Source organism: Ectopseudomonas oleovorans (assembly GCF_003052605.1).
In the GTDB taxonomy this organism is placed as follows: Bacteria; Pseudomonadota; Gammaproteobacteria; order Pseudomonadales; family Pseudomonadaceae; genus Aquipseudomonas; species Aquipseudomonas oleovorans_A.
On record NZ_QASO01000022.1, the window covers coordinates 1 to 56332 of the forward strand.

Annotated in this window: 58 protein-coding genes and 1 pseudogene; 54 read left to right on the forward strand and 5 right to left on the reverse strand. The window is 63.2% G+C overall.

The features are described 5' to 3' along the window. A partial coding sequence (locus DBO86_RS03415) for a transposase domain-containing protein (protein WP_146173179.1) occupies positions 1-217 on the forward strand: 217 nt, incomplete at its 5' end. Between the two features lie 397 nt (positions 218-614). Here the strand turns inward: DBO86_RS03415 and DBO86_RS03420 are convergent. The 3 genes from DBO86_RS03420 to DBO86_RS03430 form a co-directional block, all read right to left on the reverse strand. Next, positions 615-1637: a DNA cytosine methyltransferase gene (locus DBO86_RS03420; protein ID WP_108232986.1), complete on the reverse strand. Its 1023-nt coding sequence runs from the start codon at positions 1635-1637 to the stop codon at positions 615-617. A 3-nt stretch (positions 1638-1640) separates the two neighbouring features. Further along, a complete protein-coding gene (locus tag DBO86_RS03425; RefSeq protein WP_108232987.1) occupies positions 1641-3434 on the reverse strand; it encodes an ATP-dependent nuclease in 1794 nt (597 codons plus the stop codon). A gap of 503 nt (positions 3435-3937) precedes the next feature. Further along, positions 3938-4834 (reverse strand): LysR family transcriptional regulator, encoded by an 897-nt coding sequence (locus DBO86_RS03430; protein ID WP_108232988.1) that lies wholly within the window; start codon positions 4832-4834, stop codon positions 3938-3940. A gap of 283 nt (positions 4835-5117) precedes the next feature. Between DBO86_RS03430 and DBO86_RS03435 the strand changes: the two genes are divergently transcribed. The 12 genes from DBO86_RS03435 to DBO86_RS03490 all read left to right on the forward strand — a co-directional run bounded on the left by DBO86_RS03435 (position 5118) and on the right by DBO86_RS03490 (position 17227). Continuing rightward, positions 5118-5726, forward strand: coding sequence for a TetR/AcrR family transcriptional regulator (locus DBO86_RS03435; RefSeq protein ID WP_014819566.1), 609 nt, complete (start codon positions 5118-5120; stop codon positions 5724-5726). Between the two features lie 184 nt (positions 5727-5910). Beyond that, on the forward strand, positions 5911-6336 hold the full coding sequence (locus tag DBO86_RS03440) for a hypothetical protein (protein ID WP_014819567.1): 426 nt from the start codon (positions 5911-5913) through the stop codon (positions 6334-6336). Between the two features lie 27 nt (positions 6337-6363). After that, a complete protein-coding gene (gene hlyD, locus DBO86_RS03445; protein WP_014819568.1) occupies positions 6364-7404 on the forward strand; it encodes a secretion protein HlyD in 1041 nt (346 codons plus the stop codon). A gap of 1 nt (position 7405) precedes the next feature. Continuing rightward, the gene (locus DBO86_RS03450; RefSeq protein WP_014819569.1) at positions 7406-9178 is read left to right on the forward strand and encodes an ATP-binding cassette domain-containing protein; all 1773 of its coding nucleotides are present in this window, start codon (positions 7406-7408) and stop codon (positions 9176-9178) included. Continuing rightward, positions 9175-10344, forward strand: a complete 1170-nt coding sequence (locus tag DBO86_RS03455) for an ABC transporter permease (RefSeq protein ID WP_014819570.1) — start codon at positions 9175-9177, stop codon at positions 10342-10344. Before DBO86_RS03450 ends, DBO86_RS03455 begins: the two co-directional genes overlap by 4 nt. A 4-nt stretch (positions 10345-10348) precedes the next feature. Further along, positions 10349-11467, forward strand: coding sequence for an ABC transporter permease (locus DBO86_RS03460; protein ID WP_014819571.1), 1119 nt, complete (start codon positions 10349-10351; stop codon positions 11465-11467). Beyond that, a complete protein-coding gene (locus DBO86_RS03465) occupies positions 11464-13002 on the forward strand; it encodes an efflux transporter outer membrane subunit (RefSeq protein ID WP_014819572.1) in 1539 nt (512 codons plus the stop codon). The genes DBO86_RS03460 and DBO86_RS03465 overlap by 4 nt, the downstream gene beginning before the upstream one ends. 20 nt (positions 13003-13022) lie before the next feature. Continuing rightward, positions 13023-13226 carry a YgaP family membrane protein gene (locus DBO86_RS03470; RefSeq protein ID WP_010792188.1) on the forward strand — a complete coding sequence of 68 codons (204 nt, stop codon included), beginning with the start codon at positions 13023-13025 and terminating at the stop codon, positions 13224-13226. A 7-nt stretch (positions 13227-13233) separates the two neighbouring features. Then, entirely contained in the window at positions 13234-14643 is a 1410-nt protein-coding gene (locus tag DBO86_RS03475) for an MBL fold metallo-hydrolase RNA specificity domain-containing protein (protein ID WP_014819573.1), read from the forward strand. Next, on the forward strand, positions 14643-15509 hold the full coding sequence (locus tag DBO86_RS03480; RefSeq protein WP_014819574.1) for an LOG family protein: 867 nt from the start codon (positions 14643-14645) through the stop codon (positions 15507-15509). Before DBO86_RS03475 ends, DBO86_RS03480 begins: the two co-directional genes overlap by 1 nt. Next, complete coding sequence (locus tag DBO86_RS03485; protein ID WP_010792185.1) at positions 15506-16705, forward strand: lipid A deacylase LpxR family protein; 1200 nt, start codon at positions 15506-15508, stop codon at positions 16703-16705. The genes DBO86_RS03480 and DBO86_RS03485 overlap by 4 nt, the downstream gene beginning before the upstream one ends. Before the next feature lie 60 nt (positions 16706-16765). Further along, positions 16766-17227 carry a cytochrome c gene (locus tag DBO86_RS03490; protein WP_010792184.1) on the forward strand — a complete coding sequence of 154 codons (462 nt, stop codon included), beginning with the start codon at positions 16766-16768 and terminating at the stop codon, positions 17225-17227. A 111-nt stretch (positions 17228-17338) separates the two neighbouring features. Here DBO86_RS03490 and DBO86_RS03495 read toward each other — a convergent pair whose 3' ends face one another. Next, positions 17339-17773, reverse strand: a complete 435-nt coding sequence (locus tag DBO86_RS03495; RefSeq protein WP_014819576.1) for a LysR substrate-binding domain-containing protein — start codon at positions 17771-17773, stop codon at positions 17339-17341. Positions 17774-18240: 467 nt separating this feature from the next. On the opposite strand from DBO86_RS03495, the gene DBO86_RS03500 reads away from it, so the two are divergent. Beyond that, the gene (locus DBO86_RS03500; RefSeq protein ID WP_010792183.1) at positions 18241-19152 is read left to right on the forward strand and encodes a LysR family transcriptional regulator; all 912 of its coding nucleotides are present in this window, start codon (positions 18241-18243) and stop codon (positions 19150-19152) included. Here the strand turns inward: DBO86_RS03500 and DBO86_RS25780 are convergent. Further along, positions 19122-19364: a hypothetical protein gene (locus DBO86_RS25780; protein ID WP_134280909.1), complete on the reverse strand. Its 243-nt coding sequence runs from the start codon at positions 19362-19364 to the stop codon at positions 19122-19124. The genes DBO86_RS03500 and DBO86_RS25780 overlap by 31 nt on opposite strands. A gap of 342 nt (positions 19365-19706) precedes the next feature. Here DBO86_RS25780 and DBO86_RS03505 point away from each other — a divergent pair, with 342 nt between their 5' ends. The 40 genes and pseudogenes from DBO86_RS03505 to DBO86_RS03700 form a co-directional block, all read left to right on the forward strand. Next, entirely contained in the window at positions 19707-20462 is a 756-nt protein-coding gene (locus DBO86_RS03505; protein WP_010792182.1) for a hypothetical protein, read from the forward strand. Positions 20463-20586: 124 nt separating this feature from the next. Continuing rightward, entirely contained in the window at positions 20587-20805 is a 219-nt protein-coding gene (locus DBO86_RS03510; protein ID WP_108232989.1) for an AlpA family transcriptional regulator, read from the forward strand. A 40-nt stretch (positions 20806-20845) separates the two neighbouring features. Further along, positions 20846-21416, forward strand: a pseudogene (locus DBO86_RS03515) (ParA family protein). Then, complete coding sequence (locus tag DBO86_RS03520; protein ID WP_012584779.1) at positions 21400-21636, forward strand: hypothetical protein; 237 nt, start codon at positions 21400-21402, stop codon at positions 21634-21636. Before DBO86_RS03515 ends, DBO86_RS03520 begins: the two are co-directional and overlap by 17 nt. Then, positions 21629-23287 carry a ParB family protein gene (locus DBO86_RS03525; RefSeq protein ID WP_108232990.1) on the forward strand — a complete coding sequence of 553 codons (1659 nt, stop codon included), beginning with the start codon at positions 21629-21631 and terminating at the stop codon, positions 23285-23287. The genes DBO86_RS03520 and DBO86_RS03525 overlap by 8 nt, the downstream gene beginning before the upstream one ends. 17 nt (positions 23288-23304) lie before the next feature. Continuing rightward, positions 23305-23865 carry a DUF2857 domain-containing protein gene (locus DBO86_RS03530; RefSeq protein WP_108232991.1) on the forward strand — a complete coding sequence of 187 codons (561 nt, stop codon included), beginning with the start codon at positions 23305-23307 and terminating at the stop codon, positions 23863-23865. Between the two features lie 3 nt (positions 23866-23868). After that, positions 23869-25062, forward strand: coding sequence for an STY4528 family pathogenicity island replication protein (locus DBO86_RS03535; RefSeq protein ID WP_108232992.1), 1194 nt, complete (start codon positions 23869-23871; stop codon positions 25060-25062). Between the two features lie 238 nt (positions 25063-25300). Further along, positions 25301-26053 (forward strand): OST-HTH/LOTUS domain-containing protein, encoded by a 753-nt coding sequence (locus DBO86_RS03540; protein ID WP_167399093.1) that lies wholly within the window; start codon positions 25301-25303, stop codon positions 26051-26053. Between the two features lie 188 nt (positions 26054-26241). Next, positions 26242-27030 carry a PFL_4669 family integrating conjugative element protein gene (locus DBO86_RS03545; protein WP_108232994.1) on the forward strand — a complete coding sequence of 263 codons (789 nt, stop codon included), beginning with the start codon at positions 26242-26244 and terminating at the stop codon, positions 27028-27030. Further along, on the forward strand, positions 27027-27578 hold the full coding sequence (locus tag DBO86_RS03550; RefSeq protein WP_108232995.1) for a DUF3158 family protein: 552 nt from the start codon (positions 27027-27029) through the stop codon (positions 27576-27578). The genes DBO86_RS03545 and DBO86_RS03550 overlap by 4 nt, the downstream gene beginning before the upstream one ends. Next, positions 27575-27958, forward strand: a complete 384-nt coding sequence (locus tag DBO86_RS03555; protein ID WP_011805446.1) for a single-stranded DNA-binding protein — start codon at positions 27575-27577, stop codon at positions 27956-27958. The genes DBO86_RS03550 and DBO86_RS03555 overlap by 4 nt, the downstream gene beginning before the upstream one ends. 294 nt (positions 27959-28252) lie before the next feature. Beyond that, positions 28253-30268, forward strand: coding sequence for a DNA topoisomerase III (locus tag DBO86_RS03560; protein ID WP_011805445.1), 2016 nt, complete (start codon positions 28253-28255; stop codon positions 30266-30268). Positions 30269-31049: 781 nt separating this feature from the next. Beyond that, positions 31050-31286, forward strand: a complete 237-nt coding sequence (locus tag DBO86_RS03570; RefSeq protein WP_011805444.1) for a hypothetical protein — start codon at positions 31050-31052, stop codon at positions 31284-31286. Between the two features lie 25 nt (positions 31287-31311). Further along, entirely contained in the window at positions 31312-31704 is a 393-nt protein-coding gene (locus DBO86_RS03575) for a hypothetical protein (RefSeq protein ID WP_003141051.1), read from the forward strand. Positions 31705-31954: 250 nt separating this feature from the next. Beyond that, positions 31955-32671, forward strand: a complete 717-nt coding sequence (locus DBO86_RS03580; RefSeq protein WP_011805443.1) for a DUF5983 family protein — start codon at positions 31955-31957, stop codon at positions 32669-32671. A gap of 290 nt (positions 32672-32961) precedes the next feature. Next, positions 32962-33759: a hypothetical protein gene (locus DBO86_RS03585; RefSeq protein WP_011805442.1), complete on the forward strand. Its 798-nt coding sequence runs from the start codon at positions 32962-32964 to the stop codon at positions 33757-33759. Between the two features lie 65 nt (positions 33760-33824). Then, a complete protein-coding gene (locus DBO86_RS03590) occupies positions 33825-34190 on the forward strand; it encodes a DUF3085 domain-containing protein (protein ID WP_011805441.1) in 366 nt (121 codons plus the stop codon). Between the two features lie 344 nt (positions 34191-34534). Then, the gene (locus DBO86_RS03595) at positions 34535-35086 is read left to right on the forward strand and encodes an STY4534 family ICE replication protein (RefSeq protein ID WP_023124352.1); all 552 of its coding nucleotides are present in this window, start codon (positions 34535-34537) and stop codon (positions 35084-35086) included. A gap of 55 nt (positions 35087-35141) precedes the next feature. Next, a complete protein-coding gene (locus DBO86_RS03600; RefSeq protein WP_023124351.1) occupies positions 35142-35753 on the forward strand; it encodes a DUF3275 family protein in 612 nt (203 codons plus the stop codon). A gap of 89 nt (positions 35754-35842) precedes the next feature. Further along, on the forward strand, positions 35843-36208 hold the full coding sequence (locus tag DBO86_RS03605) for a hypothetical protein (RefSeq protein ID WP_003141031.1): 366 nt from the start codon (positions 35843-35845) through the stop codon (positions 36206-36208). Positions 36209-36292: 84 nt separating this feature from the next. Continuing rightward, on the forward strand, positions 36293-36943 hold the full coding sequence (locus tag DBO86_RS03610; RefSeq protein ID WP_003141029.1) for a hypothetical protein: 651 nt from the start codon (positions 36293-36295) through the stop codon (positions 36941-36943). Positions 36944-37008: 65 nt separating this feature from the next. Then, positions 37009-38118, forward strand: coding sequence for a DUF6094 domain-containing protein (locus tag DBO86_RS03615; protein ID WP_108232996.1), 1110 nt, complete (start codon positions 37009-37011; stop codon positions 38116-38118). A gap of 101 nt (positions 38119-38219) precedes the next feature. Beyond that, complete coding sequence (locus DBO86_RS03620; RefSeq protein WP_003294134.1) at positions 38220-38525, forward strand: hypothetical protein; 306 nt, start codon at positions 38220-38222, stop codon at positions 38523-38525. Between the two features lie 110 nt (positions 38526-38635). After that, a complete protein-coding gene (locus DBO86_RS03625) occupies positions 38636-40906 on the forward strand; it encodes a helicase-related protein (RefSeq protein ID WP_167399094.1) in 2271 nt (756 codons plus the stop codon). Between the two features lie 221 nt (positions 40907-41127). Continuing rightward, a complete protein-coding gene (locus tag DBO86_RS26435; RefSeq protein ID WP_244185505.1) occupies positions 41128-42081 on the forward strand; it encodes an AAA family ATPase in 954 nt (317 codons plus the stop codon). Next, positions 41973-43418, forward strand: a complete 1446-nt coding sequence (locus tag DBO86_RS26440; protein ID WP_244185507.1) for an ATP-dependent nuclease — start codon at positions 41973-41975, stop codon at positions 43416-43418. Before DBO86_RS26435 ends, DBO86_RS26440 begins: the two co-directional genes overlap by 109 nt. Next, the gene (locus DBO86_RS03635) at positions 43415-45334 is read left to right on the forward strand and encodes a UvrD-helicase domain-containing protein (protein ID WP_108232998.1); all 1920 of its coding nucleotides are present in this window, start codon (positions 43415-43417) and stop codon (positions 45332-45334) included. Before DBO86_RS26440 ends, DBO86_RS03635 begins: the two co-directional genes overlap by 4 nt. Positions 45335-45582: 248 nt before the next feature. Then, a complete protein-coding gene (pilL2, locus tag DBO86_RS03640; RefSeq protein WP_244185506.1) occupies positions 45583-46116 on the forward strand; it encodes a PFGI-1 class ICE element type IV pilus protein PilL2 in 534 nt (177 codons plus the stop codon). Continuing rightward, on the forward strand, positions 46113-46760 hold the full coding sequence (locus DBO86_RS03645; RefSeq protein ID WP_003452511.1) for a hypothetical protein: 648 nt from the start codon (positions 46113-46115) through the stop codon (positions 46758-46760). Before pilL2 ends, DBO86_RS03645 begins: the two co-directional genes overlap by 4 nt. A gap of 11 nt (positions 46761-46771) precedes the next feature. Continuing rightward, on the forward strand, positions 46772-47488 hold the full coding sequence (locus DBO86_RS03650; protein WP_108233000.1) for a TIGR03759 family integrating conjugative element protein: 717 nt from the start codon (positions 46772-46774) through the stop codon (positions 47486-47488). After that, entirely contained in the window at positions 47473-48093 is a 621-nt protein-coding gene (locus DBO86_RS03655; protein ID WP_020192835.1) for a lysozyme family protein, read from the forward strand. Before DBO86_RS03650 ends, DBO86_RS03655 begins: the two co-directional genes overlap by 16 nt. Beyond that, complete coding sequence (locus tag DBO86_RS03660; RefSeq protein ID WP_108233001.1) at positions 48090-48623, forward strand: integrating conjugative element protein; 534 nt, start codon at positions 48090-48092, stop codon at positions 48621-48623. The genes DBO86_RS03655 and DBO86_RS03660 overlap by 4 nt, the downstream gene beginning before the upstream one ends. 8 nt (positions 48624-48631) lie before the next feature. Next, complete coding sequence (gene traD / locus DBO86_RS03665; protein ID WP_108233002.1) at positions 48632-50788, forward strand: type IV conjugative transfer system coupling protein TraD; 2157 nt, start codon at positions 48632-48634, stop codon at positions 50786-50788. Continuing rightward, positions 50785-51534, forward strand: a complete 750-nt coding sequence (locus tag DBO86_RS03670; protein WP_108233003.1) for a TIGR03747 family integrating conjugative element membrane protein — start codon at positions 50785-50787, stop codon at positions 51532-51534. The genes traD and DBO86_RS03670 overlap by 4 nt, the downstream gene beginning before the upstream one ends. A gap of 174 nt (positions 51535-51708) precedes the next feature. Then, complete coding sequence (gene benA, locus DBO86_RS03675; RefSeq protein ID WP_011600771.1) at positions 51709-53064, forward strand: benzoate 1,2-dioxygenase large subunit; 1356 nt, start codon at positions 51709-51711, stop codon at positions 53062-53064. Then, the gene (benB, locus tag DBO86_RS03680; protein WP_003452498.1) at positions 53065-53553 is read left to right on the forward strand and encodes a benzoate 1,2-dioxygenase small subunit; all 489 of its coding nucleotides are present in this window, start codon (positions 53065-53067) and stop codon (positions 53551-53553) included. Positions 53554-53562: 9 nt separating this feature from the next. Continuing rightward, positions 53563-54573, forward strand: a complete 1011-nt coding sequence (benC, locus tag DBO86_RS03685; RefSeq protein WP_003452496.1) for a benzoate 1,2-dioxygenase electron transfer component BenC — start codon at positions 53563-53565, stop codon at positions 54571-54573. A 115-nt stretch (positions 54574-54688) separates the two neighbouring features. Next, entirely contained in the window at positions 54689-55465 is a 777-nt protein-coding gene (locus tag DBO86_RS03690) for a 1,6-dihydroxycyclohexa-2,4-diene-1-carboxylate dehydrogenase (RefSeq protein WP_108233004.1), read from the forward strand. Between the two features lie 144 nt (positions 55466-55609). Beyond that, positions 55610-55942: a 2Fe-2S iron-sulfur cluster binding domain-containing protein gene (locus DBO86_RS03695; protein WP_059390776.1), complete on the forward strand. Its 333-nt coding sequence runs from the start codon at positions 55610-55612 to the stop codon at positions 55940-55942. Continuing rightward, positions 55939-56332 (forward strand): VOC family protein (locus tag DBO86_RS03700; RefSeq protein ID WP_208630346.1); only part of this gene is annotated, 394 nt, incomplete at its 3' end. The genes DBO86_RS03695 and DBO86_RS03700, both read left to right, overlap by 4 nt.

Below are 56332 nucleotides of genomic sequence, written 5' to 3' on the forward strand. Positions count from 1 at the left end.
CATCGGCCGCAAGAACTGGCTGTTCAGCGACACGCCGAAAGGCGCTACCGCCAGCGCGCAGATCTACAGCCTGATCGAAACTGCCAAAGCCAACGGGCAAGAGCCTTACGCCTGGTTGCGCCACATCCTTGAACGCCTGTCAGCGGCGAGCCGCGTCGAGGATTACGAAGCGCTGCTGCCGTGGAACTGCTCGCCAGCTTCTGCCTCTGCTTCCTGAAAAAACCGTCCGCCAGGACGGGGTTTATGGAGCGGTTACGAATGACGTGCTTGCGGGGGCTGAGCGTTGTAAAAGGAACGTCGGAATCTTGTACAGGATGGTCGCCGAGTGGAGCGATTACAGGCCAGGGAGCTGGGGTGATCAAAGCCGTTTAAGCACCAGAGAAGCAAAAGCCCCGTCAGTGATGACGGGGCTTTTGCTTAGCTATCTGGAGCGGGTGATGGTAATCGAACCCTTTCCGGCACCTCGCTGTGATCTGCAAATCCTGGCTTTACTGGTCTTGAGGTGCAGTCAGAGCAGCATTTTTCCGCTATCCCTTGCAGTGTTTTCGACAGCTTGCCAAAGCGGTAGGGGATTTGCTGCGTTTGTTCTATGGCACTTTTCGCAGTTCTGCGCTTCACTGCTGCTGTTTAATGGATAGGCCGACACGCTTAGCCATCAGAGGCGGAACGGCGTTGCCAACTTGTCTCGCTCTGGAAGATTTTGACCCGACAAAGCGGAACGTCCTCGGAAACGTCTGAAGGCATGCTGCCTCCCTAAGACTTAGGGCTCTGTCCTGGGTAGGATGCCCAAAACGACCATTAGAATAGCTGATGCATTTTGTTGTCAGCCCTACAGCAGGCTTGTCCCAACTCAAGCGTCCGTATACGTCTATATGACCTTCATAGCCTCGATGACAAGGCAAAACTAGTCTATCAGGCCAATGCTCACGCCCACCGCCTTCAGGTGTCATTTGAATGCGTTCAAGGTTAATTTCAGATAGCTGCATGGAAAAGTGATCGCTATCAGTTGGGTCGCATTCCCCGTGCTTGATTTCGGGGAGGTTTGATATCCAATCCCTTGTAGTCGAATAAGGTGTGCCATCCTTTCCGTGAGTAGGAGTTGGTAGTTCTATTTCTTGGTGTAGTGAAGCTAGTAAAATTAGACGACTTCTCTTTTGAGGCACCCCATACCATTGAGCTTCTACAACTTTTGTTTGATATGAGTAGCCGAGAGTTGTTAGTAACTGAGTGAATCGACTGAATGTTTCGCTCTTGGTCGCCTTTTTTTGCATGCCTGGTACGTTTTCAATGAAAACATAATCTGGAAGCCAGTGCTGTACGAAACGCCCAAACTCGTCAAGCAAGTTCAGTCGTTTGTCATTCGGTTGCCGCTGCCGATTTTGCTTTGAAAATGGCTGGCATGGGGCGCATCCGCTAAATAACATTGGATTCGACCTGTCTATTAAATTATCTAAGATGCTCGGGTGTACTGTGCGTATATCTGTCTCTATGAACTGAGCTTCTGGGAAATTCAGTCGAAAAGTTTCTGCTGAATCATGATCGACATCAAGACCCATTTTTATGTTGAAGCCGGCATCTCTGAATCCGCAGCTTGTCCCGCCGCAACCAGAGAAAAAATCAAAAACATCTATATGCATGGCTTATTCAACAAGTCTTCTAAGTTGTTCTGATAGAGCTACTATTGATGGGTTGTCGTTGCTAATGGTTGCCAGTCTACGCACCTGTGTTTCTAGTATTGCTGGTGCACTTATTTGTTCGCCTTCCATTAAGCCTTTCTCAAGACGTGTGAGTCTAACATATTTGTCTTTTGCGGGTAAATCTTCGCATTCTTTAGTCATATGATCTTTTGTCATATGCTCCCAAACAAACTCCTCTGGAGTTTTTGATGGGAGGAAGTTGGTGGTCTTTATTGCATAAATTAAGAAGTCGCGTTCGAGTGTTTTTCTATGTTCTGCTAGGTTTGGATCGTTTCCGCCGTTCTCAGAAAAGACCAGTTTCCCTGCGGATACACCTGTGAAGTTTAGAATGCTTTCTTTAAGCTTTTCATGATCGGCTTCAGGTATTTTGTCTGGATGTACCACTTCGTTTACGGGAGTTCTGTCGCCATCTAGGAAGAAGTAAGAGGCATCATCTTTTGCTTGGAATAGGCCGGTCATGCACTTGGAGAAAATAGACGGAGCCCCTCCCGGATACCAGATCACTTCAAATTGATTAAATGCCCCCTCTCCCAATATCCTGAGAGCTTTTCGTACTAGTTCAAATGCAAGTGGGTCTTCCACAAAGATTTTCTTTTTGTTGGCAGGTATTTGTCCAAGATGGAAGAAGGCTTCTGAAGGTTTTATGTTTTCTTGAGCAGTTATCTTGTGTGTGGCAGGGTTTGGTTGTAGTAGTGTTATTGCTTCAGGCGGAAGCCTGTCTATTATTAGTTTTGAGTGTGTGCCGATGAATATTTGGTGATGCCTTTCTAGTGCTTCTTGGAATAGGAATTCCATTAACTTGATTTGTGCGCCGGGGTGAAGTGAAACTTCAGGCTCGTCAAGAACTATAAGGCTGCGTTCTTCAGTTTTCATTATTTTGTAGACAAGCATGATAACAGCGAATTCGCCGCTTCCGGCAAATGCTTCGCTGTATGTAATTCCTTTGGATTGCAGTATTGCAGTGTGAGAGCGGTTTTCGAACAGGGAGTGTTCAATGAGTCGGATCTCTGAGTACTCTTTGCCTATTATATGTGATATCTGCTTGACTGCTTTATCAGATAGGAGTTCATTGGCGAAGACTTGTTCTTCTCTGCCTTTAAAGGGTTTGAATGTTTTGAGTCCTTCCCCAATTACCTTTCTTAATAGTTTTGAGCGCTGCCGGAGAATGTCTTTATTTTGTTTGCCCCGTAAATTCTCGGCAGCATCTCCGTGATAGAGTATTTTGTCGAATGCACTGATCTCGCTTCGAAAATCTAGTACTACGACCTTTTTTGTTATGCCCTCCCATCGAGTTCCTTTTCTTCCAGGTATTTTTTTTCCTATTGGTAGAGGAGGTAACAGGTCCATTCCATCGCTTTTTAATGGGCGAGATGGTTCCCAGACTTCCCCTTTTCCTGGGCGAGAAATCCGAGTTTGAATTACCTCTACAGTATTTCTTGAGTGGGGGTCAATGTATCCAAAAATATAACGTGGACGGCCGCCGCTTTCGTCAATTGGGTCTACATCCGTTTCAAACCAATATTCACTTAAATTTTTGAAGTGTGGGCAGCACGCAATTGCTCGAAGGACCGAGCTTTTGTTGGTGCCATTTGGGCCTACTATTGCAGTAATAGGAAACTTGAAGTCTATTCTCAAATATGGTGTTAGATTTTTGAAATGAGGGAATCTTATATGTCTAATAAAAGGCTCGTAGTTTTTGCCTTTCATCGCCCCCTGCAGTTTTTCTATAACGTCCATATCAAAACTCTTAAGCTGTTAGTTATTTTTCTTGAAATGTTTTCTGGCGTACCAGCGCCTAGCTGCTTCCTAGGTGATCGCTATCCCGAAAAAGGGGACAGATTTTTTCCGTCTAGCGCCTTTTCTACCTAGTCGCAAAGCGCCATCTTTCCCGGCCCAAACCTTTGCGGTCAAGCCCTACAAACGCCAGAAACGAAAAAGCCCCATCAGTGATGACGGGGCTTTTTCTTGGCTGTCTGGAGCGGGCGATGGGAACAGCACCCGGTCGCTAACTCGTTTATTACGAACGTCTTTTCCGATCCAAGCGTCACGGAATGGACTCGATTGTGGACTCAAGTCTTCGGCCTGGTCAACGCAGGCCGTTGCGGGTGATCCAAAGCGAGCCAAGCACATCCACTAACAGCCAGAGCATCGGATTTCATACCGAAGTCTATCTGTCCACTGGCACATCACGCCACAGGCCGCAACGGACAGGTGAGCTGCGTCCTCAAAGGATTGACTCATCATCGACAGGCGCGGTCCCGCCCGCCTTTCGCCCGCTCGATGAACCGCTTCATGGGCTCCGAGGGTTCGCCCTGGCGGCGCAGCAGGTAGGTATAGAGCACCGGTGGGGTGCCGGCCAGGGGACGAATGGAGATGTCCGGGCGCTGTAGCGTCTGCACCTGCGAGGCGATGGCGAAGCCGATGCCGTAGCCGGCACCGACCAAGGTCAGCATCACACCCAGGCTGGTCACTTCATCGACCAGCTTGAGGGGCGTGCCTGCGTCCTGCAGCAACGCTTGAATCTGATGGCGGCAGCCCGATCCCGATTCGGGATGGCACAGAACCAGCGGGAACTTCAGGGCTTCGGCCAGCGGCACCTGCACGTGCGCCAGCAAGGGGTGGCGTGCGGGCACGATCACCGACAGCTGATCGGTCCACACCGGCTCGGCGACGAGGCCATCATGTACCGCGTTTGACAAGGCAAAGCCGATGTCCAGCAGATCGTCGTGCAGCATCTTGAGCTGCTGCGCGAACGGCAACTCGAAGACGCGAATCTCCAGCTCGGGCTCATCCTCGCGGCTGCGTGCCAGCAAGGTGGCGATGCGGGGCTGCGCCAGGCTGTCGCAGATCGCGATGCGTAGATTGCCTTGGTAGCCCTGTGCCGCCGCCTTGGCGCTCTTGACTGCCTGCTCCACGGTGGCCTGCACGCGCCGGCATTCGCCGAGGAACACCTGGCCGGCCCAGGTCAGCCGCGTCAGGCGTGTGCTGCGGTCGAACAACTGCACGCCAAGCTGGCTTTCTAGGTCGCGCATCGCACGTGACACAGGCGATTGCTCGATGCCCAGACGCTCGGCTGCCCGGGCCAGATGCAGTTCTTCCGCGACTGCGATGAAGTAGCGCAGCAATCTGAAATCCAAGGCCACCTCCTGTTCGTCTTCTTCTGGTTCGGCCTCTCGGGCGCCAGCATCTCCATCCACATCCCGCCCACTTACGCCCCGCCAGGCTTGCGATGTGCCGGCGCCCTTCCGCCAATGAGGTGCGGAGGGCGACGTTTGCGCCCGCTAGAAATCGACCGTTGGCAGCCGTCTGAGATAGCAGTTCTGCTGTTCATCGAGACCTCTTTTTCGTGCTTCCCCTCTTGCGGCCTGGCTGCACAGTGGTAAGATAGTAATAGATTACTCACTTTTTGGGATGCAAGCAATGAGCGGACGCTCCAGGCATCTACCGGCTGATGAGAGGCGCGCGGCCACCGTCGAGGCAGTGGTCGACTTGGCTGCCGAACAGAACCCCAGCGACATCACGACCACGGCCATCGCGCAGCGCATGGGGTTGACCCAGGGAGCACTGTTCCGTCACTTCCCGACTAAAGACGCAATCCTGCAGGCGGTGATGTCCTGGGTTACGGAACGCTTGCTGGCTCGAGTAGACAAGGCCGCAGAAGGTGCTACGTCCCCCCTCGCAGCTCTTGAAGCGATCTTCAAGACGCACATCGACTTCGTGGCCGAGCACCCGGGGGTGCCGAGGATGCTCTTCGGCGAATTACAGCGGCCGGGGGAGACCCTGCCCAAGCAAATGGTGCAGACCTTGACCCGTCAATATGGTGAGCGGTTGCGTCGACTGCTCGAAGCCGGTAAGGCGCGAAGCGAGCTGCATTCAGAACTGGATGTGGACGCGGCCGTCGTCTTGTTCATCGGCACAATTCAAGGGCTGGTGATGCAGTCGTTGCTGGCGGGCGATGTAGCACGCATCCGCCGCGACGCGCCAGCCGTGTTTGCCATCTATCTCCGTGGCATCACGCACACCCGATGAAACGCCTTCCATCCTGCCGCCACGCAGTTCCTCGGTCAGCCGAGAGGCACACCACGGTCATGCGATCGCGTTGCGCCTCCAGCGCGAATCCGCGTCATTCAACACTCAGCCCGACCGCCCGGCGGAATGCACACGCACGCCGCGACGACGAAGGCCTGGGAGTTTCCCCGATCAAGTAAAGGCCATGAAGATGACCACTCATCCACAACGCAGCATCTGGCACTGGCTGATCTCCCTGCTTGCGATCGGCTTCGGTCTGCTCACTCTTCGGGAGGGCGGCGCCGTTCTGTTTGTCGACGGCGCGGCGCGCCAAGCCGCCGGCCACTATGTGCCCTTCGTGCTCTGGTTCAATTTTCTGGCCGGGTTCGCCTACATCGTCGCCGGCGTCGGCTTGTGGATGCGCCGGCGCTGGGCCGCGTGGTTGGCGATTGTCATCACGGTGGCGACCGCACTCGTGTTCCTCGCTTTCGGAGTGCATGTGGCTCTGGGTGGCGCCTGGGAGCGACGCACGGTGGTCGCCATGACGCTGCGCACGTTGGTGTGGGCTGGCATAGCGGCCATCGCCTGGCGCCGGTCAGCGGCGAATGCGCCGGTCGCACGCGAGCACTGAGCACCTTTATCCAGCGGAAACCCATCGATGAAAACTCCAAACCTCCTCTTCAAGAAAACCCGTTGGGTCGTGATCGCCGTCGTCGTGCTCGCTCTTGGCGGCGCACTGGCGTTCTGGTTGTCGCGCGACCATGGACAACAAGATGCATTGCGCCTCTACGGCAACGTCGACATCCGCGAGGTGCAACTGGCCTTCCGTCAGCCCGGGCGCGTGATGCAAATGGCTTTCGATGAGGGCGATGCCGTCAGCGCGGGCGCGCGCCTGGCGGCGCTTGACGCGCAACCCTATCGGGAAGCACTTGCGGCAGCACAGGCCCAGGTGCAGGTGGCGCAGGCGGAACTGGCCAAGCTGCGCCGCGGTCTGCGACCGCAGGAAATCACCCAGGCGCGCGAAGCCCTCAGGCAGGCCCAGGCGCTCGCCACCGAGACCGAGCGCAATTTCCAGCGCCAGAGTGGCCTGCTGGCATCTGGCGCCAGCAGCCAGCGCACGGTCGATGCAGCCCGCACGGCGCGCGACCAGGCAGCCGCTGGCGTCGAAGCGGCCAAGGCGGCCCTGTCGCAAGCATCCGAAGGTTTTCGCAAGGAAGACATCGCCGCGGCAGAAGCTCGCCTTGCGGCCGCACAGGCTGCCGCAGCGCAAGCCACGACAGCCTTGGCGGACACCGAGTTGATGGCGCCCAGTAGCGGCACCGTCATCGCACGAGTGCGGGAGCCCGGCAGCATGGTCGCAAGCCAGAGCGCGGTCTACAGCCTGAGCCTGGACAAGCCGGTTTACGTGCGCGCCTACGTGGGCGAGTCGGACTTGGGGCGCATCGCGCCCGGTACTTTGGTGCGCGTCAAAAGCGATTCATCAGAGAAGGTCTATCGCGGCCAGATCGGCTTCATCTCGCCGCGCGCCGAGTTCACCCCCAAGACGGTGGAGACGACGGATTTGCGTACGGATCTGGTCTACCGCCTGCGCATCGTCATCGACGAAGCCGACAGCGACAGTGCCTTGCGCCAGGGCATGCCGGTGACGATCGAGGTCGATGCGAAAGCCGGCACCCGTATCCCGGCGGGGGAGCGTTGAAATGCAGGCAAGCCCTGCTATCGCCGCCGTGCCTGCGGGTGCGGGCGAAGACGCTGCCATCGTCATCGAAGACGTGGACAAGCATTTCGGCGACGTAAAGGCGCTGCGGGGCTTGAGCGCGCGCATCCACTATGGACGGCTGACGGGTCTGGTCGGCCCCGACGGCGCCGGCAAGACGACGCTGATGCGGATTCTGACCGGCCTCCTGGTGCCGAACGCCGGCCACGTCACCTTGGCAGGCTATGACGTGGTCAAGGACAACGACGCCATTCATGTCGCCAGTGGCTACATGCCGCAACGCTTTGGCCTGTACGAAGACCTGTCGGTGATGGAGAACATGCGCCTGTATGCGCAGTTGCGCGGCATGGATGCGGACCGCAACGCCGATCTGTTTGCCGAGCTGCTGGACTTCACGCGGCTCGGACCCTTCACCAAACGCCTGGCCGGCAAGCTCTCCGGCGGCATGAAGCAGAAGCTGGGCCTTGCCTGTGCGCTCATGGCGCGGCCGAAGGTGCTGCTGCTGGACGAGCCGGGCGTGGGTGTCGACCCGGTCAGCCGCCAGGACTTGTGGCGCATGGTGCAGGCGCTGACCGATGAAGGCATGGCCGTGGTCTGGTCCACCGCCTATCTCGACGAAGCCGAGCGCTGCGAGAGCGTGCTGCTGCTGAACCAAGGGCAGCTCCTGTTCGATGGCCCGCCGCAGGAGCTGACCGCGCAGCTCGAAGGCCGCAGTTTCCGTCTGGAAGACGTCGGTGCCGAGCGCCGAGCGGTCCTGACCCAGGCACTCGACCTGCCCAGCGTGAGCGATGGCGTGATCCAGGGCGCCGGCGTGCGCGTGGTGTTGCGCGAGGGCGCTCAAGCGGAGCAGCTCCAGGCCCTGTCCGATCAGGCGCGAGTGGAGCTGGCGCAGGTGCCCGCGCGCTTCGAAGACGCCTTCATCGATCTGCTCGGTGGCGGCCCCGGCGGCACTTCGACGCTGGCCGAGCGTCTGCCGCCGGTTGAGCTGGGTTCCGACATTGCCGTGTCGTGCCGAAACCTCACCAAGCGCTTCGGCGAGTTCACCGCCACCGACAACGTCAGCTTCGAGGTGCAAAAGGGCGAAATCTTCGGCCTGCTCGGCCCTAACGGCGCCGGCAAGTCCACCACCTTCAAGATGTTGTGCGGCCTGTTGAAACCAACTGCTGGCGAAGCGCATGTGGTGGGCCATGATCTGCGCCGCGCCACCGGCGCAGCCAAGAGCCGGCTCGGCTACATGGCGCAGAAGTTTTCGCTCTACGGCCTGCTCTCGGTGCAGCAGAACCTGGAATTCTCGGCCGGCGTCTACGGACTGGAAGGCAACACCCGGCGCGAGCGCATTGCCGAGATGATCGAAACCTTCGATCTGGGCGACTGGCTGTCCGCCACGCCCGATTCCCTGCCGCTGGGCCACAAGCAGCGCCTGGCATTGGCTTGTTCGCTGATGCACCGGCCGCCCGTGCTGTTCCTAGATGAACCCACTTCGGGCGTGGACCCGATCACCCGGCGCGAATTCTGGACCCACATCAACGGACTGGCCCGCAAGGGCGTGACCATCATGGTCACCACCCACTTCATGGACGAGGCCGAATACTGCGACCGCGTGGCCATGCTCTCGCGTGCGCAACTGATTGCGCTGGATACGCCCGACGCGCTCAAACGTTCGGCGGTCAGCTCCGAACGACCCGACCCGACGATGGAGGACGCCTTCATTCACCTGGTGGAGTCGGCGGACCGCGAGCTGGAGGCCGCCACATGAACGGCACCACAAAGCACAAGGACGGGAATGGACCACAGCAGACCGACCTGCGCCATTTTGATCTGCGGCGCTTGATCGCCCTGGTCACCAAGGAAAGCTACCAGGCGCTGCGCGACCCCTCGACGCTGCTGATCGCGTTCGTGCTGCCGGTGGTGTTGCTGCTGCTGTTCGCCTATGCGGTGTCGCTGGATGCGAAGGATGTCCGCGTCGGCGTGGTGCTGGAGTCGCCCGGCGCTGCAGCGCAGGAGCTTGCGGCGGCCTTTGCCGGCACAAAGTTCCTGGATGCCCACTTCGCCCATGACCGGCGCGAAGTGGCCGACCAGCTGGTCTCAGGCGACCTGCGCGGCTACGTGGTGATCCCGCAGGATTTCGAGCAGCGGCTGGCCCAGCGTGGCAGCGAGCCGCTGGTGCAGATCGTCACCGACGGCTCCTACCCCAATACCGCCAACTACGTCGAGAACTACGCCCGCGGCGTGGTCCAGTCCTGGCGTGCCGGACTGGACGTCGGAGCACCAGCGCAGGCCGTCATGCTGGAACCGCGCTACTGGTTCAACCCCGAGCTGGAAAGCCGCCGCGCACTGATTCCCGGTGCCATCGCCATCGTCATGACCATCATCGGCACCATGCTGACTGCACTGGTGGTGGCGCGCGAATGGGAGCGCGGCACCATGGAGGCGGTGCTGTCCACGCCCGCCTCGGTGGCCGAAATCCTGATCGGCAAGCTGCTGCCGTATTTCGTGCTTGGCATGCTATCCACACTGGGTGCGGCGGCGCTGGCGGTGTTCGTGTTCGGCGTGCCGATGCGAGGCTCGCTGGCGGCGCTGCTACTGCTGTCGGCGGTATTCATGGTACCGGCGCTGGGTCAGGGTCTGCTGATTTCCTCATTGGCACGCAACCAGTTCCTGGCCGCGCAGATCGCGCTGTTCACGGGTTTTCTGCCGGCTTTCATGCTGTCGGGCTTTCTATATGAGATCGACGCGATGCCCGCGCCAATCCGGGCCATCACCCGGCTGGTTCCGGCGCGTTACTTCGTCGATTCGCTGAAGACGGTGTTCCTGGCCGGCGACATCTGGGCCGTGTTCCTGCCCAACCTTGCGGCCATGGCGGCGATCGGGGTGCTGTTCTTCGTGATCGCCAAGCGCGCCACGCGCAAGAACCTGGAGTGACGCGATGTTGACTTCCGCATTCTCGTTCACCCGCCTGCGCGCCCAGTTCATCAAGGAAGTGCTCAGCGTCCTGCGCGACCCGCGGAGCCGGATGGTGGTGTTCGTGCCGCCGATCCTGCAGTTGCTGGTGTTCGCCTTTGCTGCGACGCTGGAAGTGCGCAACGTCGATATCGCCGTCTACGATCAGGATGCGGGGCGCTGGTCGCACGAGTTGGAACAGCGCCTGGACAGCGCGCGCTTCATCACCCACGTCCGGCATGTCGACAGCCAGCAGCAGCTGCACGAGCTGATCGACCGTGGCGAGGTGATCGCCGCGCTCGCCATCCCGGTGGATTTCTCGCGCTCCATCGCTGCCGGCGAAAGTGGCCGCGCCCAGGTACTGGTCGATGGCCGGCGCAGCAACTCGGGGCAGATCACCGTGGCCTATCTGTCTACCATCGCCGCCGATGTCGGCGCTGAGGTCGTGCCCGACGCCCAGGCACCGACGCCAGTGGTCGTGCGCCACTGGTTCAACCCGAATCTGGTCTACCGCTGGTTCATCGTGCCCGGCCTCACGGGCATCCTGGCGCTGTTCAGCGCGCTGCTCATCACCTCGCTGTCGATTGCACGCGAACGCGAGCTTGGCACCTTCGACCAATTGCTGGTGTCGCCCACTTCAACGCCGGAAATCATCATTTCCAAATCACTGCCGGCACTCGCAATTGGCACCGTGCTGGGCCTGTTCATGATCAGCGCAGGCGTATTCCTGTTCGGCATCCCGTTTACTGGCTCGTTTGCACTTCTGCTCGCCAGCCTGGTGCTGTTCATCCTGTCGGTGGTCGGCATCGGCCTGATGATTTCCGCGGTCAGCATGACCCAGCAGCAGGCCATCCTGGGTGCGTTCGCCATCGGCGTGCCGGCGGTGCTGATGTCCGGCTTTGCGACGCCTGTGGAAAACATGCCTGTCGTCCTGCAATGGCTGGCCCAGGCCATTCCGCTAACCCACTTCCTCATCATCGTCGAAGGCAGCTTTCTCAAGGCTATGCCGCCCGGTGACATTCTCGCCAGCCTGTGGCCGCTGGCGGTCATCGCCCTTGCCACGCTGACGATGGCCACCGTATTCGTCCGAGGACGCCTGCAATGAAATCCAAGACCCGCACTCCCTTTCTTCGCGCAACCGTCACCGGCCTGACCCCAGGGCGCGTGCGTCCGCTCGCGCTGGCCCTGTCCTGCGTGCTGCTGACTGCCTGTGCGACCGTGGGCCCCGACTACCGCGAGCCGCCGCCGGTCGACGTCGGCAGCGGCTGGACCTTGCCGTTGGCAAGCGAATCCCAGTCCGCAGACTTGAGCCACTGGTGGTCTGCACTGGACGATCCGATCCTCGACCGCCTGATGGCCACGGCGCTGGCACAGAACCTGGATCTGCGCCAGGCTGCGGCACGCATCGATGAGGCACGCGCCCTGCGCGATCGCGTGGCCGGCGAGGCATTGCCCACCGTCGGCGCTGGCACGAGCGTCAACCGGCGCCGTCAAAGCGAGAACGGCCCCTTGCCCATCGGCTCCATCCCCGGTCTTGACGCCACGCAGACCATCTACGATGCGGGCTTCGACGCGGCCTGGGAAGCCGATTTGTTTGGGGCCAAGCGGCGCGCCATGGAAGGCGCCAGCGCCCGCCTGGAGGCGACCGAAGCCGAGGCACAGGGCGTACGCATGCGCATCGTGGCCGAGGTCGCGCGCACCTGGTTCACCGCCGCCGGCGCCCGCTACGAGTTGCACACACAACAGGCCACGCTAGATACGCTGCAGCAGACCTTGGAATTGGTGCGCCTGCGGCATGCGCTGGGCGACGCGTCGGCCGCCGACGTGGAGGCGGCGTACGCCCAATGGACAGCAGCCAACGCGCTTATCCCGGATATCCAGGCGCGCCAGCGCGCCGCGGTGCTCAGCCTGGGCGTGCTGCTGGGCGCACCGCCGGAGCGGGAGCTGGCACTGCTTGATGGCCCCTTGACGCCGAGCACGCTGCGGGCGCTGCCGGTGGGCGAGCGCGCAGATATGCTGCGCCGACGCCCTGACGTGCTGGCTGCGGAACGTCGCCTGGCAGCGAGTTCCGCCGACATCGGCGTGGCCACAGCCGAGTTGTTCCCCAAACTCTCCATCGGTGTCGGCGGCGGGTTCCAGGCGCTCAGTACGGGCAATTGGTTCGATGCATCCAGCTCGCGTTTTTCCATCCTGCCGCTGATTTCCTGGCGCCTGTTCGACGGTGGCCGCGTGCGAGCCGAAATTCGGGCACGCGAGGCAGCCGAGCGGCAGGCTGCGCTGGCCTACGAGCAGGCGGTGCTGGCGGCGCTGGGCGATGCCGAGCGCGCGCTGGGCGACTATCACGGCGGGCTGGACACACTGGAGCGCCGCGGCATGGCACTGGATGCCACGCGCGTGAGCTACGGCCACGCCAAGGCCCGCTACGCCGCGGGCGACATCGCCCTGGTCGAACTGCTGGCAGCCCAGCGCAGCCTGCACGAGGCGGAAACCGCAGCCGCGCGGGCGCATACCAACGCCGCCGTGCAATTGGTGGCGCTGTACAAGGCCCTTGGTGGTGGCTGGGACGTATCCACGACGGCATCGACCGCAACCCATCCGCTGCGGGGCGCTGCCGCCCCCGTCGCGTTTTCAAGCCGCTGATTCAACACAAGGAGACCGTCATGCAAATCAACGTTGGAAATCTCGACCGCATTGTGCGCATCGTCATCGGACTGATTTTGCTCAGTCTCCCATTGTGGCTGGACTCATCCTGGCGTTGGCTGGGACTCATTGGAATCATGCCACTCCTCACCGGCCTGGCAGGCCGCTGTCCTGGCTATCGCCTGCTCGGCCTCAGCACTTGCCCGATGCGAAAACCCGAGTGAACGCCCTATGAAACTCAGTTTTTTGGGCGCAGCCCGAGAAGTCACCGGATCGTGCTTTCTGGTCGAAGCGGCTAATGTCCGCTTCCTGGTCGATTGCGGCATGGTTCAAGGTGGGCGTATAGCAGCAGCACGCAACCACGAGCCGTTCGCGTTCGACCCGGCGTCCATTGACTTCGTCCTGCTGACCCACGCCCACATCGACCACAGCGGGCTATTGCCCAAACTCACGCGCGCCGGGTTCAAGGGGCCCATCTACGCCACGCCAGCGACGGTTGATCTGCTCGGGGTGATGCTGCCCGATAGCGCTCACATCCAGGAAAGCGATGCCAAGCGGGTTGCCAAGCGGCTCAAAGAAAAGACCGTGCCGCCACCCCTGTATACCCTGCAGGATGCACACGAATGCCTGCAGCAAGTACGAGGTATCGAATACGACCGGGAGTTCGCACCCCGCGTCGGAGTGCGCGCCCGCTTTCGTGATGCCGGACACATCCTTGGTTCGGCCATCGTGGAAGTGTGGATTACCGAGTACGGTTACCCCACGAAGATCGTGTTCAGCGGCGATCTGGGTCAGCCGGGACGCCCCATCCTGCGCGACCCGACACCCATTGAGGAAGCCGACATCCTCGTCATCGAGTCCACCTACGGTGACCGCCGGCACAAGGATTTTTCGGCGACCGAAGCGGACATGATCGGCATCGTCGAGAAAACCCTGTTCGAGCGCGGCGGCAATGTCATCGTTCCGGCCTTTGCGGTCGGCCGAACCCAGGAGGTGCTCTACCACCTACATCGTCTCACCTGCGAAGGGCGTCTGCAGCGTCCAATGGTGTTTGTCGATTCGCCGATGGCCACCGAGGCCACACGCATCACGCGTGAACATCTCGAATTGTTCGACGAACAGGCGAAGCGGTTGGCCGGATGGCACGCGCGCGGCGAGAACCTCCCGTACCTGGATTTCACAGCGAGCGCTGAGGAGTCCATGGCGCTGAACCGGATTCGCTCCGGGGCCATCATTATTTCTGCCAGCGGCATGTGCGATGCGGGACGTATCCGGCACCACCTGCGCCACAACTTGCCACGCCGCGAATGCAGCATCTTGTTTCCCGGTTTCCAGGCGCAGGGGACGCTTGGCCGGCGCCTGATCGAGGGGGCCGAACGTGTACGCATCTTCGGCGAGGACATCCCGGTACGTGCGGCGATCCACAGCGTGGACGGCCTCTCGGCGCATGCCGACCAGAAGGCGTTGCTGAATTGGGCTCGGGGTTTTGTTCACCCACCGGCGCAAACCTTCGTGGTGCATGGGGAACTGTCTGCCGCGCAGGCCTTCGCCGAACTCCTGCAACAGCAACTCGGCTGGCAGGTCACGGTGCCCGAGCATGGTCATGCGCTGCGCTGGCCGGAATTTCTGGCGCACGAGTGATGAAGCCCGCCGAAGATCTCGCTGAACGCCTGCGCGCCATCCGCGAGTCGCCAACGTACCGTCTTGCGTACGAAGACATCGAACTGCTTGGCCAGGACGAACTGCGGCCGCTGCGACTGCAGCTCGAACTACTCAAACCTGAGCGCATCCTGCACGAGAAAGGCATCCGCTCGACGGTAGTGGTCTTCGGCAGCGCACGCGTGAGCGATGCCGAGACGGCAGAAGCCCGCCTTGGCGCGCTGGAGCGTCAGGCGCTCGTCACTCCGGAGAATGTCGGGCTGCGGCAAGAGCTTGCGCGAGCCAATCGCCGGGTCGAACAGGCACGTCACTACGAGCAAGCGAGGCGTTTCTCGGGCCTTATTTCGGCGCGTTTCCAGCAGCAAAACCGCCGTGATTTCGTCGTCGTCACCGGAGGTGGGCCCGGCATCATGGAGGCCGCCAACCGCGGTGCTTTCGAGGTTGGCGCACGTTCGATTGGCCTCAACATCACGCTGCCCCACGAACAGGCACCCAACCCCTACATGTGCCCGGATTTGGCGTTCCGATTCCACTATTTCGCGCTGCGCAAGATGCACTTCTTGTTGCACGCCAAGGGCTTGGTGGCATTCCCGGGTGGCTATGGAACGCTCGATGAGCTGTTCGAGGTGCTCACCTTGATCCAGACCGGAAAGATGCAGCGTATTCCGGTAGTGCTGGTCGGCCGTGCATTCTGGCGTCGCGTAGTTGATTTCGACCTTCTGCTCGACGAAGGCTATGTCTCTCCATCCGATCTCGACTTGTTCACCTGCGTAGACGAAGCGGAGGAAATCGTCAGTGCCCTCGAACGCTTTTACGTCAACAGGGCGGCAGGCGATGGGGCAACATGATTGGCATCGACGGGTATCTCTGGAGCCTGCGCGGCACCAAGGTGCGGCAGCCGATGCAGTGCGCCGCCTTGTTGATTACGGGTGCATTGTTCAGCCCGATTGCTGCTTTCGGTTCCGAAGTCTCGCTCTCTGCAAATCCTCCCTCCTGCTCACCAGAGCAATCCCTGCGCTGGCGGGGCGGCACTCTGCGTCTGGAGAACGATTTGTTCACCGGCTCCGATCGCAACTACACCAACGGTGTCGCGCTAACAGCAGTCTCACGCGATCTGCAAGGCGGGCTCCGTCCGGAATGCCTGCCCCAGCCGATTGGCTTGTACGCCCGCTTCATCGGCTGGGCTGATCCAGGCTTCTGGCACGACGCCGGCGCCCACTCGTCGTCGCAAAACCTCGTCGTGCGCTTTGGCCAGTCCATGTACACGCCCGAGAACAAGACGCGCACCGACGTGATTCCAGATGACCGACCGTACGCTGGTTTGCTCTACCTGGGTTTGGCGTGGAATCGCCGCATCCACCCACAAGCCGCCAGCTACGAAATGCTTGACGTGCGTGAGCTGACCCTGGGCGTGATCGGCCCCTGGTCGCTGGCCGAGCAATCTCAGGATCTGGTGCATCGGGCACGCGGCATTGAGCGATTTCGCGGCTGGGACAACCAGTTGCGCAACGAGCCGGCGTTTCAGATGGCCATGGAGCGCAAGTTCAAGCCGTACACGGAGGGTGCGGTCCGCCCTGGATGGGGCAGCGACGTGATCGGCAGCTATGCCCTGCGGGTCGGAAACATCGAAACCGCCGCCAGTACCGGCGTGGAGTTTCGCGCGGGCTGGAACATACCGAACGACTTCGGCAGCTATCCGATCCGCCCTGGCGCAGAGAACCGCCCGCCCTCTGGTGTTGCCGATCTGCGCACGACAACGCCGCAGTCGGTCCTGGCGCCCAAACCTGGGGCACATGTCTTCCTGAATCTGGAGGGTAAAGCCGTCGCCTGGGACTTCTCACTCGACGGAAACATGTTCCGGCATAGCCATCACGTCAGCCGGCGGCCTTGGATCGCGCAAGCAGCTCTCGGCATCAGCAGCCAATGGATCGTTGCTGGACGTGGCGTACGGCTCGCCGTGATGCGCGTTTGGAGAACCCGCGAGTTCGACCAGCAGGCGGGCCATCACGCATTCGGATCGATCGCGCTGAGTCTGGAATTTTGAGGACACCTGCAACCAATCGTTAGACCCAAAGCATTCGTCACAACATCAATGGAGAAATTCGTGAACCAGCCCTTGAAACCCAGATCGTTTTTCACCGTCCCGCTGTCCGTGCTCTTGGCAACCTTCGCCACGGCACTCGGTGCGCAGTCCGTAGAGGCGGCAAAGCCAATGGCGCTTCGTACCATAATGGAAAGACTCGGTCGCGACATGCAAGCCGTCACGGGCGCGATCTCCAAAGAAGACTGGCCGCTGGTCGCCGAGCTAGCACCACGAATCGCCAAGCATGCCGAGCCGCCCATGTCGGAAAAGATGCGCATCCTTGCTTGGCTTGGGGCAGACGCTGGAAAGTTTCGGGGTCTTGATGGACAGGTCCATGACGCCGCGACCGCCATGGGCGAGGCTGCACAGCGGAATGACGGCCAAGCAGTCATCGCGGCTTTCTCCAAGACCCAGCAAAGCTGCCTAGCCTGCCACCAGAGTTACCGTCGCTCGTTCGTGGGAAAGTTCTATGGAAGCCGCTAGCAAGGGATGGCTACACCTGTTGACGGAAGACTAGCTTCTGTCCAATCAATATACCTCGACGCGTTTCAGGTTCCCAGGAAGCCACCCGTGCAGCGATCACGGGTTCCTGCTTCACCCGCGGCAGCACTCGTTGGATCTGACGTTCATGACCCCCGTATGCATGTGGGTCACCAGCACCAGCGGATAACGCAGCACCTCGTCCAGTGAGATACGTTTGTGCTTGAGCAGCGGATGCCATGCCGGCGCCGCGACCATGAGGGGGGGCGCTCCAAAGCGCCTTAGCCACGATGTCGTCACCCACTTCACCAGACTGGGCCCTAGGTCATACAGATCGCCATGCAGCCCCTTGATTTGCTGCGACAGTGACACCTCGAACAGGCGCAACTCGACGTCGGGCTCCTCCTGCCAGCTTAACGCCAGCAAGGTCGGCAAGCGCGACGGGGTGATGCCATCGGACAGCGTAATGCGTTGCTGACCGTGAAAGCCGTTGGCCGCTCCCCTCACGCTGTCGCGGGCTTGCTGCAAGGCAGTGAAGAGGCGCGGCACATGTTACAGGAATTGCTTGTCCGCCCGCGTCAGCCGCTTGCTGCGACTGCTCCGGCCGCAGTGCTTCAGCGGCGCGGTTACAGGTGGCGATCTCGAATTCGCCGAACATGCCCATCGACAGTTCATCCGGCGCGATGCCCGCTGGCGCGAACTTCAGACGCTGCGCTGCCGCCCGTGTCGACAGACCAAATCGCTCGCCCTCGGGGAGTGACGTAAGACGCCGCGACTGTCTTCCTCGGGTCGCTGCGGCCACAGAAGATAGCCGAGGCGCGCTGGCGCGAGTGCTCTAGCTAGCCATCCGCCATGACCGCCGCCCGCGTTCAAGCAGCGTTGCAATAACTCCGGACACCATTGCCCGCGTGCTGTGAGCCGGCGACGGCAGCCGCTGCAAGACATGCCGGCCTCTTCTCCGCACGCATGCGGCTCCCTACGATCATAAGGACTGGTCACGTCACGAGGGACTGCGCATGAACTTACGTCATCTTCGCTGTTTCATTGCTGTAGCCGAGGAACTGCACTTCGGTCGAGCCGCTAGGCGGCTGCATATAGAACAATCTCCCCTATCACGCACGATCCGCAAGTTGGAGACAACTCTAGGCGTGACGTTGCTCAGTCGCACGCCGCGGGGCACAACCCTGACTTGGGCAGGGCGAGTCTTCCTCGACGACGCCCGCCGCATCATGTTGAGCGTTGAGCAGGCAGTGGCCAGCGCGAAGGCTGCTGCCTCCGGTTCTCAGGGCATTTTGCGAATCGCGCTGTCGAGAGACATAGGACGGGCGAGGCTATCAGCACTGCTTGCACTGTGCCGCGAAGAGTCGCCGCAGGTAAACATCCGGCTCTCCGAAGTACCGCTGACCGAACTCGTGCAGGGGCTGAACGCAAATCTGTTCGACGCCGGCTTTGCAATGGTCAATGAAGTGGAGGACGGGATCATTGCTGAGCCGCTGTGGGCCGACCCCTTGGTAGTGATCCTGCCCGCACGGCACCCGCTTGTAGCCTTCAAGGAAGTGCCGTTGCAGGAAGTGGTGAGCTATCCGCTGGTACTTTGTGATCCACGGGCATGCCAAGGTTGCGGTCGGCAGAGCGAACGACTGTTCCGCTCTGTCGATGTCCAACCGATCGTGGCTGAGTATGCCGCTTCTCACGGGCTGATGCTGACGTTGGTGGCCGCAGGGTACGGGCTAAGTTTTTCCACTGCCGCGCACTTGGCAACTTGCCAGCCGGCGGATGTTGTTGTCCGCCCGTTGGCCGGTCAGAGCGCATCGATAACCACCTATCTGTTACGAACCGAGGGTGGCATGACGGAGCCGTTGCAGCGGTTCATCGAACGCGCCGAACGTGTATGTCATCAGGACGCAAGCACATCACGCGCGATCTGACGCAGATCTATCGAAAGGTGCGCGGCTAGTTTTCTCGGATTGCGCGATTCATCTTTGGTCTTGCGGCTGACCCGATCTGCATGGCTCATGCGCTGTACTGATGCCAGTTTCGACGCAATTGCTGCGCCCTTCCGTCCTCCGGCACTCGCCTGCGGGCTCGCCGCCGCGGTCATTTCACTGACGCGGAACGCATGAGCTTTTGCTGGTTGCAAACCGGCTCATCCTGTTGACGCATTGGCACTTTACGCCGTTGGAATTCCTACGGAAAACTTTGGCCAGGTTTCGGGTAAAGCGCGGCACCCATGCTTGACTCCAGGGGAGCGCGACCACCAAGCCGCGTGCCGGTCCAAAGGCAAAGCGCCCGCATCATGGTTGAGGAGTTTCAAGCGTAGCAAGATGTAGTTCGCCCTTAGCCGGCCGTCAGCGCCGATGCAACGCTTCCTTCCACGATCCCGGCCGGTCCTGCGCTTCATCCGGATTTCTGGGCAATCGCCTCGCCCACTTGGGCGGTGCGCGTCTGCCAGAGTTCGATCCGACGATGGGACGCACGCGACATGGAGAAATCGAGTTGCCTTGCCTTTGGCGCCAGGATCTACTACCGCCCGATCGAGGCGGCCGTCCGTTGGGCGGGACTGTTGCGCTTTGAGCCGCGGATTCTGGAAACGCTCGGGCCACGTGCCATGCCTGAGCCGAACGACTTTCCGCGCTGGCCCTTGCTGCGCCTTTTCTCCGAGCGCATCTTCGACGCATTGGCACACGATGAGCTTTCTTACGGCAAGGCAGGCATGGCGCAGGAACCTCAGCGCCCCGCACTCGACGATCCTGCGTTGATCGTGCGCCACGTCGACCTGAAGGCGTGGATGTCGCATTACTACCCCGGTGAGCGGCCTCCATTCCTGTTCGACGGCATCGAGCGCGAACTGCATCCTTCGGTGAGCGTCGCCATGCTGAACGTGTTGCTGGCCGATCGCGAGGCCGCCAAGCTGCAGCTTGCCGAACTCGCACAACTACATGCGGCGCTGAAGGCACAGCACGAAGCGTTGGCGAAGGAGCATGCCAGTAGCATTCGTGAGGGCGATGCGAGTGAACCGGGCCTGCGCAGCGAATCGACTTACCTGAACATCATTGGCGGCCTGCTGACATTGCTGTTGGGCAAGTCCCCCGCGGGCTCTGCCTACTCGTCCTTCCGCAACATGGATGCGGTGATCAGTGCGCTACTGGCCCACCATGAAGGGCGGCCCGGCATCAGCGAGCGAACGCTGTGGAGCAAGCTGGCACAGGCGCGTCGCCACCTGGAGGCATCGCGCTGAGCCTGTAACAGCAGACTGCAATTGCAGTTGCGTGTTCTGCAGTTGCAGTGAATCTCGCAGCAGCAGCATATGGAATGCGAGGCACTTTCTGAACAACGCCATCGAGCGTCAAGGAGTGCCTCTCATGTCTTCGCAGACCATCGCGCCGGCCTTGCCGCCCGAGCACCGCGTCCTGCGCCGCGCCGAGGTCGAAGCCAAGACCGGCTTCAAGCGCGCGCACATCTACAGCCTGATGAAGGAAGGCAAGTTCCCCAAGGCGCTGCGCCTCGGCGTGCGCGCGGTGGGCTGGGACTCGGTGGAGATCGAACAGTGGATCGCTGATCGCCTCAAAGAACGCTCCTGACGCTTCTTCTCGGTTCATGCCATTCGACGAGGAGAAGCTCATGCAGGTGGTGTCCATCATTTCGACCAAGGGCGGCGTGGGCAAGACCACGACGGCGGCCAACCTGGGCGGCTTCATCGCCGATGCCGGGCTGCGCGTGCTGCTGCTGGACCTGGACGTACAGCCCACGCTGTCGAGCTACTTCACGCTGGACGTGCGCGCGCCCGGCGGCATCTACGAGATGCTGGCCTTCAACGAGCGGCGCATCGAGCAACTGGTGTCGCGCACCGCGATTGCGGGCCTGGACCTGGTGCTCTCCAACGACGACCGCGGCGAACTGAACACGCTGCTGCTGCACGCTCCGGATGGGCGCCTGCGACTGCGCCATTTGCTTCCCGTTTTCCGCACGCACTATGACTTGCTGCTGGTCGACACCCAGGGCGCGCGCTGCGACACGAGGACTGCCGGTGCACCGGGTGGAGTACCGGCGGCCGGCTGGGCGCACGGCGCCTGCGGCGCTGGCCACCATGCGCACGCTGGCCGGCGAGCTGTTTCCCGCGTGGCGGGAGCGCTTCGCGCTGGTCACCGGCCGGGCCGATGTGGGAGGGGCCGGCCATGGCGAGCGCGCATGAACTGGCGCGCGGCCGTGAACGGCTGCGCGCGCTGATCGAGTTCGCGCTGGGCGAAGGCTGGCGCGTGGTGCGCACGTCCGGCGGGCACCTGAAATTCACGAAACAAGGCTGCGCGTCGATCTACACCAGCTCGACTGCGAGCGATCACCGTGCCGACCGCAATGCCCGCGCGCAACTTCGCCGCGCCGACCGGCAGGCGCAGGAGAACGGCCGTGGCTGAGCTGACGCCGCAGGACATGGCGGCCAAGCTGCTGGCCACCGGCTTCGAGCGCAGCGGCCCTTCGGCCGCGACCTTGAGCGACCCCATCGCCGACACGCCGATGGTGGTGACGCTGGACCAGTTGCGGCCCTACGACCACGACCCGCGCGTGACGCGCAACCCGGCTTATGCGGAGATCAAGGCGTCCATCCGCGAACGCGGGCTGGACGCGCCCCCCGCGATCACGCGCAGGCCGGGCGAGGCGCACTACATCATTCGCAACGGCGGCAACACGCGGCTGGCGATCCTGCGCGAGTTGTGGAGCGAGACCAAGGAGGAACGCTTCTTCCGCATCGCGTGCCTGTTCCGCCCGTGGCCGGCGCGCGGCGAAATCGTGGCGCTGACCGGGCATCTGGCCGAGAACGAGCTGCGCGGCGGGCTGACCTTCATCGAGCGGGCGTTGGGCATCGAGAAAGCGCGCGAGTTCTACGAGCAGGAAAGCGGCCAGGCGCTGTCGCAAAGCGAACTTGCGCGGCGGCTGACTGCCGACGGCTATCCGGTGCCGCAGTCGCACATCAGCCGTATGAACGATGCGGTGCGCTACCTGCTGCCGGCGATCCCGACGCTGTTGTACGGCGGATTGGGCCGGCATCAGGTGGACCGGCTCGCGGTGTTGCGCAAGGCGTGCGAGCGCACCTGGGAGCGGCGTGCGCTGGGCCGCACCGTGACCGTGGACTTCGCCGCCTTATTTCAGGACGTGCTGACGCAGTTCGACACACAGCCGGACGACTTCTCGCCGCAGCGGGTGCAGGACGAGCTGGTCGGCCAGATGGCCGAGCTGCTGGAGGCGGACTACGACACGCTGGCGCTGGAGATCAACGAAAGCGAAAGCCGCCAGCGTGCGCTGACCAGCGAACCGGCGGCGCCGACGCCACCGGCAGCGCCTGTCGCGCCTGCTGGTCCTCCTCCGCCGGTCTCCGCGCCTCAGCAGCCACCCGCCTCGTCTGTGCCGCGCGACACCACGCCGGTCGCGCCTCCGGCGCCAGCAGCGACACCGCCTGCATCGCCCGAAGCGCCGGAGGACCAGCACGGGGTACGCGAAGAGCGCCTGCAAGGGCACATCGTGACACCGGCACCGACCACCGAGCGCCTGCAGTCCATCCAGCGGATGGTTGCGGACCAGCTCGGCGACAAGCTGCCCGACTTCGAGGCCGATGCGCTGCGTGCGATCCCCGTACAAGTCGGCGGGCTCTATCCCATCTCGGACGTCTGGTACGTCGAGCCGGGGCTGGACGCGCCGGATCGCCTGCGTGTGCACATCGCGCAGTTCGCGCGCGAAATCGGCGAGGAAGCGGCGGTTGCCGACCACATCGAGGCCAGCGACGGCGGCATCGGCTTTGTCTGCGTGGCGCCGGCCGTGGACCAAGCGAAGGCACTGCCGGCGTTCGCGCGGGCGGTGCTGACCCTGCTGCATGTACTGAGCGCGGCGCCGCCCGCCGCGAACGGATTGGACCGCGCGCGGCTGGCCGACGAGCTGGCGGCGCTGCTGCATGGCCACGGCGGCTCGGCCACACGCCTGAGCGATGCTGCGCTGGTGAAGCTGTTCCGCCTGCTGCGCCTGGCGCGCCGGCTGCTGGATCTGGAAGCCGGCGTAGCGAGCCAAGATTCCTGAGCGCAGGAGGCTCCCGCATGTCGGCACCGCACCCACTCAACCAGGCCGTGATCGCCCAGGCCCTGCATGACCTGCGCAACGGCCAGTTGCGCCGCTGCAAGGCGATGGGCTTCGGCGAGGAGGAGCTGGATGCGCTGAAGCACCCCGAACTCGTGAGCATGCTGGTGAATGCCACGGTGTCGTGGTGTTCGGTGTCGGTGAACCGGGAAGTGTTGAAGCGGCTGCTGAGCCAGGTGCACGACGTGGAGCGGGAGATCGCCACGGTGGACCGCATGCTGCGCCTGGGGGCAAGCACGGAAATGGTCAGCAAGTTCTACGGTCTCACCCATCAGGAAGTGGCGCTGCGCCGCAACATCCTCGGGCTGCCCAAGCGCAAGGGCCGGCATCCGGTGCTCGACGAGGCGCAGGACGTGGCCCTGTGGGAACGCTGGAAGGCCGGCATCACGGAGCGGCACATCGCACTGAACGACGACATGGCGATGCTGGCGCTGACCATGGACCTGGCCGAGGCCATGACCCTGCCCATGTCGGTGATCTGGTCGGCGATACGGAACTGGGTCGACCAGGGGCTGGTGTAGGTCATGACGACGGGCGACGCTCCAAGGCGCGATGGCCCGGTTGCGCTGTCGGCGTTGTTCGACGAGGCGCTGCGGCACCTTGAGCCGAAGGAACCGGCGCAGGGCACGGCGCCGAGCCAGGACTGCTTTCTCTACAGCGGCAACCGGCACGAGAGCGTCCCGCGCGCGCTGTTCCTCGACCGGCGCCTGACGCCGCTGGAGCGCAATGCCTGGCAGGTGTTCCGCCTGCAGCTCAACGACGACGGCGTGACCGCCTTTCCTACCTACGACCAGCTCCGCCCCTATCTGGCGTCCATGCCCTGTGCGTCGCAAGCCTCGCACGAGACCGTGGCGCGCGCCTTGACGCTGCTGCGGCTGACACGCTGGCTCAGCCTGGTGCGGCGGCGGCGCGATCCCAGGACCGGCCGTATCCAAGGCAACCTCTACGTGCTGCACGACGAACCGCTGTCGCCCTTCGAGGCGATGCAGCTCGACCCGGACTACCTGGGCTTGGTCAGTCAGGCGCTCACGCACGCGGCGAAGGCGGTGCAGGTCGTGGGCATGAACACGCTGCGGGAGATCGCCGAAGACCCGCTGCTCAGCGGGCGCACGCTGCCGACCCGCCTGCAAGTGCTGGCGCAGCGCATGGCGCGGCATGGCTGGACGACGCCAGGTTATCCACAGGAGGGTGCGGACCACGAATCCGAAGAAGGCCAGGAAGCCCTTCTTCGGAATGCTGCGCGCCCGTCTTCGGAATCCGAAGCAGGGCCGAAACCCGCGCCGGACGGCTCTCTTCGGATTCCGAAGCAGGACCGTACAGTACGTAATGATCGTATAAATGAAGTACGTACAGTACCGCGCGCGAGGGCCTTGCAGAACCTGCGGCTGCCCGAGCGTTTCCTGCGCTTGAAGGACGAGCAGCAGGCCGGCGCGCTGGTGGCACTGCAGCAGGTGGACGAGGCGCAGAGGCAGGCCGTTCTTGACGAGTGGGCGGCACGCTGCCACAACAGCGCGGTACGCAACCCGGCCGGCTACCTGTTTGGCATCATCCAGAAGGCGATCCGCGGGGAGTTCAAGGCCTGGGCCGGAGAAAGTGCATCGGCACCGCCAGCGCCTCCGCCACCTGCGCCATCGTCACCGCCGGCATCCCGTGCGGCTGACCCCGAGGTGGCACGTGCCTACCTGGCACAGCTCCGAGAAGCCTTGCGTGATCGCTGATGTTGACTATCCCCAGGGGATAGCTAGAACAGACATCTTTCCGCCGCGCTCGATTGTCGCCCGCCGAATGACAGGCGAAACTGTCGCCTGTGAATCAGACGAGGACAGCCACGCACGAGCCCGGCCGACGATGGACATGACGACTTCCCCCGCCACAAACGCACTGCAACCACTGCAGCGAGACGTTCAGCGCTTGCTGGGCAGATGCCTGTTGCGCCTTCAACAATACGAGCGCCTCATGAAAGCCATCGTGGCCCACCACGAGATTTCAGGCCCGGCGCATTCGCTGGAGTCCATTCGCGCAGCGCGGATTGAAGATGCCGCGACCAAGACCCTGGGCACGTTGGTCGGACAACTGTTTGGTTCGTATGTCGTCACCGATGGAAATGGTGGCGAGGAACGCGACGACGATCTTCCCGGCGACGTGGTTTCCTTTCGCACGCGCGTGCAACTGAGCCTGTCTGCGCAGGACTACGCCAAGACCCAGGCCGACCTCAAAGACCTGGTATCGCTGCGCAACACACTGGTGCACCACTTCATCGACCAGCACGATCTATGGACCGTGGACGGGTGTCGCGCTGCACAGGACGAACTCGGTTCCGCCTACACGCGCGTCGATCAACACTTCGAGCAGCTGCGCGGCTGGGCCGAGCACATGGATCAGGCGCGGCGCCTGGCAGCGGAATTCGTCCAGTCGGACGTGTTCCACGACCTGGTGGTCAATGGCATCGCGCCGGACGGCACGGTGGACTGGTCGGCCGCCGGCATCGTTCGTGCGCTGCGCGAGGCCGCTGCGCAGTTGGCCGTCGAGGGCTGGACACCCATCGCCGCCGCTGGCCGCTGGATCGCGGAGCGGCATCCCGAGCAGCTTCCAGCCAAGTACGGCTGCAGCAGTTGGCGGCAGGTGGTGCACGAGTGCCGCCTGTTCGAGCTTCGCTACCGTGAGGTGGAGGGGCAACGGGCCGCCTGGTACAGACCTCGCGAAGCATAGCCCCGCAACGCGGTCTCACCTCCGCGCGAGCCGCGAACACATCCGCCGAGCTATCCCCAGGGGATAGCCGGCACACACGGCCTTCCGCGCGGAACAAACCGGGCGCGCATGGGCTGCGGTTTGTTGACTGACAGCCTTCCGGCCGATGCCGATGCTGGCGACTCGCCAATTCACCGCGAGTCGCTCCCATGGCCAACGAACGCACAGAACCCCTGCAACTGAATCTCGGATCGCTGCGCAGCGCGATGTCGCTGACGCTGCACACGCACCACGCTTCGCGCATCTGGCACGGCCGTGCGCCGACCGAGGGGCGCCCCGGCATCATCGGTCTCAACGGCTTCATCGGCGCCATGAACAAGATGAAGCGCGGCGCCGAGCAGGACGACCCGTACTCGGACTCGTGGATGTTGCGGATCGAGGACAAGCTCGCCGACACCAAGACCCGTCTGCAGACCCTGCGCGAACAGGTGGATCAGGCCTTGGCCGACGTGCCAGCGGCGCTGTCCCTGGGCGAGAACATGAACGTGCAGCCGGTGAAGCTGCCGCTGTTCGTGAACGCCCAGCTCGGTTTCATGGCGGTGTATCTGCTGGCCGACTACGACGACCTGGCACGCAAACTCATCCTGGCGCACCACACGGCGCTGATCGACCGCAGCACCTTGGAGCGCTGGCTCAATGATGGTGCGCACGCGCTGCGCAGCCTGTTCTCGCTGGCCCAGCAGTACCGCTACTCGGGCACCACGCGCGACGACTTCGCGGCGAAGAACGCGGCGGCGCGAGCGGCGCTGGAGAAGTTCGGCGAGTTGCCGCAGGACGTGCTGGAAGGCACGCGCCGCTCGCGCTTCGCGCCACCGATCGCGCGGCGGACGACCAAGCCCGGCACGCCGCCTGCAGCGCCCGCCATCGAGCCCGATGCGCCGGCTCACACGGATGGCACAGCCGATGGTGCCGCGGGCGATAAGGCTGCGGGCGCATGACAGCATCGATCCCCATCAGCCACTCCACGCGCTTCCTGCCGCTGGAACAGGCGGACTTCCAGCGCCTGGAACACGGCTCCTACCTAAAAGGCCTTTTACAGCCTTTTAAAGGTAAGGGGAGTCTGGAGGCCTGGGCCAACCAGTGCACGGCGCTGCGCGACGACTTAATCGGGCTGGCGCAGCGGCGCGTGCTGCAACAGGCGCGGGCCTACCCCTTCTCGCTGCTCGACGTGCAACTGGCCCAGCAGACCACTGGCGCAGGCACGACCTTCCTGCGCTGGCGCAACCTCGACCGTTCCTCCATGGGCGTGGCGTTGTGGGAGGCCCTGCTGGCCAACCCCGCGACGCCGGCCTCGCTGATCGACGAGCTGTACGCGATGGAACTGCAGCGCATCGTGCTGAACATGCAGATCAGCCTGACCCACAGCATCGCTCGCCAAGCCCTGGAATGCGCCAGCAAGGCCGCGCAGGCCGAAGCGGCTTACCTGCGACGTGTCCACGGGCATGCCGCGTCGGTTCCATCCACCACCCCCAAGGAGTCTCCATGAGCACGCACTTCGTCGGCGAGGGCAACATCGGTTCCGCGCCGGACTATCGCGAATTCCCTAACGGCAACGACGAGCCGCGCCGGCTGCTGCGCCTGAACGTCTACTTCGACAACCCGATCCCAAAGAAGGACGGTGAATTCGAGGACCGCGGCGGCTTCTGGGCGCCCGTGGAGCTGTGGCACCGCGACGCCGAGCACTGGAAGACGCTGTACCAGAAAAGTATGCGGGTGCTGGTCGAGGGCCGCACCGTGCGCGACGAATGGGAGGACGCCGACGAGAACGAGCGCGTGACGTTCAAGGTCGAGGCGCGGCGCGTGGGCATCCTGCCGTACCGCATCGAGTCGGTGGCGCTCAGCGCCAAGCCGGCCGGCGGACAGTAGTTCGCCCATCGCCGGTCCCCCGAGGGCGGCTGTAGCAACCGTCATACGCCCGCGATGCACCAGCGAGCTATCCCCAGGGGATAGCTCCAAGGTCGTCCACAGAGTTCCAGCCGCCCTCCCGAAACGACGCTCTTGCTGTGCCAGCTCCTGCGGTCTATGCGCACTGCTGCGGCAACGGACCGCCTGCCGATCACAAAGCGGTGTCTGCATCAATCGGCTTCCTTGCTGCCGGCATCTCCTGGCCCCGCCAAGCTGACGCCCATCCGATGAACCGCACATTTTCAAGGAGGCTTCATGCGCGTGTTCCTGTGCGAGAAGCCGTCCCAGGGCAAGGACATCGCCCGTGTGCTGGGTGCCGGCCACCGCGGCAACGGCTGCTACAGTGGCGCCGGTGTCGTCGTGACCTGGTGCATCGGTCATCTGGTGGAGGCGGTTCCGCCCGAAGGCTACGGCGATCAATACAAGCGCTGGGCCATCGAGCAACTGCCTATTCTTCCTGAGCGTTGGCGTGTCGAGCCCAAGGCGGCGACCGCGGCGCAATTCAAGGTCGTGCAGCAGCTCGTCGCCAAGGCGGGCGAGCTGGTGATTGCGACCGACGCCGACCGCGAGGGCGAGATGATCGCCCGCGAGATCATCGACCTGTGCGGCTACCACGGGCCGATTCAGCGCCTGTGGCTGTCGGCGCTCAACGATGCGTCGATCCGCAAGGCGCTGGGTGCGCTCAAGCCGTCCGCCGAGACGCTGCCGCTGTATTTCTCCGCACTCGCCCGATCGCGCGCCGACTGGCTGATCGGGATGAACTTGAGCCGCTTGTTCACACTGCTGGGGCGTCAGGCCGGCTATATGGGCGTGCTGTCGGTGGGGCGCGTGCAGACGCCGACGCTGAAGTTGGTGGTGGATCGTGATCGCGAGATCGCGCGCTTCGTCTCTGTGCCGTATTGGGCCGTGGACGTGCTGCTATCCCATGCCGGCCGGTCCTTCACCGCGAGCTGGATACCGCCCGAAGGCAGCACCGATGCAGCGGGTCGCTGCCTTCAGCAGCCGGTGGCGCAGCAGGCTGCGGATTGCATTCGCGCCGCACGCGATGCGCAGGTCGTGTCGGTGGACACCGAGCGCGTGCGCGAGGCACCGCCGCTGCCGTTCGACCTGGGCACGCTGCAGGAGGTGTGCTCCAAGCAGTTGGGCCTCGACGTGCAGGAGACGCTGGACATCGCGCAGGCGCTGTACGAGACGCACAAGGCGACGACCTATCCGCGCAGCGACTCGGGATACCTGCCCGAAAGCATGCTCGCGGAAGTGCCGGCGGTGCTCGATGCACTGCTCGCCACCGATCCCAGCCTGCGGCCCTTGATCGGCCAGCTCGACCGCAACCAGCGTTCGCGCGCCTGGAACGACGGCAAGGTGACGGCTCACCACGGCATCATCCCGACGCTGGAGCCCGCTAACCTGTCGGCCATGAACGAGAAGGAACTGGCCGTCTACCGGCTGATCCGCGCTCATTACCTCGCGCAGTTCCTCCCGCACCATGAGTTCGACCGGACGGTAGCGCAGTTCTCGTGCGGCAGTCAGTCGCTGGCGGCCGTGGGCAAGCAGATCGCCGTCACCGGCTGGCGCGAGGTGCTGGCGACGCCGGGGCCGGACGATGCTGACGGCGAGGATGCGCAGCGCAGCCAGGTGCTGCCGGCGCTGCATGCGGGCCTGTCCTGTCCGGTCGGCAAGGTGGATCTCAAGGCGCTGAAGACGCTGCCGCCCAAGCCCTACACGCAGGGCGAGCTGATCAAGGCCATGAAGACTGTCGCCAAGTTCGTGACCGACCCGCGGCTGAAACAGAAGCTGCGAGATACCACAGGCATCGGCACCGAGGCGACACGCGCCAACACCATCAACGGTCTGATCGGTCGCGGCTACCTGGTCAAGAAAGGCCGCGCCGTCCGCGCTTCCGATGCGGCATTCACGCTCATCGACGCGGTGCCCTCGGCCATCGCCGACCCCGGCACCACGGCGGTGTGGGAGCAGGCGCTGGACATGATCGAGGCCGGCCAGATGGCGCTGGACACCTTCATCGAGAAGCAGTCCGTGTGGGTCGGCCAGCTCGTGCAGCAGTACCGCGGCGCAACGCTCTCGCTCAAGCTGCCGCCGGCGCCGGCCTGCCCGCAGTGCGGCGCACCGATGCAGCAGCGCACGGGCAAGAGCGGCGCGTTCTGGTCCTGTTCGCGCTACCCGGACTGCAAGGGCACGTTGCCGATCGAGTCCCCGACGGGCCGGCGCAGCGCACCGCGCAAGCGGTGCGCTGCCTCCAAGGCGTCCTGATCCTCGCTTCCCCCTGCCGCGCCGGCCACTTCACTGGCGGCGAGGCAAACGTCCCGCACCGCGCGGGACTCCAAAGCGCGCGTCTCCTTCTGCAACGGTGTGCGCGCCCCGTCTGCCCGCCGTCGGGCGACGGGGCGAGAAGGTCATTGCTCCACGAATCGCGCCCGCCGCCATTCCCTTGATCGGTGTGCCTTGCCTCGGTCACGAGGGGCTTCCTGACGCCTTGCCGCCGCGCGAGCCGTGAGGAGGCCCCTTGGGCCGAGGGTATTCCGTGCCGGTGCCCGCCGGCGAAACATCGGGCTCCCTTTGTGTGTGGATGCACGCCAGAGGTTTCCGGCCCCAGCCACGAAACGGGCCGGGTGCGATTGCTGACGCAGCGAACGGCTTTGACGACGGCCTGCGCTGACGCAGCCCACAGGTGGTTTTCCTTTCTCTTCAGCCGAAGGCCCGTGTGGCCTTCGGCGCCCTGGTCTTTGCCTTGTCCCGTGACGCGGGCCATTGCCCTAAAGCGGGCCGTCCGCGATTCGGTTTTCCCTGCGACGGCAGCCATGCTTCGCGCCCATCCTCACGCCATGCGTTGCTGACAGTCGTCAGCGGCATGCCCTGGCAGTCTCGGTCTTCAAGACTGCAACGCGGTTCGCCGCGTCGACCGATCCAGTCCGCTTCGCATCGCCCACCGCGGACGCTCGCCGGCCTGGCGACGATGCACTTTTCTCAACCACCCGAGGGGAACCCCATCCCCTGCGGGATGCGTGCTCCCCGACCCACCAAGGAGCACGGCATGTCTGAACCTTCCGCATCTTCCTCTGCAACCGCAGTGCGCAGTGGTGCGCTGGCGCTGACCTGGACCGGCAAGCGTTTGCCGCTACAGGTGCTGCGCAGCGCGGCCGGCCACTACATCGGCACACAAGACGACGAAGGCCCGGTATCGCGGGAGTCCGTCGAGTATTTCCCGAACCACCTCGCAGCACAGCGCGCCCTGGATACCCATGCCTGGACACAGCGCGCTCACGCCTGATTCCCACCCTTCAAGGAGTTCTCTCATGAATCTGTCTTTACCCGAAGACGTGCTCGATCAGATGGCGCTGGAACAGGCGCACTTCGACGCTGCACCGCAGGCCTTCTTCGAGGCCTGGAAGCGCGGCGCGCAGATCGCCGGTCACGAGTGGTTCGGCGACGGCACACGCGAAGGTCTGCAGCGTGCCACCACCAAGTGGGACCTGCGGCCCAACATGCTGATGCTCAACGACGCCTTGGGCGTGCTGAGCAGCGGTCAACGCATGTTCCTGTCCGCGATGGTGAGCTTCTACAACTCCCGCGAGGGCGGCGCGATGCTCAAGCGTTGCGGCTTCGAGGGGCTGTCCGACTTCGGCGGCCTCGATCTGGAGCGGCGCCAGGTCATCGCCGACCTCACGCTGCACTACAACGGCTGGTGAGCCGCGCCTGGCAACCCGCCGTCTTTTCATCCCACCCCACGAGGGACATGCGTCCCCGTTCGGGGCCATGTCCCTCCTTCCTTTCGCAGGAGCGGCCATGTCCCGAATCAGCATCTTCCACTGACCTGCACCGCCCGCCACCAGGGCGGCCCGACGCCGCGGCCGGCTGACCGGCTGCCACTTCATCCACTCGCTGGGGTTCAATCCCCGGCAGGGGATTGCCTCGGCCATCCTCTGCTGGAGGAATCCCATGTCTCATTCCAAAAAACCCTTCGTCCGCGGCTACGATGGCCTGTCCGTGCAGCGGCTGCTGGCGATTTCCTACGACGACGACTGCCCGCTGAGCTATCTGCCGCTGCACGTCTCGCAGTCGCACCTGCCGGACAGCCAGGTCGAGCGCCATGCCTGCGTCTTCTGCGACGACTTCGCGCTGATCACCGAGGGCCAGAACGTGCCGCCCGAGCTGGACGCGCAGTGCCCCAGCCACGGTATCGCCCGAAACCTCGTCTACGCCGTCATGGCCGAAGAAGCCGGCCAGCCGCTGCACGTCGGCGATACCTACTCCGAGGAAGCCGCGCGCGAGGTGGTACGCCGCCTGCGCTTCGAGACCGGGTTCTACAGCCGTGCCTGGGAAATCAGTTCGGCGCACATCACCGAGGAGGCCGGTCGCTTCCTCGCCGAACTGGCGGACATCGCCACGCCGAGCGGTTTTCTGTTCGTGGCCTTCCGCATTCCCTACAGCCCGGCGGTCGGCGTGAAGCTGGTCGCCACGCCCTGGACGGATGCGAACCTGCAGCATGTCGAGGGCATCACCGCCGAAGAGCTGCGGCAGGAGCACCGGGCCAAGGGCGTGCCGGAGTCCCTCGTGGAAGTGTTGCACCTGGCTGCGCTCGCCGACGTTCGCATGTTGGTGTTCGATGCCGACGCGCCAGTGCTGGACGGGCTGACGCTCTACGACGACGAGTAACCCGCAACCCATTCGAGCCCCCACGTCGGGGCTCTTCTTTTTCGCGGAACGCGGTGCCGGCGCATTGCCGATTCCCAACGGACGGTCGCCGCCATGTGCCGCACGCTGGCCGCATGTTCGCTGGCGTTGCCGGCAGCATGCCCAGGCAGTCGAGACCTTCAAGACTGCGGCGCGGTTCGCCGTGCTGGTTGCTTCGTTCTCCGGGCGCACCCGCGTCCATCCACCTCACCCTCAAGGGACAGACCTCCCTTGCGGGCGGGAGTCCCTTGGTTGCCACAAGGAGTCTCCCCATGGATACCCAAGCCATCCGCGCACAGATGCCGACGCTCGTTGTCGGTCATGTGCCTTCCAACGTCCGTTCGTTCAAATTCAACATCTTCGACGGCCAGCCCAAGGTTTCGACGCTGGGCTTTCACATCGACCCGAAGCCTTTCGAGGGCAAGGTCATCGCCACCACCGACGAGGCCATCGTCGTCAAGACGGGACGAGCCGAGTTCGCGGTGCTCGATCGCACGCTCGTGACCGAAGTGCCCGACGAGGGCGCCAAGGTGCAGGTCGAACCCTATGTCAGACGCCGCTTCGACGGTCAGCGGGCGGACACGCCCGAGGAGCAGACCGAGTTCACCGCCGACGGCCAGCCCTACACGGTGAAGCGGTTGGTGCTCGGGTCCGCACCGGCGAAGCTGCCGATTCCCAAGCCCCGCTGCCCCGAGCTGCAGGAACTGGTCGACCAACTGGAGCAGTTGCCCGCTCCCGACGGTTTCCGGCGCGTCACCCACATGCTGGTGGATGCCGGCGCGCGGGACATCACCTGGGTCGATCCGCTGCCCGCCGACATCATCCGCACGCCGCCGGCCATCGGCTTCACCGTCGCCACGACGAAGTTCCAGGGTCGCGTCACCGTGCTGTATGAGCGTGGCCTCGACCTCTACGCGGTGGAGCTGCACCGCGACGGCGAGCTGGTCGAACGGGTCGATGAGGTGTTCTTCGACACCCTCGGCGAGACGCTGGAACGGCTGATCGACGACGGGAGTTGGCGGCGCATCCGCGTGCAGTGCCTGTCGTGTCGTAAGGCTATCCGGCACTGATCTCACAGCAGCTTCCCGCCCTCGCGGCGGGAAGCCTCTTTTCCTGCCCCCTGGAGATCACACCCATGACTGTTCGATTCAAAGGCACGGAGCTGCGGCCCGTGCTCGCCGAAGCGGTGGCGAATCAATGCCGCGTCATCCTGGTCAAGGATCAGGGCGTGTACTTCCTGGCCGAGTGCGGCGAGCGCCGACCCGATGGTCGCCAGAAGACCATCGCCTATGCCGCTGGCTGCAACCCGGATGTCGATGCCTTCGATGACTGGTGGGAGCTGGCGCGCGCCGAGTTCGGCGGCGATGACTTTGGCGAGTTCTTCGATCCGAAGGAGGGCGTGTTTGCGTGCATCCTGCACAGCGAGGACGATCTCGACGTGTCCGCCACCGCGACACACCTGTCGCTGCAGGCGGTTCCTTCCGCGCCCAGCGGTAACTGACCGCCCATCCCTGGCCCCCGCTCCGGGGGCCTCTTTCTTCCCGGCAATGCGGACAGCCGCGAGTGCCAATTACCGCTCGCATGCGCGCCGCCCCGGCGCCACGCTTCCGCCCATGTTCCGCTGACGTCCGTCAGCGACATGCCCAGGCAGCCACGATCTTCAAGGCTGCGATGCGGTTCCGACCGCGTTGATCACCCCAGTTCGCACCGGCATCCATGCGCGAACGGCCATCGGTTCTCGATGGCGATGCCACCAAGCTGTTCCATCAACCCACGCGGGGGTTCCACACCTTCCCCGCCTTGGGTCGGGTGTGTCTCCGCCTCATTGTTCTCAGGAGATTCACCATGACCACTTCCACCGAAAAGTCCTACTTCGATCTGCACATCACCGGCCTCGGGTATCTCAATCGCATCCGCGAAGTGAAGCCCAAGAAAGGCGATGCGTTCCTGGCCTGCGACATCGCGGCTCTGAACGGTCCCAGCGATGACGTCTCGTATGTGCGTTTCGACACGCGCGTATCGGGTTCGGAAGCGCAGCACCTGGTGCGCCGCTGCATTCAGGCGGTCGACGCCGAGAAGAAGGTGATGATCGGCTTCCGCCTGGGCGACCTGTGGGCCGACACCTTCACCTACTCCAAGGGCAAGCGTGCCGGCGAGCAGGGGGTGAGCCTCAAGGCCCGCCTGCTGTTCGTCAGTTGGATCAAGGTCGACGGCAAGCTCGTCTACAAGGCCGAACCCAAGCCGACCGAGACCGACGAGCGCGACCCGGAAGTCCCTGTGACGTCCGACGCGCCCGCCGCGCAGCAAGCCTCGGCACCGGAGCCTTCCAAGCCCGACGCCGATGCTGCCGACGACGCTGCCGATGCCCCCGCATTGGCCGTTGCCGAGTCGTTCTGATCCGCAAGGCCCCATCCCCGGGGCCTTGTCTTCTCTTCGTCAGCAGGAGACCTTCATGATCACCATCCCCGGCCAACTGGCCATCAAGACCATCCACGGCAGGAACGGCGACTTCAACGTCGGCCGCCTGGCGACCTCGATCGGCGAGTTCGTCGTGAAGAACGCCGAACTCGATCAGTACCGCGAGGGCAAGTACGACGGTGATTTCGTCATCGTCGAGATTCGCCCCTCCACGTACAACGCCAACGGCCGCATGGTCATCGAGATCCGCGCCCATCTGGGCGGGATGACACTGTCCAACATCGACGCCCTGAGCCGCGACGAAGCCCGCCGGCTGAGTCCGCAGGAAGTCGATCCGATCGACGAGGAAGCGCAGACGCCCGCGCCGGCAACGCCCCCGGCCAAGCCGAAGGCGAAGTCGCGCAGTCCGCGTGATCCCCTGGTCGATACCACGCCGTTCGGCAGCGAATCGGCTCCCGTGTCCGCTGCGGCCTCGGCCGAGGCAGACGACGCGGTGCTGTTTGGTGCCTTGTGGCCCCTGGGCGAGACCGTGAAGCTCGATGCGACCGTGGATCGTCGTGTGCTGCGTCAGCAGCGCGACCGTCTCGACAAGCTCGGCTACGAGTTCGCTCCGTTGTCCCAGGACTGGCACCTCAAAGCTGCCTGATCCATCCGCCGCCTTACGCGGCATTCCGCCACCCGCCGGGGTTCTCCCCCGACGGGGAGGGCTCCGGCCTTTGCTTCAAGGAGACCCTCATGGGCTGGACCTTCGTTCGTCAGACGCGCGATCAGTTGATCCGCGAGCTGCTCGCTCCGCAGGCGTCCGAACGCGCTTGCTGCGAAGTCATCGACCACACACTGGACGGCGACGTTCTGTGGACCGTGGTTCGCGTCACCGCCAGGCAGGCGGGCGTCATGGGCCTCGCGGCCGGTGAGTCCGTCTGCTACATCGGCTGCCATCTGCTGGAAAGCTCGGGCGGCGATTGGGGCTACAAGTCCCTCGATGAGTCCGTGCATCCGTACTACTACTCGTGCCCGCTGCGCTATCTCGACATGGCGCCGGTGCAAAGCTCCGAGTGGCGCGAGCGGGTTCACCGCTTCCACGCGGGGCGCGCTGCCTAGCGGCACGCATCTTCCGTCACCCAACCGGGGCGAGCACGGCCCCGCGGGCTGTGGTTGCTCCTTCATTTCCAAGAGGACATCACCATGCCTGCACCTTCTTCCGCGAAACCGCTGTACCGCATCGACGAATGCCCCGATCTCATGGCCGACGGTTGCGTCGGTGACGAGCAAGGCAATCTCGTCTTTCTCTCGATCTGGGCGCGCGACACCGCCGTTCAGGAGTTCCTCGCCCGCCTGACCCTCGGCCGGGATGAGCAGGGACTGGATCAGTTCCACGTCATCACCGAGCAGGGCGCATCCATCCCGGTCTTCGTCGGCAACGTCGAGAACCTGGAAAAGCGCATCACCCGTGCCTATCGGCGAACGCTGTTCGGTTCGCTGACGAATGTGTGGCTGTTCGACCGTCGCTGCGTGAAGCCAGACAAGGCCAACGCCAGCGCGCTGGCGCTTCTGCCTAGGGATTCCGCTCACCGGCTCGACCGGCTGTGGACGCTGGTACAGGACACCTGCCCGCTGCCACTGCTCGACCACTGGCGCGACACCGTGCTGGAGCTGTTGCAGACACGGCGGATGCTGACCGGTCTTCCCTTGGCCCTCGGGCCGCTGGAAGGCCATCGGCTGGCCCTCGATGTCCCGGCGCTGACGAAGGCGCTGGGCGAGCTGATCCGCAACGGCACCCTCGGCGCCACGCAGTACGAACTGGCCGCGAACGCACCGCTTCGGCGTGTGGCGTGAGCCATCCCCACGGGCATGCGCGCCGCGCGTGCCCGCCTTCCCTCATCCATCACCAGGAGAAATCCATGGCACTCATGTTTCCGCGCCTGGCGCGCAATTTCATTCGTAACGGCTACTTCCCCACCGACGAGCCGACGCTGGAGCGGGCCTTGTCCGCGCTGGCGCCGTCTCCCGGCGCCATGTCCCTCCTTGATCCCTGCGCCGGCGAAGGCGTGGCGATCGCCGAAGCCGCCCACGCCCTCGGGCGCGAGCAGGTCCAGGCCTTCGCCGTCGAGTACGACGCCGAGCGTGCCCGCCACGCACGGCAACTGGTCGATCGCTGCATCCACGGTGACCTGATGGATACGCTGATCTCGCGCCAGTCCTTCGGGCTGCTGTGGCTGAACCCGCCGTATGGCGACCTGAGCAAGGACGTGAACGGCAACATCGGCTATCAGGGCCAGGGCCGTGCGAGGCTGGAAAAGCTGTTCTATCAGCGCGCGCTGCCGCTGCTGCAGTACGGCGGCGTGCTGATCTTCATCGTGCCGTCCTACGTGCTCGACGCCGAGCTGGTCGGATGGCTGACGCGCCACTTCGCCGACCTGCGTATCTACCGTGCGGTGGAGACGCAGTTCAAGCAGGTGGTGATCTTCGGTCGCAGGATTCGTCAACGCGACCAGGCATCGGAGTCGGTCAAGGCCGTGCGCGGTCTGCTGCTGCAGATCGGACAGGGTGACGCCGAAGCCGAGGAACTGCCGCTCGAATGGCCGTTCCTGCCGTACACCGTCCCTGCCAGCCCGGCCGAGCCGGAGCACTTCTATCGCGTGACGATGGAGCCCGAGCAGTTCGCCGATGAAGTCGGCCGGCTACAAGGACCCTGGCCGGCGCTCGATATGCACCTGGGCGCCGCGCAGCAATCGCTGCGTCCGCCCGCGCGGGCCTTGTCGCACTGGCATCTCGCCCTGGCCTTGGCCGCAGGCGCGATCTCCGGCGTAGTGAAGTCCAAGAGCGGGCGCGTGCTCGTCGTCAAAGGTGATACCCACAAGGAGAAGACCCTCCAGACGGAATACACCGAACGCGACGATGGCTCCGTGACCGAGACGCGCATCCTCACCGACAAGTTCGTGCCGGTCATTCGTGCATGGGACTTGACGCTGGGCTCGCCCACGTGGGGCGAAGTGCTGACCATCCGCTGATCGCTGTTCCCTGACGGTTCGCCGTCGCTTTCATCCACCCACCGGGGTCACGTTGCCCCGATGGGGTGCCGTGGCCCCTTCTTCCAGAAGGAGAAACCACCATGGCACTCGCAATCCTCAACCTCGCGTCACAAGCACGCTTTTCGCCCGGGCAGGTGGTCATGACCGCCGGCGTCGACGAGCTGGTCCGACAGGGCCGGCTCAACCCCACGCCGTACCTGCGCCGCCATCTTCATGGCGACTGGGGCGACCTGAGCGACGACGATCGGCGATTGAACGACGCTGCGCTGCAATCCGGTGAGGATCGTCTGTTTTCGTCCTACCAGGTCACGCGCGACCTGAAGCTTTGGATCATCACCGAATGGGATCGCAGCGTCACCACGCTGCTGTTGCCCAGCGAATACTGATCCGCATCCAGCGGCACCTACACGTTTCTTTGCCGCATCTTTCTTCCCACCCAGGGGCATGTCACCGCCCCGTGGGGGAGGTGCATGCCCCATTGCTCTGGAGCATCACCATGTCCCTCGATCTCGAAACCGTTCCCGAAACCGCTGTGCAGGGCGACCTGCTCGAAGCGGCCGCTTCACCCCTCACGCTCAGCCTGCAGGACTTCGTGTCCGAGTTCGGCGACGAGCTGCTCGACTCGCTCAACCGCGCCAATCCTCCGGTCTACACCGGCCAGGTGCGGGTGCATCGGCAACTGATCCTCGCCGCGCTGAAGCGCAAGCTGTTCCCGGCGCAAGCCGATGTGGTCCACACCGTCACCGAGCTGTTGGTCGATCGCGGCGAACGTGCCGCGATCGTCAATGGCGAGATGGGCTGCGGCAAGACGACAGTGGGTATTGCCACTGCCGCCGTGCTCAACGCCGAAGGCTACCGCCGTACCCTGGTGCTCTCGCCACCCCACCTAGTCTACAAGTGGCGGCGCGAGATCCAGGAGACGGTGGCCGGTGCCAAGGTCTGGGTGCTCAACGGCCCGGACACGCTGGTCAAGCTGCTGAAACTACGCGAGCAGTTGGGCGTGCCGGCGCAGGGCCAGGAGTTCTTCGTCCTGGGCCGCGTGCGGATGCGGATGGGGTTCCACTGGAAGCCTGTCTTCGTTCGGCGGCGCGCGCCTCACGGCGACGTGGGGGCCTGCCCGGGTTGCGGGCATGTCATCACCGACCTGGACGGCGAGCCTGTCAACACCATCGATCTCGAAGCGGAAGAGTCCCGCCGCAAATGCAGCCACTGCACCTCACCGCTGTGGACGTTGATCCGTCCCAGAGGCCTGTCCGCCAGCGACCAGTCCTCGACCGTGCTCAAGGCACTGAAGCGTATTCCAACCATTGGCGAAATCACCGCGCAGAAGCTGATGCAGAAGTTCGGTGACGCCTTCCTCGCGGCGATGCTCGGGGACAACATCCACGAGTTCATCAACCTGATGGACGACCGCGGCGAGTTGGTCTTCTCGGATCGGCAAGCCCACCGGATGGAACGCGCGATGGCCAACATGGAGTTCGGCTTCGGCGAGGGCGGCTACCAGCCGTCCGAGTTCATCAAGAGGCAGCTTCCCCAAGGCACGTTCGACCTGCTCATCGCCGACGAGGCGCACGAGTACAAGAACGGCGGCTCCGCTCAGGGCCAGGCAATGGGGGTGTTGGCGGCCAAGGCGCGCAAGACGCTGCTGCTCACCGGCACACTGATGGGCGGCTACGGCGACGACCTGTTCCACCTGCTGTTCCGAGCCCTGCCAGGGCGGATGATCGAAGACGGCTACCGGCCGACGAAGAACGGCAGCATGACCTCGGCCGCGATGGCGTTCATGCGCGATCACGGCGTGCTCAAGGATATCTATTCCGAGAGCACGGGCACGGCGCACAAGACGGCCAAGGGCACCAAGGTATCGGTGCGCACGGTCAAGGCGCCGGGCTTCGGTCCCAAGGGCGTGCTGCGTTGCGTCCTGCCGTTCACAGTCTTCCTCAAGCTGAAGGACATCGGTGGCAACGTGCTGCCGCCCTACGACGAGGAGTTCCGCGAAGTCGCGATGGACACGGCGCAAGCCGCGGCCTACCGCGATCTGGCGGGTCGGCTGACCCAGGAGCTGAAGCAGGCCCTGGCGAAGCGCGACACGACGCTGCTCGGTGTAGTCCTCAACGTGCTGCTGGCCTGGCCGGACTGCTGCTTCCGGTCGGAGACAGTGGTGCATCCGCGCACGCGCAACACCTTGGCGTTCGTTCCGGCTCAGTTCAACGAGCTGGAGGTGATGCCCAAGGAGCGCGAGCTGATCGAGATCTGCAAGCAAGAGAAGGCAGAAGGTCGCAAGACCCTGGTCTATTCGGTCTACACCGGCACGCGCGACACCACGTCGCGCCTGAAGGTGCTGCTGGAGCAGGAAGGCTTCAAGGTGGCGGTACTGCGCGCGAGCGTGGATGCTTCCCGCCGCGAGGACTGGATCGCCGAGCAGTTGGACCGTGGCATCGACGTGCTCATCACCAATCCCGAGCTGGTGAAAACCGGCCTGGACCTGCTGGAGTTCCCGACCATCGTATTCCTCCAGTCGGGCTACAACGTGTATTCGTTGCAGCAGGCCGCCCGGCGCTCCTGGCGCATCGGCCAGAAGCAGCCGGTGCGTGTGGTCTACCTCGGCTACGCCAACTCCTCGCAGATGACCTGCCTGGGGTTGATGGCCAGGAAGATCATGGTGTCGCAATCCACCTCGGGCGACGTGCCCGAATCCGGACTGGATGTCCTGAACCAGGATGGCGACTCGGTGGAGGTGGCGCTGGCGCGGCAGCTGGTGCGCTGAGCTTTGCTTGATCTTTGGCGGCCCCTTCGGGGGCCGCGTTCTTCATCGCGATCGACGCTTGCTGAGTAGATGGTGTCTGGCGTGACTCTCTCCGACATGATTCGCCCGTGCTCCATGTGAGCCTCCGCACATTCCTTCGATATACTCACATCCAGTAGCTACGTGGCGTTGGAACATCAGGCGCAGTACAAATGCGTCAGCTCAGCTGGGAGGGCGCGCTAATGAAGATCAAGTTCGTCGAAATATCGAATTTTCGCAGACTGAAGTCGACGCACCTCGACTTCGACAAGGAAACAACAATATTCGTTGGCGCGAACAACAGCGGTAAGACATCCGCGATGGTTGCTCTTCGATATTTCCTTGTTTCTCCCAACCGACTAGCCCTGCGCGACATTACGATCGCCAATTGGCCGACGATCGACGCGATTGGAGATGCCTGGGAAAACGGCGCAGCTGGGGAGGTCAATCTCAATGATCTGCTACCCAGCCTCGACGTCTGGCTCGATGTCCCTCTCTCCGAAATCCAGCATGTCGTTCATATCCTTCCAACCTTGGACTGGAATGGTGGTCTGCTCGGCGTTAGGCTGAAATACCAAGTCGAGCTGATCGCGAAGCTCAAAGCCGACTACGTCGCACAGCGCAGCGCCGCTCTCGAAGCGGGCGCGAAAGCCCCGGGAGGTCAAGTAGGAAACATTCAAGTCTGGCCCACCTGTCTCACCGAATTCCTCGAACGACGCCTGCGAACCTACATCGCACTTGAGGCTTTCGCCCTTGATCCTGCCGCCCACACCCCCCCAGTGAAAGGATTGGCGACGCCGCAAACATTACCGGAGAACATGCTTCCGCTGGAGAAGAATCCTTTCAAGCACCTGATCAAAATTGACGAAATCGCGGCCCGGCGTGACTTCGCCGATGCTGGTGAGCGGGCTCCGACAGGCGAGGACTCCCAGGATATGTCGACACGCCGGTATAAGCGCCGTCTTTCGGACCAACTACGCTCTTACTATGATCGTCACCTCGATCCTGCGAAATCGCATCCGCAGAGGACTATGAGGCTCTCGACGCAATCCAGACTGCTGAGCAGAATTTCGATAAGCGCCTCGAGGTTGGTTTCGCCGCTGCCTTCGAGGAACTTGAGGATCTTGGCTATCCCGGAATCAGCAATCCAAAACTGAAAATCACCACACAACTGCGGGCGACTGACGGGCTGAAGCATGGCTCCGCGGTGCAGTATCAGGTGACGGACCTTGCTGGAGAAGGATTAAAGCCCCTCCAACTTCCGGAAGACTATTCCGGTCTCGGTTATCAGAACCTCATCGCCATGGTTTTCATGCTGATGGGCTATCGTGACGAGTGGATTCGGGTGGGAAAGGCTTCGGCGGACACCGACCCTGGGGCACAAACGCAGATCCAACCGCTGCACTTGGTTCTGGTGGAGGAGCCGGAGGCACATCTTCACGCGCAGGTCCAGCAGGTCTTCATTAAGAAGGCCTATAAGCTTCTGCGCAAGCACGATGAACTTGGCGACAGCACAACGTTCTCGACGCAATTGGTCGTCAGCACTCATTCGAGCCATGTGGCGCATGAGGCTGACTTCGCAAATCTGCGTTACTTCCGCAGACTTCCGGCGACTTCATCTGGTGAGACGCCGACTACGACCGTCGCCAACCTGTCATATATCTTCGGTGAAGGGGACGAAACTCAGCGATTCGCCAAGCGCTATCTGAAAGCAACGCACTGTGATCTGTTTTTCGCCGACGGCATCATATTCGTCGAAGGCCAGGCTGAACGCATTCTGGTTCCCCATTTCATCCGGCATCACTTCGACTCGCTATCCCGCCGCTATATCAGCCTGCTTGATCTGGGCGGCAGTCACGCCCACAGTTTCAAGAGGCTTGTCGACGGACTTGGGCTGACGACGCTGATCATCGCCGATCTCGATGCGACCGTCGCCACAAAGGTGCAGACTCAGGCCGGAACCGAAGCGATCCGCTGGAAGGCGACGAAGCCCCAGCGTGGAGCAGACCAAAAGACCGGCAATCCCGTCCTCAAGGACTGGCACCCATCGAAGGAATTCATCGACGAGCTTGTGGCACTCAAGTCCGAAGAGCATGAGTCATCGAGCTGCGAGGGGTATGACCTTTACGTCGCATACCAGAAGCCACTCTTGATACCGTCAGGTGACGGTAGCGGAGTTGAGATCATTCCGCGGACCTTCGAGGACGCCCTCATTCTGGAGAATCTCGAGGTTCTGGCGAACATTACCGGATCAAGGACAAGCGACAAGATAAAGGCAATTGTCACGGACGGCCTGTCTGGTGATGAACTGGCGGATGAGCTATTCCAACTGCTGAAAACAGCGGAGAAGGCCGCGTTCGCGCTTGACTGCCTGATGCTGGAGGACGCGAGGGCGGTCATCCCGCCTCGCTACATCCATGACGGCCTGACTTGGTTCGAGCGCGCCGTTGGGAAGGACATCGCGGAAAACGAACCGACGGCGGTAAGCGTATGACTGTAGAAGTGATAGCACTCGGTTCATCTGATACTGACGACGCTGTCGACGCCGAGATCGGCGCGTGCCTGGACGCCAAGGCGCCGAAGAGCTTCTTCCTCTACGCCGGCGCCGGCTCAGGAAAGACACGTTCTCTCAAGAGCGCTCTGCAAAGCTTTCGAGAGAGATACGGGGCTGGCTTCCGGCGTGCCGGCAAGAAGGTCGCGGTCATCACCTACACAAATGCCGCTGCCGACGAGATCGCGTCGCGTGTCGGTCAAGATCCGCTCTTTCCCATTTCGACGATTCACAGCTTTTGTTGGTCTCAGATCGGCTCCTATCACGCTGACATTCAAGCCTGGCTGCTCGCAAACCTACCGCGGGATCTTGCCGAGTTGCAGGAGAAGCAGGTCAAGGGGCGCGCCGGCACGAAGGCCGCACTGGATCGCGAGCGTGGAATCACAGCCATTCTCAAGCGCATCGGATGGCTTCACACACCCCGTCGTTTCACCTATAACCCAAATGGAGACAACTTCGGCTCCGACTCGCTCTCACATTCCGAAGTCTTGAAAATCACCGCGGACTTCATCGTCTCCAAGCCATCGATGCAGGCTGTTCTTGTCAGTAAGTTCCCTTTCCTTCTCATCGACGAGAGTCAGGACACGAGCAAAGTCCTGATGGACGCCTTCCTCGCACTGGCAGCGGCGAATACGGGCCGATTTGCATTAGGATTATTCGGCGACACCATGCAGAGAATTTACGCGGACGGCAAGCCGGATCTTGGGCGAGATGTTCCTGAGGATTGGGCCAAGCCGGTCAAGAGAATGAATCATCGGTCGCCGCAGCAGGTGATCCAGTTGGGCAATTCCCTGCGATCTGCAGTCGACGGTCAGCGCCAATTGGCTCGGGACGATAGCGCGGCCGGCATCGTCAGACTGTTCATCACATCGGCCACCACGCTGGACAAACCCGCGGTCGAGCAGCAAATCCGCGGGCGGATGGCGGAAATCTGCGATGACGAAGGCTGGGAGGAAGGGGAAACAGCCGTCAAGACCCTGACGCTTGAACATCATATGGCCGCCTCACGCTGCGGATTCCTATCAATGTTCCAGGCTCTCGATCAGGACTCGCGGCTTTCGACAGGCCTGAGAAAGGGTGACCTGGCCGGGCTCCGGTTTTTCACGGAACGTGTCGCTCCTTTGCTCGCGACCTCGGCCGCCAATGACAAATTTGGTGTCATGGCACACCTTCGCAGAACCTCTCCGCTCCTCCGGCGAGCGACGCTCGCAATTAGCGATGATCCCGACACCCCCTTGCGAGCGGCGCGGCAGGCTGTCGAGGCGCTGACAGCGCTCGACGTCGATCATCCAGCCACAAAGTTTCTCGATGTTCTCGAATGCGTGGCAGTCCACGGGTTGTTTGAAATCCCGGCCAGCTTGCGCCCGTTCGTGACCACCGAAGCGGGAACTGGTCAAGGCCCGCAAGATTCTCTCCTAGATGAGGAAGCCGATGAGGGTGACGTCGAGACTTCTCCGTCGAGTCTGCAAGCGTGGCGCACCTTTCTCGAAACGCCCTACAACCAGATCGTGCCCTTCATCGAGTACATCAGCGTCCACGGGCCGTATGGAACCCACCAAGGCGTCAAAGGGCTGGAGTTCGAACGCGTCCTCGTCGTGCTTGACGACAGCGAAGCCAAGGGGTTCCTGTTCTCATATGAGAAGTTGTTCGGCGCCAAACCGCTGTCCGACGGCGATCACCAGAGGATGGCTGAAGGCGGTGAGACCGGCATTGATCGCACACGCCGTCTTCTGTACGTCACCTGCACGAGGGCGCAGAAAAGTTTGGCACTCGTCGCCTACACCGAGAGTCCAGATGAACTCGCGACGGCCATTGTCCGACAAGGCTGGTTCGAGGTCGACGAACTTGAAAGAGTTTGAGCAAATCCAGCGGCATTTGGCCGCCTGTTGACTGCATCATTCCTTTAGTCGGCGGCCACCATGCTGATGCGCTGCCTCAAGTCAGTAGCCATTGTCCGACGATCTCTGCATCGACACGCTCAAGGACCTCAGCAATCCTTCAGATGCCACTGCCCCCTAATGCGGTGCAGCGCTGGTTCCCATTTTCTGCAGATGTAGCCAGCCTACCTTGCGAAGGTATCGCATCACGGTTTCCTGGGAATCGATGCGTGCCACCTTCCTTGCTCTCCAGCGGCGCCCGGCGCCGCGTCTTCGCGACCATCCTGCTGATCGGAAGCGGCTTGGCCGGTTGCGCCAGCTCGTCTCCGATCCCGTCGCCTTATCCCCCGACCCCGACTGTCTCGGCATCGCTGACCGACAAACGAATCCCCGTCGTACGCTACGGCCGCTACACATTGGTCGAACTGGCGCCGGAGCCTGCCCAGCGCGATCTGCTGCAGCAGACCGTGGAAGTCTCCATCCCGCCCACGCTCGATGCGAACGTGGGCGACGCCATGCGGCATGTCCTGCTGCGCTCGGGCTACCGGCTCTGCGATGCCATCGACGCCGACGCCCTCTACGCGCTACCGCTGCCAGCCGCGCATCTACGCCTTGGCCCGCTGCTGTTGCGCGATGCACTGCTGACCCTGGCCGGCCCGGCCTGGACGCTGTCGGTCGATGACTTGAGCCGCGAGGTCTGCTTCACCCGCGTGGTCGATCCGGTGGCAGCGGCCGTCGATGCTGTCGTGGAGGCAACGCGATGAGCTTCCCCCAAGCACCGTCCGAGTCCGCCGCCCGCACACGCTGGCTCAAGATCGCCGCGACCGTCTGGCTGCTGCTCACGAGCACCCTGGCCGCTGTCAACAGCGTCGGCCTGTCGCGTCTCAGCGAACAGGCCGAGGCCAGTGCGCAGGACGCCCAGGTCCAGGCGCTGGGCCTGCGGCTGGCCGAACTCGAACAGCAGGCCAAGGTGGACAGGCGCCGGCCTGCGCCGCTCGGGCAGGTCGAATTCGCCACCGCGCAACGGGCGCTGGACGAGCGCATCGCGCGTGTCGAGGCGGCACAGTCTGCGGACAGCCTCGCCATCGACCTGCAGACCTTGCAGGCTCGTGTGCACGGGATCGAAACCCGTTTGGAAAAAGCCCGCAAAGCTACCGCCGTCGCCCCCCGTCGAGCACCCGAGGTGACAAAGCCGGCGCTGCCGGTTCCACCGTTCCAGGTGGTCGGCGTGGAACTGCGCGGCGGCGAGCGCTTCCTGTCGGTCGCACCCATGGCCGCCACCTCGCTCGGCAGTGTCCGGCTACTGCGCGAGGGTGATGCGGAGAGCGGCTGGCACCTGCAATCCATCGAGGCTCGCGCCGCCGTGTTCCGCGTGGACGGCCAGGTGCAGCGCCTTGCCGTGCCGTAGGAGGGCGGGCCATGACCCTGCGGCCGATGCTTGCTGCCGTGCTTCTGTCCGTCTCCCTGGGGGCCTCCGCGCAATCTCCGGTGACGAATGCGCGCGTGGTGCCCAGCCAGGTACAGCCCAACACCGATGCGGCACTCGACGAGCGCCTGGCGCGCGATTGGGGATTGCAGCCCGAGGAATGGGCGCGTTACCGCCAATTGATGCAGGGGCCGCTGGGTGTGTACTCGCCCAACCTCGACCCGCTCACGGCCCTCGGGATCGAAGCGCGCACGGACGAGGAACGCCGCCGCTACGCCGAGTTGCAGGTGCAGGCCGAGGCCCGGCGAGTCGGCAAGACGCTGGCCTACCAGCGGGCCTACGACGCGGCGTGGCAGCGCCTGTTTCCCGGCCAGCCGCGCGTGAGCCTGCCCGGCGCCAAGGCGCAGGGTGCCGGCAACACCGGCTCCGGGCGCCTTGCCGTCTTCGTCAAGGCCAACTGCGCACCGTGCGCGCAGCGCGTGCAGCAGTTGCAGGCGGCAGGCACGGCATTCGACCTCTACATGGTCGGCAGCCGCCAGGACGATGCGCGCATCCGGCAGTGGGCCACCCAGGCGGGCATCGACCCGGCCAGGGTGCGCGCCCGCGCCATCACGCTCAACCACGATGCGGGGCGCTGGCTTTCGCTGGGCCTATCCGGCGAGCTGCCGGCCGTGGTGCGCGAGGTGAACGGTCAATGGCAGCGGCAATAGGTAGTCCGGGCCGGGAGCGCCGGTCATGCCGCGTCGCCATCCGCTGCGCCAGCGCCGCGCTGCTGCTCGCCACCGGCGGCTGGGCATTGGCCGCCCCGGCGCGGGAAGTGCCACCGCCGGCCTATCGACTGGCGGCGCATCGTGCAGATGTGCCGGCGGCGGTGTTGTACGCGGTGGCCTTGCAGGAGAGCGGCGCCATGCTGCGCGGGCGCCTGATCCCCTGGCCGTGGACGCTCAACGTCGCCGGCACGCCACGGCGCTACGCCACCCGCGCCGAGGTCTGCGCAGGGCTGCGCCGGGCACTCGCCCGCACGCCGGCCAATCGCATCGATGCCGGTCTCGGCCAAGTCAATCTCGGCTACCACACGCATCGCTACACGCAGCCCTGCGAGCTGCTGGACCCCTACCGCAACCTCGCCATCGCTGCGGAAATCCTGCGCGAACAGCACACGCCGGGCGAGGACTGGCTGCTTGCCATCGGCCGCTACCACCGGCCCGCCGGCGGGGCACCCGCGGCGCGCTACCGGCGCAGTGTGCATCGGCACCTGACCCGCGTGCTCGACCCCCTCGTTCCCGTTCCAACCCTCCAGGCCACCATGCCATGAACCACATCGTCTTTATCGCCGCCATCGGGCTGCTGCCCATGACCACCGTCTTCGCGCAAACCGCCTCCGCGCCGTTGATCGTCGTCGAAGACCGCGGCGGCGACTCTGCGCTGCCGTACTACCGATCGCTGAATCCCCAGCCGGACCAGGCCACGCCGCCGGCCCCGATGCCAGCCCAGCGCGCGGGCAACACGGCCGACGCCGAAGCCGCCATGCTGCCGGTGCGCTCGACGCAACTGTCGCCGGGCGAGGTGCAGCGCCGCGTCATCCGGGCGCCGGGCCTGACGGCGCTGTTCCTGATCGGCGACGACGAGCGTTCGCGCGCCTGGCTGCGGCAGCGGCAGGCGGCGCTGCGAGAGCTGCAGGCCGTGGGCCTGGTGGTCAACGTGGAGTCGATGGCTGCGCTGACGGCGCTGCGCAGGCTGGCGCCCGGCCTGATCCTGTCGCCGGCCTCCGGCGATGACCTGGCCCAGCGCCTGGGCCTGCGCCACTACCCGGTGCTCATCACGGCCACCGGTGTCGAGCAGTAGGTGCGCAAATGGCCCAACCGCATGCGGTCGAGGTCTTGCTGCGGCCAGCGGTGGAGCTTTATACCGTGGCGGTCTGCACCGGCGCCGCGATTCTGTGCCTGGTGGCACCGTGGTCGCTCGCGCTGAACCCGCTGCTCGGCCTGGGCTCGGCGCTGGCCTTCCTGACCTTCGGCGCGATTCGCCTGCGCGATGCCTGGGCGATCCTGCGCTATCGCCGCAACATCCGCCGCCTGCCGCGCTACGTGATGACCAGCCGCGACGTGCCGGTGAGTCAGCAACGGCTGTTCGTCGGCCAGGGCTTTCGCTGGGAACAGCGGCACACGCACCGGCTGATGCAGACCTATCGGCCGGAGTTCCGCCGCTACGTCGAGCCGACGGCGATCTACCGGGCCGCCCGGCGGCTGGAGGAGCGGCTTGAGTTCGCGCCGTTTCCCGTCTCGACGCTGGCGCGCGCGTTGGCCTGGGACAGCCCGCTCAACCCGGCGCGACCACTGCCGCCGGTCGGCGGACTGCCACGCCTGCATGGCATCGAGCCGCACGAGGTCGACGTCACCCTGCCGCTGGGCGAGCGCGTCGGCCACAGCCTGGTGCTGGGCACCACGCGCGTGGGCAAGACGCGGCTGGCCGAGCTGTTCATCACCCAGGACATCCGCCGCAAGGTCCGCGGCGAGCACGAGGTGGTGATCGTCTTCGACCCCAAGGGCGATGCGGACCTGTTGAAGCGCATGTACGTCGAGGCCAAGCGCGCCGGGCGCGAAGGCGAGTTCTACGTCTTCCATCTGGGCTGGCCGGACATCTCGGCGCGCTACAACGCGGTGGGCCGGTTCGGGCGGATCTCCGAGGTGGCCACGCGGATCGCCGGGCAGCTCTCCGGCGAAGGCAACAGCGCCGCGTTCCGCGAATTCGCCTGGCGCTTCGTCAACATCATCGCGCGCGCCCTGGTCGAGCTGGGGCAGCGGCCGGACTACCTGCTGATCCAGCGCCACGTCATCAACATCGACGCGCTGTTCATCGAGTACGCCCAGCACTACTTCGCAAAGAACGAGCCGAAGGCCTGGGAAGTCATCGTCCAGCTCGAAGCGAAGCTGAACGACAAGAACATCCCGCGCAACATGATCGGGCGCGAGAAGCGCGTGGTGGCCCTCGAACAGTACCTGTCCCAAGTGCGCATCTATGACCCGGTGCTCGACGGCCTGCGCAGCGCCGTGCGCTACGACCGGACCTACTTCGACAAGATCGTCGCTTCGCTGCTGCCGCTGCTGGAGAAGCTCACCACCGGCAAGATCGCGCAACTGCTCGCACCGAACTATTCCGACCTGTCCGACCCGCGGCCGATCTTCGACTGGATGCAGGTCATCCGCAAACGCGCGGTGGTCTACGTGGGGCTGGATGCGCTGTCCGACGCCGAAGTCGCGGCGGCGGTGGGCAACTCGATGTTCAGCGATCTGGTCTCGGTCGCCGGCCACATCTACAAGTTCGGCGTCGACGACGGGCTGCCCGGCGCCGCGGCGGGCGCCAGGATTCCGATCAACGTCCACGCCGACGAATTCAATGAACTCATGGGCGACGAGTTCATTCCGATGGTCAACAAAGGCGGCGGTGCCAGCGTGCAGGTGACGGCCTACACGCAGACCTTGAGCGACATCGAGGCGCGCATCGGCAACCGTGCCAAGGCCGGCCAGGTGGTCGGCAACTTCAACAACCTGTTCATGCTGCGCGTGCGCGAGACCGCCACCGCCGAGCTGCTGACGCGACAACTGCCCAAGGTCGAGGTGTACGCCACGGCGCTGATGAGCGGCGCCACCGACAGCTCCGATCCGCACGGCAATACCGCGTTCACGTCCAACACCCAGGACCGCATCAGCAGCAACAGCGTGCCGTTGATCGAGCCGGCGCATGTGGTGGCGCTGCCCAAGGGGCAGTGCTTCGCGCTGACCGAGGGCGGCAACCTCTGGAAAGTCCGCATGCCGCTGCCTGCGCCCGACCCCGACGAAGCCATGCCGAAGGATCTGCAGGAGCTGGCCGGCTACATGCGACAGCACTACGTCGAGGCAGGAGACTGGTGGGAGAACCAAGGCATCCCCGGCCTGCAGGACAAGGCGCTGCCCGACGACCTGCTGGACGACTTCAAGCAGATGGCCGCGGCTGAAGAGGCCGAAGCATGAGCGATCCGGCCGTCGCGGCCCAACGCCAGCAGCAACGACAGCAAGGCCTGATCGCCGGCCTGGTCACGCTGCCGTTCCGCTTCTTCGGCGTGCTGTGCGGCGCGCTGCTGCTGTGCATCCTGATCGAATGCGTCGGCATGCACTTCTTCTGGCCCGAGCAGGGCTGGCGCCACGCGCAGGGCATGCTGCACTACGAGCTGGATCAGCTTTCCACGCATTTCACCCGCAGCGCGCTGGTGCAGGAGCCGGGGCGCACCGCGCACCGGCTGGTCGAGCAGGGCTACGACTGGCTGTTCGTGAAAAGCGGCCTGCTGGACTGGATACGCGATGCCTCGGCGCAGGCCAGCGTCGGCAGCCACCGCCCGACCAAGGATTTCCGCTATTACATCGGCTTGGTCTACGTGAACGTGGAGAGCTACCTGATAGCGGCGGCCTACACGACGCTGGTCTTCCTCGTGCGGCTGCTGGTGCTGTGCCTGACCCTGCCGCTGTTCCTGATGGCCGCCTTCGTCGGCCTCGTGGACGGCCTGGTGCGCCGGGACATCCGCCGCTTCGGCGCGGGAAGCGAGTCGGGGTTCATCTATCACCGCGCCAGGGCCAGCCTGATCCCGCTGGCCGTACTGCCGTGGGTGACTTACCTGGCACTGCCGGTCAGCGTGAACCCGCTGCTGATCCTGCTGCCCAGCGCCGCACTGCTCGGCGTGGCGGTGTGCATCGCGGCGGCGACGTTCAAGAAGTATCTGTAGGTGCGACACGTTAATTTTGGTCAGCAGTTCCTTAACGGGCTGCAGTGTCCGGTTTGATAGGGATAAGTCCAGTCTTGCAAGAAGCGGATACAGGAGTGCAAAAAATGGCTATCTCTAGAAAGGCCTAGCTCTTAGGCTTTATGCAACTGAAACAATAATAATGGAGGCACGAAAATGAACCTGGGTCTCGACTATATTGATAGTCTCGTTGAAGAAGATGAGAATGAGGGCATCTACCGCTGCAAGCGCGAGATGTTCACCGACCCTCGGCTGTTCGATTTAGAGATGAAACACATCTTTGAGGGTAACTGGATTTATCTCGCCCACGAGAGCCAGATTCCCGAGAAGAACGACTACTACACCACGCAGATGGGCCGGCAGCCGATATTCATCACACGCAACAAAGATGGTGAGCTCAATGCCTTCATCAATGCCTGCAGTCACCGCGGCGCCACGCTCTGTCGCTTTAGGAGTGGAAACAAGGCCACCCACACCTGCTCGTTCCACGGCTGGACCTTCAGCAATTCGGGCAAGCTGCTCAAGGTCAAAGACCCCAAGGGCGCCGGCTATCCGGACAGCTTCGACTGTGACGGCTCGCACGACCTGAAGAAAGTTGCGCGCTTTGCTTCCTACCGCGGATTTCTGTTCGGCAGCCTGCGCGAGGACGTCGCCCCATTGGAAGAATTCCTCGGCGAGTCGAGGAAGGTCATCGACATGGTCGTCGACCAATCGCCCGAAGGTCTGGAGGTGCTGCGCGGTTCCAGCACCTATGTTTACGAAGGCAATTGGAAGGTGCAGGTCGAGAACGGGGCCGACGGCTACCACGTTAGCACTGTGCACTGGAATTACGCCGCCACCCAGCAGCAGCGCAAGCTAAGAGAAGCGGGCGATGATATTCGCGCCATGAGCGCCAGTAGCTGGGGCAAGGGTGGCGGTGGTTTCTACTCCTTTGAAAACGGCCATCAGATGATCTGGGCGCGCTGGCCCGACCCGGCAGACCGTCCGCTGTTCGCTGATCGAGATCGCTTAGCCAGTGAGGTTGGTGAAGCCCGTGCCGACTGGATGATCGGTATCTCCCGCAACCTCTGCCTCTACCCGAACCTCTACCTGATGGACCAGTTCGGCTCGCAGTTGCGTATCACCCGTCCGCTGTCGGTGGATAGAACCGAAATCACCATCTACTGCATCGCGCCGAAAGGCGAGGGCGCCGAGGCGCGTGCCCGCCGCGTCCGTCAGTACGAGGATTTCTTCAATGTCAGCGGCATGGCCACCCCGGACGACCTTGAAGAATTCCGCGCTTGCCAGCAGGGCTTCGCCGGCAGGGGAATGAACGATATGTCCCGTGGGGCGACGCACTGGATCGACGGCCCCGACGAAATTGCTAGGGGGATTGATCTGCACCCGCTGATGAGTGGCCCGCGTATCGAGGACGAGGGCCTGTTCGTCATGCAGCACAAGTACTGGCAACAGCAGATGATCAGGGCCGTCAAGGCCGAACAGGATCGGCTGATCCATGCGGAGGGCGCGTAAATGACTATCTCCTACGAAGCCGTGCGCGATTTCCTTTACCGCGAAGCACGCTACCTCGACGACAAGCAGTGGGATAGCTGGCTGGAAATGTACGCGCCGGACGCCACTTTCTGGATGCCGGCCTGGGACGACCGCGACCAATTGACCGAAGACCCGCAGAGCCAGATCTCGCTGATTTGGTACGGCAATCGCGGTGGCCTAGAGGATCGGGTGTTCCGCATCAAGACCGAGCGCTCCAGTGCCACCATTCCGGACACCCGAACCAGCCACAACATCAGCAATCTGGAGTTGCTCGAGCAGTCCGACGGCTTCTGTAAGCTGCGCTACAACTGGTACACCTTGAATTACCGGTACAAGACGGTGGACCACTTCTTTGGCACCAACTTCTGCACCCTCGACACATGCGGCGAGAGCCCGCTGATTAAGGCCAAGAAGGTCGTGCTGAAGAACGACTACGTCCGCCAGTTCATCGATGTATACCACGTCTGAGGTGCCGCCATGACACACAAGGTTGCACTGAACTTCGAAGACGGCGTCACTCGTTTCATCGATGCTAATGCTGGCGAGACTATTGCTGATGCTGCCTACCGCCAAGGCATCAATTTACCCATGGACTGCCGAGACGGTGCATGCGGCGCCTGCAAATGCTTCGCCGAGAGCGGCCGCTACGACCTCGGCGAGGAATACATCGAGGATGCGTTGAGCGAAGCCGAAGCCGAGCAGGGCTACGTGCTGACCTGCCAGATGCGCGCCGAAAGCGACTGCGTGATTCGCGTTCCGGCCGCATCGGACGTCTGTAAGACCCAGCAGGCCAGCTATCAGGCAGCGATCAGCAACGTGCGTCAGCTGTCCGAGAGCACCATCGCGCTGTCTATCAAAAGCGCATCGCTGAACCAGTTGGCGTTTCTGCCGGGCCAGTACGTCAATCTGCAAGTGCCGGGCAGCGACCAGACCCGCGCCTATTCCTTCAGCTCGCTGCAAAAGGATGGCGAGGTCGGCTTCCTGATCCGCAACGTGCCGGGCGGGCTGATGAGCAGCTTCCTGACCAGCCTCGCCAAGGTCGGCGATAGCGTCAGTCTGGCTGGACCGCTGGGCGCGTTCTATCTGCGCGAGATCAAGCGGCCGCTGCTGTTGCTGGCGGGTGGTACCGGCCTAGCGCCGTTCACCGCGATGCTGGAGAAGATCGCCGAGCAGGGCAGCGAGCACCCGCTCCATCTGATCTACGGCGTCACCCATGACCACGACCTGGTCGAAATGGACAAGCTAGAGGCATTCGCCGCGCGCATTCCCAACTTCAGCTACAGCGCCTGCGTCGCCAGCCCGGACAGCGCCTATCCGCAAAAGGGCTATGTGACCCAGTACATCGAGCCCAAACACCTCAACGGCGGTGAGGTAGATGTCTACCTTTGCGGTCCGCCACCAATGGTCGAGGCGGTCAGTCAGTACATTCGCGCACAGGGCATCCAGCCGGCCAATTTCTATTATGAGAAGTTCGCCGCCAGCGCCTAGAGGCTCCTTTGGTCCGCTTACTTGGTGAGCGGGCCTGTTTTATTCGTGCAGTAGAGCCCATGTTTCCTGCGAACTTTCCCAAAATTGCATCTGGGCTACACAACCGAGGTGGTTCATGAACAAACGTTTCCAGGACAAGACTGCCGTTATCACCGGCGCTGCCCAGGGCATCGGTCGCCGCGTGGCCGAACGGATGGCGGCCGAAGGCGGTCGGCTGCTGCTGGTCGACCGTTCCGAGCTAATACATGAGCTGGCCGACGAACTGGTCGGAGTCGCTGAGGTGCTGACCCTGACCGCCGACCTTGAGCAGTTCGCCGAGTGCCAACGGGTGATGGCGGCGGCGCTCGAGCGCTTCGGTCGTCTGGACATTCTGATCAACAACGTTGGCGGCACCATTTGGGCTAAGCCATTCGAGCATTACCAGGAACACGAGATCGAGGCCGAAGTGCGGCGTTCACTGTTCCCTACCCTATGGTGCTGCCACGCCGCGCTGCCGCTAATGCTCGAGCAGGGCAGTGGCGCCATCGTAAATGTTTCCTCCGTTGCCACGCGCGGGATCCATCGCGTGCCTTACGGCGCGGCGAAGGGTGGCGTCAACGCCCTGACCGCCTGTCTGGCCTTTGAAACCGCCGAGCGCGGCATCCGCGTCAACGCCACCGCACCGGGTGGCACCGAGGCGCCGCCACGGCGGATTCCGCGCAATAGCGCCGAGCCGAGTGAGCAGGAGAAGGTCTGGTACCAGCAGATCGTCGACCAGTCCCTCGACAGCAGCCTTATGAAACGCTACGGAAGCATTGACGAGCAGGTCGGGGCTATTCTGTTCCTTGCTTCTGACGCCGCCTCCTACATCACCGGTATAACTCTTCCGGTGGCAGGGGGAGACCTCGGTTGACCCTTATGTCTGGTTAAGAAGAGAAATCGACATGCGAAGAAGCAACGTACATGAGGTCCCTGACGCTCATTTTCGGGGTTATGCCGGCATCACCCAGAGCTGTTGGGGGATACTTCCGTCATGTTTAGTGTATCTGCGATGAATATGAACAGCGCCGGCTACGAGGTGTGCGAAGTGCTAAGCGGCCAGTCATTCCGCTGTGCGGAGGGCCAGTCGGTGCTGCGCGCCATGGAAGCCCAGGGCAAGCGCTGCATACCGGTGGGCTGTCGCGGCGGCGGTTGCGGCCTTTGTAGAGTGCGGGTGCTCAGCGGAGCCTACCGGAGCGGACGCATGAGCCGCGGTCACGTGCCGGCCAAGGCTGCCGCCGAAGGCCTGGCCCTGGCCTGTCAAGTGTTTCCGCAAACCGACTTGACCATCGAGTACTTTCGCCACGTTGGCGGAAACAAACCTGACAACAGAGAAAAGGTGACGTCATGAACAAAGGTGTAATGCGCCCCGGCCATGTGCAGCTGCGTGTACTGGACATGAGCAAGGCCTTGGAACACTACGTCGAGTTGCTGGGCCTGATCGAGATGGACCGTGACGATCAGGGCCGTGTCTATCTCAAGGCTTGGACCGAAGTGGACAAGTTTTCCCTGGTGCTGCGTGAAGCGGATGAGCCGGGCATGGATTTCATGGGTTTCAAGGTGATCGATGATGAGTGCCTGGTCCGTCTGACCCAGGACCTGATCGACTACGGCTGCCTGATCGAGACCATTCCCGCCGGAGAACTCAGGGGCTGCGGGCGTCGCGTGCGCTTCCAGACACCCTCCGGGCATCACTTCGAGTTGTATGCAGACAAGGAATATACTGGAAAGTGGGGTGTGA

Coding starts and splice junctions, on each gene's coding strand:
- DBO86_RS03555 (WP_011805446.1), top strand. CDS start 27,575: ATGAGCACGCACTTCGTCGGCGAGGGCAACATCGGTTCCGCGCCGGAC.
- DBO86_RS03605 (WP_003141031.1), top strand. CDS start 35,843: ATGGGCTGGACCTTCGTTCGTCAGACGCGCGATCAGTTGATCCGCGAG.
- DBO86_RS03420 (WP_108232986.1), bottom strand. CDS start 1,637: ATGCATATAGATGTTTTTGATTTTTTCTCTGGTTGCGGCGGGACAAGC.
- DBO86_RS03660 (WP_108233001.1), top strand. CDS start 48,090: ATGAACCACATCGTCTTTATCGCCGCCATCGGGCTGCTGCCCATGACC.
- DBO86_RS03645 (WP_003452511.1), top strand. CDS start 46,113: ATGAGCTTCCCCCAAGCACCGTCCGAGTCCGCCGCCCGCACACGCTGG.
- DBO86_RS03440 (WP_014819567.1), top strand. CDS start 5,911: ATGAAGATGACCACTCATCCACAACGCAGCATCTGGCACTGGCTGATC.
- DBO86_RS03450 (WP_014819569.1), top strand. CDS start 7,406: ATGCAGGCAAGCCCTGCTATCGCCGCCGTGCCTGCGGGTGCGGGCGAA.
- benB (WP_003452498.1), top strand. CDS start 53,065: ATGACTATCTCCTACGAAGCCGTGCGCGATTTCCTTTACCGCGAAGCA.
- DBO86_RS03530 (WP_108232991.1), top strand. CDS start 23,305: ATGTCGGCACCGCACCCACTCAACCAGGCCGTGATCGCCCAGGCCCTG.
- DBO86_RS03625 (WP_167399094.1), top strand. CDS start 38,636: ATGTCCCTCGATCTCGAAACCGTTCCCGAAACCGCTGTGCAGGGCGAC.
- DBO86_RS03500 (WP_010792183.1), top strand. CDS start 18,241: ATGAACTTACGTCATCTTCGCTGTTTCATTGCTGTAGCCGAGGAACTG.
- DBO86_RS03460 (WP_014819571.1), top strand. CDS start 10,349: ATGTTGACTTCCGCATTCTCGTTCACCCGCCTGCGCGCCCAGTTCATC.
- DBO86_RS03595 (WP_023124352.1), top strand. CDS start 34,535: ATGACCACTTCCACCGAAAAGTCCTACTTCGATCTGCACATCACCGGC.
- DBO86_RS03510 (WP_108232989.1), top strand. CDS start 20,587: ATGTCTTCGCAGACCATCGCGCCGGCCTTGCCGCCCGAGCACCGCGTC.
- benA (WP_011600771.1), top strand. CDS start 51,709: ATGAACCTGGGTCTCGACTATATTGATAGTCTCGTTGAAGAAGATGAG.
- DBO86_RS03590 (WP_011805441.1), top strand. CDS start 33,825: ATGACTGTTCGATTCAAAGGCACGGAGCTGCGGCCCGTGCTCGCCGAA.
- benC (WP_003452496.1), top strand. CDS start 53,563: ATGACACACAAGGTTGCACTGAACTTCGAAGACGGCGTCACTCGTTTC.
- DBO86_RS03465 (WP_014819572.1), top strand. CDS start 11,464: ATGAAATCCAAGACCCGCACTCCCTTTCTTCGCGCAACCGTCACCGGC.
- DBO86_RS03575 (WP_003141051.1), top strand. CDS start 31,312: ATGAATCTGTCTTTACCCGAAGACGTGCTCGATCAGATGGCGCTGGAA.
- DBO86_RS03520 (WP_012584779.1), top strand. CDS start 21,400: ATGGCGAGCGCGCATGAACTGGCGCGCGGCCGTGAACGGCTGCGCGCG.
- DBO86_RS03670 (WP_108233003.1), top strand. CDS start 50,785: ATGAGCGATCCGGCCGTCGCGGCCCAACGCCAGCAGCAACGACAGCAA.
- DBO86_RS03690 (WP_108233004.1), top strand. CDS start 54,689: ATGAACAAACGTTTCCAGGACAAGACTGCCGTTATCACCGGCGCTGCC.
- DBO86_RS03480 (WP_014819574.1), top strand. CDS start 14,643: ATGAAGCCCGCCGAAGATCTCGCTGAACGCCTGCGCGCCATCCGCGAG.
- DBO86_RS03580 (WP_011805443.1), top strand. CDS start 31,955: ATGTCTCATTCCAAAAAACCCTTCGTCCGCGGCTACGATGGCCTGTCC.
- DBO86_RS03655 (WP_020192835.1), top strand. CDS start 47,473: ATGGCAGCGGCAATAGGTAGTCCGGGCCGGGAGCGCCGGTCATGCCGC.
- DBO86_RS03425 (WP_108232987.1), bottom strand. CDS start 3,434: ATGGACGTTATAGAAAAACTGCAGGGGGCGATGAAAGGCAAAAACTAC.
- DBO86_RS03470 (WP_010792188.1), top strand. CDS start 13,023: ATGCAAATCAACGTTGGAAATCTCGACCGCATTGTGCGCATCGTCATC.
- DBO86_RS03475 (WP_014819573.1), top strand. CDS start 13,234: ATGAAACTCAGTTTTTTGGGCGCAGCCCGAGAAGTCACCGGATCGTGC.
- DBO86_RS03505 (WP_010792182.1), top strand. CDS start 19,707: ATGGAGAAATCGAGTTGCCTTGCCTTTGGCGCCAGGATCTACTACCGC.
- DBO86_RS03550 (WP_108232995.1), top strand. CDS start 27,027: ATGACAGCATCGATCCCCATCAGCCACTCCACGCGCTTCCTGCCGCTG.
- DBO86_RS03615 (WP_108232996.1), top strand. CDS start 37,009: ATGGCACTCATGTTTCCGCGCCTGGCGCGCAATTTCATTCGTAACGGC.
- DBO86_RS03485 (WP_010792185.1), top strand. CDS start 15,506: ATGATTGGCATCGACGGGTATCTCTGGAGCCTGCGCGGCACCAAGGTG.
- DBO86_RS03545 (WP_108232994.1), top strand. CDS start 26,242: ATGGCCAACGAACGCACAGAACCCCTGCAACTGAATCTCGGATCGCTG.
- hlyD (WP_014819568.1), top strand. CDS start 6,364: ATGAAAACTCCAAACCTCCTCTTCAAGAAAACCCGTTGGGTCGTGATC.
- DBO86_RS03600 (WP_023124351.1), top strand. CDS start 35,142: ATGATCACCATCCCCGGCCAACTGGCCATCAAGACCATCCACGGCAGG.
- DBO86_RS03585 (WP_011805442.1), top strand. CDS start 32,962: ATGGATACCCAAGCCATCCGCGCACAGATGCCGACGCTCGTTGTCGGT.
- DBO86_RS03535 (WP_108232992.1), top strand. CDS start 23,869: ATGACGACGGGCGACGCTCCAAGGCGCGATGGCCCGGTTGCGCTGTCG.
- DBO86_RS03540 (WP_167399093.1), top strand. CDS start 25,301: ATGAAAGCCATCGTGGCCCACCACGAGATTTCAGGCCCGGCGCATTCG.
- DBO86_RS03650 (WP_108233000.1), top strand. CDS start 46,772: ATGACCCTGCGGCCGATGCTTGCTGCCGTGCTTCTGTCCGTCTCCCTG.
- DBO86_RS03560 (WP_011805445.1), top strand. CDS start 28,253: ATGCGCGTGTTCCTGTGCGAGAAGCCGTCCCAGGGCAAGGACATCGCC.
- DBO86_RS03635 (WP_108232998.1), top strand. CDS start 43,415: ATGACTGTAGAAGTGATAGCACTCGGTTCATCTGATACTGACGACGCT.
- DBO86_RS26435 (WP_244185505.1), top strand. CDS start 41,128: ATGAAGATCAAGTTCGTCGAAATATCGAATTTTCGCAGACTGAAGTCG.
- DBO86_RS03610 (WP_003141029.1), top strand. CDS start 36,293: ATGCCTGCACCTTCTTCCGCGAAACCGCTGTACCGCATCGACGAATGC.
- DBO86_RS03620 (WP_003294134.1), top strand. CDS start 38,220: ATGGCACTCGCAATCCTCAACCTCGCGTCACAAGCACGCTTTTCGCCC.
- DBO86_RS03455 (WP_014819570.1), top strand. CDS start 9,175: ATGAACGGCACCACAAAGCACAAGGACGGGAATGGACCACAGCAGACC.
- DBO86_RS03695 (WP_059390776.1), top strand. CDS start 55,610: ATGAACAGCGCCGGCTACGAGGTGTGCGAAGTGCTAAGCGGCCAGTCA.
- DBO86_RS03435 (WP_014819566.1), top strand. CDS start 5,118: ATGAGCGGACGCTCCAGGCATCTACCGGCTGATGAGAGGCGCGCGGCC.
- traD (WP_108233002.1), top strand. CDS start 48,632: ATGGCCCAACCGCATGCGGTCGAGGTCTTGCTGCGGCCAGCGGTGGAG.
- DBO86_RS03570 (WP_011805444.1), top strand. CDS start 31,050: ATGTCTGAACCTTCCGCATCTTCCTCTGCAACCGCAGTGCGCAGTGGT.